Annotated in this window: 59 protein-coding genes (2 of these 59 running past the window's edge); 23 read left to right on the top strand and 36 right to left on the bottom strand. The window is 65.5% G+C overall.

Features of this window, described 5'->3' with window-relative positions; all coding sequences use genetic code 11:
• From BDOA9_RS05230 to BDOA9_RS05200, 7 genes are all read right to left on the bottom strand, one after another.
• Positions 1-29: the 5' portion of a PhoH family protein gene (locus BDOA9_RS05230; protein WP_025032898.1), read on the bottom strand. The gene continues 967 nt to the left of window position 1, outside the view; 29 of the gene's 996 nt are visible here — the first part of the coding sequence; it begins with the start codon at positions 27-29; its stop codon lies beyond the left edge, outside the window.
• A gap of 64 nt (positions 30-93) precedes the next feature.
• The gene (miaB, locus tag BDOA9_RS05225; RefSeq protein WP_025032897.1) at positions 94-1,488 is read right to left on the bottom strand and encodes a tRNA (N6-isopentenyl adenosine(37)-C2)-methylthiotransferase MiaB; all 1,395 of its coding nucleotides are present in this window, start codon (positions 1,486-1,488) and stop codon (positions 94-96) included.
• Positions 1,489-1,680: 192 nt separating this feature from the next.
• Positions 1,681-2,361 (bottom strand): HAD family hydrolase, encoded by a 681-nt coding sequence (locus tag BDOA9_RS05220; protein WP_025032896.1) that lies wholly within the window; start codon positions 2,359-2,361, stop codon positions 1,681-1,683.
• 248 nt (positions 2,362-2,609) lie between these two features.
• The gene (locus tag BDOA9_RS05215) at positions 2,610-3,065 is read right to left on the bottom strand and encodes a Fur family transcriptional regulator (protein ID WP_025032895.1); all 456 of its coding nucleotides are present in this window, start codon (positions 3,063-3,065) and stop codon (positions 2,610-2,612) included.
• A 38-nt stretch (positions 3,066-3,103) separates the two neighbouring features.
• A complete protein-coding gene (gene rimI, locus BDOA9_RS05210; RefSeq protein WP_025032894.1) occupies positions 3,104-3,589 on the bottom strand; it encodes a ribosomal protein S18-alanine N-acetyltransferase in 486 nt (161 codons plus the stop codon).
• Entirely contained in the window at positions 3,586-4,278 is a 693-nt protein-coding gene (gene tsaB / locus BDOA9_RS05205) for a tRNA (adenosine(37)-N6)-threonylcarbamoyltransferase complex dimerization subunit type 1 TsaB (RefSeq protein WP_025032893.1), read from the bottom strand. Before tsaB ends, rimI begins: the two co-directional genes overlap by 4 nt.
• A gap of 157 nt (positions 4,279-4,435) precedes the next feature.
• Positions 4,436-5,077, bottom strand: coding sequence for a carbonic anhydrase (locus BDOA9_RS05200; protein WP_025032892.1), 642 nt, complete (start codon positions 5,075-5,077; stop codon positions 4,436-4,438).
• 103 nt (positions 5,078-5,180) lie between these two features.
• Here BDOA9_RS05200 and BDOA9_RS05195 point away from each other — a divergent pair, with 103 nt between their 5' ends.
• On the top strand, positions 5,181-6,062 hold the full coding sequence (locus BDOA9_RS05195) for an HpcH/HpaI aldolase/citrate lyase family protein (RefSeq protein WP_025032891.1): 882 nt from the start codon (positions 5,181-5,183) through the stop codon (positions 6,060-6,062).
• Between the two features lie 225 nt (positions 6,063-6,287).
• On the opposite strand, the gene BDOA9_RS05190 is transcribed toward BDOA9_RS05195, so the two are convergent.
• Both BDOA9_RS05190 and BDOA9_RS05185 read right to left on the bottom strand, forming a co-directional pair.
• Positions 6,288-7,109: an LssY C-terminal domain-containing protein gene (locus tag BDOA9_RS05190; RefSeq protein ID WP_025032890.1), complete on the bottom strand. Its 822-nt coding sequence runs from the start codon at positions 7,107-7,109 to the stop codon at positions 6,288-6,290.
• A gap of 320 nt (positions 7,110-7,429) precedes the next feature.
• Complete coding sequence (locus BDOA9_RS05185; protein WP_025032889.1) at positions 7,430-8,185, bottom strand: SDR family NAD(P)-dependent oxidoreductase; 756 nt, start codon at positions 8,183-8,185, stop codon at positions 7,430-7,432.
• Between the two features lie 194 nt (positions 8,186-8,379).
• On the opposite strand from BDOA9_RS05185, the gene BDOA9_RS05180 reads away from it, so the two are divergent.
• Together BDOA9_RS05180 and BDOA9_RS05175 are read left to right on the top strand one after the other, a co-directional pair.
• Positions 8,380-9,273 (top strand): AraC family transcriptional regulator, encoded by an 894-nt coding sequence (locus tag BDOA9_RS05180; protein ID WP_025032888.1) that lies wholly within the window; start codon positions 8,380-8,382, stop codon positions 9,271-9,273.
• 11 nt (positions 9,274-9,284) lie between these two features.
• Positions 9,285-10,058, top strand: coding sequence for an N-acyl homoserine lactonase family protein (locus tag BDOA9_RS05175; RefSeq protein WP_025032887.1), 774 nt, complete (start codon positions 9,285-9,287; stop codon positions 10,056-10,058).
• A 9-nt stretch (positions 10,059-10,067) separates the two neighbouring features.
• Here BDOA9_RS05175 and BDOA9_RS05170 read toward each other — a convergent pair whose 3' ends face one another.
• The 4 genes from BDOA9_RS05170 to BDOA9_RS05155 form a co-directional block, all read right to left on the bottom strand.
• Complete coding sequence (locus BDOA9_RS05170; protein ID WP_025032886.1) at positions 10,068-10,487, bottom strand: hypothetical protein; 420 nt, start codon at positions 10,485-10,487, stop codon at positions 10,068-10,070.
• Between the two features lie 142 nt (positions 10,488-10,629).
• Entirely contained in the window at positions 10,630-11,415 is a 786-nt protein-coding gene (locus BDOA9_RS05165; RefSeq protein WP_025032885.1) for a hypothetical protein, read from the bottom strand.
• A 78-nt stretch (positions 11,416-11,493) separates the two neighbouring features.
• Positions 11,494-12,099 carry a 3-isopropylmalate dehydratase small subunit gene (leuD, locus tag BDOA9_RS05160; protein ID WP_008539074.1) on the bottom strand — a complete coding sequence of 202 codons (606 nt, stop codon included), beginning with the start codon at positions 12,097-12,099 and terminating at the stop codon, positions 11,494-11,496.
• A gap of 260 nt (positions 12,100-12,359) precedes the next feature.
• Positions 12,360-12,758 carry a metallopeptidase family protein gene (locus tag BDOA9_RS05155; RefSeq protein WP_025032884.1) on the bottom strand — a complete coding sequence of 133 codons (399 nt, stop codon included), beginning with the start codon at positions 12,756-12,758 and terminating at the stop codon, positions 12,360-12,362.
• A 157-nt stretch (positions 12,759-12,915) separates the two neighbouring features.
• Here BDOA9_RS05155 and BDOA9_RS05150 point away from each other — a divergent pair, with 157 nt between their 5' ends.
• From BDOA9_RS05150 to BDOA9_RS05140, 3 genes are all read left to right on the top strand, one after another.
• Positions 12,916-13,191: a hypothetical protein gene (locus BDOA9_RS05150; RefSeq protein ID WP_025032883.1), complete on the top strand. Its 276-nt coding sequence runs from the start codon at positions 12,916-12,918 to the stop codon at positions 13,189-13,191.
• Positions 13,192-13,246: 55 nt separating this feature from the next.
• Positions 13,247-13,507, top strand: coding sequence for a hypothetical protein (locus BDOA9_RS05145; RefSeq protein ID WP_025032882.1), 261 nt, complete (start codon positions 13,247-13,249; stop codon positions 13,505-13,507).
• A gap of 173 nt (positions 13,508-13,680) precedes the next feature.
• The gene (locus tag BDOA9_RS05140) at positions 13,681-14,256 is read left to right on the top strand and encodes a hypothetical protein (RefSeq protein WP_025032881.1); all 576 of its coding nucleotides are present in this window, start codon (positions 13,681-13,683) and stop codon (positions 14,254-14,256) included.
• Between the two features lie 121 nt (positions 14,257-14,377).
• Here BDOA9_RS05140 and BDOA9_RS05135 read toward each other — a convergent pair whose 3' ends face one another.
• The 7 genes from BDOA9_RS05135 to ffh form a co-directional block, all read right to left on the bottom strand.
• Positions 14,378-14,587, bottom strand: coding sequence for a hypothetical protein (locus tag BDOA9_RS05135; RefSeq protein WP_025032880.1), 210 nt, complete (start codon positions 14,585-14,587; stop codon positions 14,378-14,380).
• Positions 14,588-14,678: 91 nt separating this feature from the next.
• Positions 14,679-16,085 carry a 3-isopropylmalate dehydratase large subunit gene (gene leuC, locus BDOA9_RS05130; RefSeq protein ID WP_025032879.1) on the bottom strand — a complete coding sequence of 469 codons (1,407 nt, stop codon included), beginning with the start codon at positions 16,083-16,085 and terminating at the stop codon, positions 14,679-14,681.
• Between the two features lie 411 nt (positions 16,086-16,496).
• Positions 16,497-16,877 carry a 50S ribosomal protein L19 gene (gene rplS, locus BDOA9_RS05125; protein WP_025032878.1) on the bottom strand — a complete coding sequence of 127 codons (381 nt, stop codon included), beginning with the start codon at positions 16,875-16,877 and terminating at the stop codon, positions 16,497-16,499.
• 110 nt (positions 16,878-16,987) lie between these two features.
• On the bottom strand, positions 16,988-17,731 hold the full coding sequence (gene trmD / locus BDOA9_RS05120; protein ID WP_025032877.1) for a tRNA (guanosine(37)-N1)-methyltransferase TrmD: 744 nt from the start codon (positions 17,729-17,731) through the stop codon (positions 16,988-16,990).
• Positions 17,732-17,765: 34 nt separating this feature from the next.
• Positions 17,766-18,323, bottom strand: a complete 558-nt coding sequence (gene rimM / locus BDOA9_RS05115) for a ribosome maturation factor RimM (protein WP_025032876.1) — start codon at positions 18,321-18,323, stop codon at positions 17,766-17,768.
• Positions 18,324-18,332: 9 nt separating this feature from the next.
• Positions 18,333-18,665: a 30S ribosomal protein S16 gene (gene rpsP, locus BDOA9_RS05110; protein ID WP_025032875.1), complete on the bottom strand. Its 333-nt coding sequence runs from the start codon at positions 18,663-18,665 to the stop codon at positions 18,333-18,335.
• A gap of 147 nt (positions 18,666-18,812) precedes the next feature.
• Entirely contained in the window at positions 18,813-20,363 is a 1,551-nt protein-coding gene (gene ffh, locus BDOA9_RS05105) for a signal recognition particle protein (protein ID WP_025032874.1), read from the bottom strand.
• A gap of 315 nt (positions 20,364-20,678) precedes the next feature.
• On the opposite strand from ffh, the gene BDOA9_RS05100 reads away from it, so the two are divergent.
• Complete coding sequence (locus BDOA9_RS05100; RefSeq protein ID WP_025032873.1) at positions 20,679-21,743, top strand: MBL fold metallo-hydrolase; 1,065 nt, start codon at positions 20,679-20,681, stop codon at positions 21,741-21,743.
• 168 nt (positions 21,744-21,911) lie between these two features.
• Here the strand turns inward: BDOA9_RS05100 and BDOA9_RS05095 are convergent, their stop codons facing one another.
• Both BDOA9_RS05095 and BDOA9_RS36650 read right to left on the bottom strand, forming a co-directional pair.
• On the bottom strand, positions 21,912-22,613 hold the full coding sequence (locus BDOA9_RS05095; protein ID WP_025032872.1) for an SIMPL domain-containing protein: 702 nt from the start codon (positions 22,611-22,613) through the stop codon (positions 21,912-21,914).
• 5 nt (positions 22,614-22,618) lie between these two features.
• Positions 22,619-23,350 carry a GyrI-like domain-containing protein gene (locus BDOA9_RS36650; RefSeq protein ID WP_025032871.1) on the bottom strand — a complete coding sequence of 244 codons (732 nt, stop codon included), beginning with the start codon at positions 23,348-23,350 and terminating at the stop codon, positions 22,619-22,621.
• Between the two features lie 260 nt (positions 23,351-23,610).
• Here BDOA9_RS36650 and dapF point away from each other — a divergent pair, with 260 nt between their 5' ends.
• Entirely contained in the window at positions 23,611-24,486 is an 876-nt protein-coding gene (dapF, locus tag BDOA9_RS05085) for a diaminopimelate epimerase (protein WP_025032870.1), read from the top strand.
• Positions 24,486-25,739: a tRNA (N(6)-L-threonylcarbamoyladenosine(37)-C(2))-methylthiotransferase MtaB gene (gene mtaB / locus BDOA9_RS05080; RefSeq protein ID WP_025032869.1), complete on the top strand. Its 1,254-nt coding sequence runs from the start codon at positions 24,486-24,488 to the stop codon at positions 25,737-25,739. Before dapF ends, mtaB begins: the two co-directional genes overlap by 1 nt.
• A gap of 79 nt (positions 25,740-25,818) precedes the next feature.
• Here mtaB and BDOA9_RS05075 read toward each other — a convergent pair whose 3' ends face one another.
• Positions 25,819-26,928, bottom strand: coding sequence for a DUF2336 domain-containing protein (locus BDOA9_RS05075; RefSeq protein WP_025032868.1), 1,110 nt, complete (start codon positions 26,926-26,928; stop codon positions 25,819-25,821).
• A gap of 301 nt (positions 26,929-27,229) precedes the next feature.
• On the opposite strand from BDOA9_RS05075, the gene BDOA9_RS05070 reads away from it, so the two are divergent.
• Positions 27,230-28,243: an IS5 family transposase gene (locus BDOA9_RS05070; RefSeq protein ID WP_025032860.1), complete on the top strand. Its 1,014-nt coding sequence runs from the start codon at positions 27,230-27,232 to the stop codon at positions 28,241-28,243.
• Between the two features lie 157 nt (positions 28,244-28,400).
• On the opposite strand, the gene BDOA9_RS05065 is transcribed toward BDOA9_RS05070, so the two are convergent.
• Positions 28,401-29,102: an RluA family pseudouridine synthase gene (locus BDOA9_RS05065; protein WP_025032867.1), complete on the bottom strand. Its 702-nt coding sequence runs from the start codon at positions 29,100-29,102 to the stop codon at positions 28,401-28,403.
• Between the two features lie 57 nt (positions 29,103-29,159).
• Here BDOA9_RS05065 and ftsY point away from each other — a divergent pair, with 57 nt between their 5' ends.
• Positions 29,160-30,104: a signal recognition particle-docking protein FtsY gene (gene ftsY, locus BDOA9_RS05060; protein WP_025032866.1), complete on the top strand. Its 945-nt coding sequence runs from the start codon at positions 29,160-29,162 to the stop codon at positions 30,102-30,104.
• 122 nt (positions 30,105-30,226) lie between these two features.
• Positions 30,227-30,829, top strand: coding sequence for a septation protein A (locus BDOA9_RS05055; RefSeq protein ID WP_025032865.1), 603 nt, complete (start codon positions 30,227-30,229; stop codon positions 30,827-30,829).
• A gap of 134 nt (positions 30,830-30,963) precedes the next feature.
• Here BDOA9_RS05055 and BDOA9_RS05050 read toward each other — a convergent pair whose 3' ends face one another.
• The 6 genes from BDOA9_RS05050 to ccmA all read right to left on the bottom strand — a co-directional run bounded on the left by BDOA9_RS05050 (position 30,964) and on the right by ccmA (position 35,361).
• On the bottom strand, positions 30,964-31,560 hold the full coding sequence (locus tag BDOA9_RS05050) for a DsbE family thiol:disulfide interchange protein (protein WP_025032864.1): 597 nt from the start codon (positions 31,558-31,560) through the stop codon (positions 30,964-30,966).
• Positions 31,557-31,742, bottom strand: coding sequence for a heme exporter protein CcmD (gene ccmD, locus BDOA9_RS05045; protein ID WP_025032863.1), 186 nt, complete (start codon positions 31,740-31,742; stop codon positions 31,557-31,559). Before ccmD ends, BDOA9_RS05050 begins: the two co-directional genes overlap by 4 nt.
• Positions 31,739-32,530, bottom strand: coding sequence for a heme ABC transporter permease (locus tag BDOA9_RS05040; RefSeq protein WP_025032862.1), 792 nt, complete (start codon positions 32,528-32,530; stop codon positions 31,739-31,741). Before BDOA9_RS05040 ends, ccmD begins: the two co-directional genes overlap by 4 nt.
• A gap of 91 nt (positions 32,531-32,621) precedes the next feature.
• Positions 32,622-33,290, bottom strand: a complete 669-nt coding sequence (ccmB, locus tag BDOA9_RS05035) for a heme exporter protein CcmB (RefSeq protein WP_025032861.1) — start codon at positions 33,288-33,290, stop codon at positions 32,622-32,624.
• 298 nt (positions 33,291-33,588) lie between these two features.
• Positions 33,589-34,602 (bottom strand): IS5 family transposase, encoded by a 1,014-nt coding sequence (locus BDOA9_RS05030; protein WP_025032860.1) that lies wholly within the window; start codon positions 34,600-34,602, stop codon positions 33,589-33,591.
• A gap of 156 nt (positions 34,603-34,758) precedes the next feature.
• Positions 34,759-35,361 carry a heme ABC exporter ATP-binding protein CcmA gene (ccmA, locus tag BDOA9_RS05025; RefSeq protein ID WP_025032859.1) on the bottom strand — a complete coding sequence of 201 codons (603 nt, stop codon included), beginning with the start codon at positions 35,359-35,361 and terminating at the stop codon, positions 34,759-34,761.
• Between the two features lie 241 nt (positions 35,362-35,602).
• Between ccmA and acnA the strand changes: the two genes are divergently transcribed.
• The 3 genes from acnA to BDOA9_RS05010 all read left to right on the top strand — a co-directional run bounded on the left by acnA (position 35,603) and on the right by BDOA9_RS05010 (position 40,314).
• A complete protein-coding gene (acnA, locus tag BDOA9_RS05020) occupies positions 35,603-38,323 on the top strand; it encodes an aconitate hydratase AcnA (protein ID WP_025032858.1) in 2,721 nt (906 codons plus the stop codon).
• 231 nt (positions 38,324-38,554) lie between these two features.
• Positions 38,555-39,331, top strand: a complete 777-nt coding sequence (locus tag BDOA9_RS05015) for a DUF1223 domain-containing protein (RefSeq protein WP_025032857.1) — start codon at positions 38,555-38,557, stop codon at positions 39,329-39,331.
• Positions 39,332-39,942: 611 nt separating this feature from the next.
• Complete coding sequence (locus BDOA9_RS05010; RefSeq protein WP_025032856.1) at positions 39,943-40,314, top strand: DUF2794 domain-containing protein; 372 nt, start codon at positions 39,943-39,945, stop codon at positions 40,312-40,314.
• Positions 40,315-40,374: 60 nt separating this feature from the next.
• On the opposite strand, the gene BDOA9_RS05005 is transcribed toward BDOA9_RS05010, so the two are convergent.
• The 4 genes from BDOA9_RS05005 to BDOA9_RS04990 form a co-directional block, all read right to left on the bottom strand.
• Entirely contained in the window at positions 40,375-40,905 is a 531-nt protein-coding gene (locus BDOA9_RS05005) for a GNAT family N-acetyltransferase (RefSeq protein WP_025032855.1), read from the bottom strand.
• Positions 40,906-41,129: 224 nt separating this feature from the next.
• Positions 41,130-41,921 (bottom strand): Bax inhibitor-1/YccA family protein, encoded by a 792-nt coding sequence (locus BDOA9_RS05000; RefSeq protein WP_025032854.1) that lies wholly within the window; start codon positions 41,919-41,921, stop codon positions 41,130-41,132.
• A 280-nt stretch (positions 41,922-42,201) separates the two neighbouring features.
• Positions 42,202-44,772, bottom strand: a complete 2,571-nt coding sequence (locus BDOA9_RS04995; RefSeq protein WP_025032853.1) for an ABC transporter permease — start codon at positions 44,770-44,772, stop codon at positions 42,202-42,204.
• On the bottom strand, positions 44,769-45,488 hold the full coding sequence (locus BDOA9_RS04990; RefSeq protein WP_025032852.1) for an ABC transporter ATP-binding protein: 720 nt from the start codon (positions 45,486-45,488) through the stop codon (positions 44,769-44,771). Before BDOA9_RS04990 ends, BDOA9_RS04995 begins: the two co-directional genes overlap by 4 nt.
• Positions 45,489-45,543: 55 nt before the next feature.
• On the opposite strand from BDOA9_RS04990, the gene BDOA9_RS04985 reads away from it, so the two are divergent.
• Both BDOA9_RS04985 and thpR read left to right on the top strand, forming a co-directional pair.
• Positions 45,544-46,179, top strand: coding sequence for an arylesterase (locus tag BDOA9_RS04985; protein ID WP_025032851.1), 636 nt, complete (start codon positions 45,544-45,546; stop codon positions 46,177-46,179).
• Positions 46,180-46,356: 177 nt separating this feature from the next.
• On the top strand, positions 46,357-46,893 hold the full coding sequence (gene thpR, locus BDOA9_RS04980) for an RNA 2',3'-cyclic phosphodiesterase (RefSeq protein ID WP_025032850.1): 537 nt from the start codon (positions 46,357-46,359) through the stop codon (positions 46,891-46,893).
• Between the two features lie 16 nt (positions 46,894-46,909).
• Here thpR and BDOA9_RS04975 read toward each other — a convergent pair whose 3' ends face one another.
• On the bottom strand, positions 46,910-47,314 hold the full coding sequence (locus BDOA9_RS04975) for a type II toxin-antitoxin system VapC family toxin (RefSeq protein ID WP_025032849.1): 405 nt from the start codon (positions 47,312-47,314) through the stop codon (positions 46,910-46,912).
• The gene (locus tag BDOA9_RS04970; protein WP_025032848.1) at positions 47,314-47,568 is read right to left on the bottom strand and encodes a type II toxin-antitoxin system VapB family antitoxin; all 255 of its coding nucleotides are present in this window, start codon (positions 47,566-47,568) and stop codon (positions 47,314-47,316) included. Before BDOA9_RS04970 ends, BDOA9_RS04975 begins: the two co-directional genes overlap by 1 nt.
• 164 nt (positions 47,569-47,732) lie before the next feature.
• On the opposite strand from BDOA9_RS04970, the gene zapE reads away from it, so the two are divergent.
• The 6 genes from zapE to BDOA9_RS04940 all read left to right on the top strand — a co-directional run.
• Entirely contained in the window at positions 47,733-48,920 is a 1,188-nt protein-coding gene (zapE, locus tag BDOA9_RS04965; protein ID WP_025032847.1) for a cell division protein ZapE, read from the top strand.
• A 243-nt stretch (positions 48,921-49,163) separates the two neighbouring features.
• On the top strand, positions 49,164-50,132 hold the full coding sequence (gene mdh / locus BDOA9_RS04960) for a malate dehydrogenase (protein ID WP_025032846.1): 969 nt from the start codon (positions 49,164-49,166) through the stop codon (positions 50,130-50,132).
• Between the two features lie 205 nt (positions 50,133-50,337).
• On the top strand, positions 50,338-51,537 hold the full coding sequence (sucC, locus tag BDOA9_RS04955; RefSeq protein WP_025032845.1) for an ADP-forming succinate--CoA ligase subunit beta: 1,200 nt from the start codon (positions 50,338-50,340) through the stop codon (positions 51,535-51,537).
• Positions 51,538-51,541: 4 nt separating this feature from the next.
• Positions 51,542-52,021 carry a DUF1579 family protein gene (locus BDOA9_RS04950; RefSeq protein WP_025032844.1) on the top strand — a complete coding sequence of 160 codons (480 nt, stop codon included), beginning with the start codon at positions 51,542-51,544 and terminating at the stop codon, positions 52,019-52,021.
• 34 nt (positions 52,022-52,055) lie between these two features.
• The gene (gene sucD / locus BDOA9_RS04945) at positions 52,056-52,940 is read left to right on the top strand and encodes a succinate--CoA ligase subunit alpha (RefSeq protein WP_025032843.1); all 885 of its coding nucleotides are present in this window, start codon (positions 52,056-52,058) and stop codon (positions 52,938-52,940) included.
• Between the two features lie 137 nt (positions 52,941-53,077).
• On the top strand, positions 53,078-54,134 hold the beginning of the coding sequence (locus tag BDOA9_RS04940) for a 2-oxoglutarate dehydrogenase E1 component (protein WP_025032842.1). Its footprint extends 1,901 nt past the window's final position; only the first 1,057 of its 2,958 coding nucleotides appear in the window; the start codon lies at positions 53,078-53,080; the stop codon falls past the right edge of the window.

Here is a 54,134-nt window from a genome sequence, read left to right as displayed (position 1 = left end):
ACGACCTGGGTCTCGGGCGGAACTTGCATGTCGCGGTCAAATTTGCGGCTGGGAGCGAACGAAGACGAATCCGATGCGCTTTTGGGCAAGGGTTCAGGCTCCACTGGCTTGCGATAAAGCGGGCTCGCGCGCCTGGCGCGGCGTCACGAGCTCGCCCAGAAAACTGTAGCGCTCGAGGCTGTCGATGCGCACCGGCAGGATCTGTCCGATGATGTCCGGAGATGCCATCACATGGGCGGGCTGGAGGTAGGCGGTGCGGCCGACGATCTGGCCCTGCTTGCGGGCCGGACGCTCGAACAGCACGTCGACCGTTGCGCCAATCGCGGCCTTGTTGAAGGCCGATTGCTGGCTGTCGATCAGTTCCTGGAGCCGCTCCAATCGCTGGTCCATCTCGGCGGGGGACACCGTCTCCTGCATGTCCGCGGCCGGCGTTCCCGGCCGGGCGGAGTATTTGAACGAATACGCCGCAGCGTAGCCGATTTGCGTGACAAGCGCGAGGGTGGCGAGAAAATCTTGCTCGCTCTCGCCGGGGAAGCCGACGATGAAATCCGATGAAAAAGCAATGTCTTGGCGAGCGGTACGAAAACGGTCGATGACCCCAAGGTAATCATCGGCGGTATGTTTGCGGTTCATGGCCGCCAAAATGCGGTCCGAGCCCGATTGCACCGGCAGGTGCACGAACGGCATCAGGGCACCGAGATCGCGATGGGCCGCGATCAGGCTGTCGTCGACGTCGCGGGGATGGCTGGTCGAATAACGCAGCCGCGCGATGCCGGGAATCGTCGCCAGATGTTCGAGCAGCCGGCCGAGCGGCCAGGTTTTTCCGTCCGGCCCGTCGCCGTGATAGGCGTTGACGTTCTGCCCGATCAGCGTGAGCTCGCGCACGCCGTTGTCCGCGAGCCGCTTCACGTCGTCGACGATCTTGGCCACCGGGCGCGAGACTTCGGCGCCGCGCGTGTAGGGCACGACGCAGAACGTACAAAACTTGTCGCAGCCTTCCTGCACCGTGACGAAGGCGGAAATGCCGCGCGCGCGGATCGCGTCGGGCTTGGGCTGGGCCAGGAAGCCGAACTTGTCGGCGGCCGGAAACTCGGTCTCGATCGCGCGGCCTTCGCCCTCGGCGCGCTTCAACAGCTCCGGCAGATGATGATAGCTCTGCGGTCCCACCACGACGTCGACGACAGGCGCGCGGCGCACGATCTCCTCGCCTTCGGCCTGCGCCACGCAGCCGGCGACCGCGATTTTCATCGCGCGGCCCGCACGCGCGGCCTCGTCCTTGGCGACGCGCAGGCGGCCGAGCTCGGAATAGACCTTTTCGGAAGCCTTCTCGCGGATATGGCAGGTGTTGAGGATGACGAGGTCGGCATCCTCCGCGCTCGCCGTCTCCACGAATCCTTCCGGGGCCAGCGTGTCCACCATGCGCTGGGCATCGTAGACGTTCATCTGGCAGCCATATGATTTGATGTGCAGCTTGCGCGGCGGCGTCATGGAACCCGAAATGGCGATGGAGGACGGCCCTCAGATATAGGCTGGAGGGCCGAAAATCCAGCGAATGCGGCCACTTCCGTCCGTCATTCCGGGGCGCGCGCCAGCGCGAACCCGAAAATCCAGAGGTTCTGGCGCAAGATTACGGGTTCACGCGCGTCGCGCGTGACCCGGAATGACGGTCGAAGGCGAAAATCAGCCCGCCAGAGCGTTTGCCTCGACCCGTCGAACCAGCTCCGGCAGCTGATGCATGTCGGCAAAGATCAGGTCGGCACCCGCCTGGCGCAGCGTCCCGGGATAGTCGTCGCCGCAATGGCTGCCCCCGTAAAAGCCGAAAACCGTCATGCCGGCCGCCCGGGCGCCGGCGATGCCGGCAAGGCTGTCCTCGATCACGACGCAGCGCTCGGGCGGCACGCCCATTTGGCGCGCCGCGAACAGGAACAGGTCCGGCGCCGGCTTGCCGCTCTTCACCTGCGAGGCCGAGAAGATGTTGGGCGCGAGGCGCTCGTGCAGCCCGGTGCTCCCGAGGCTCACCCGCATGCGCTGGTGCGAGCCGCTGGAAGCGACACAGACGGCTTGCGTGACGACATCGAGCACGTCGTGGATGCCGCGGATCGCTTCGAGGTCGGCCTCGAACGAACGAAACAGCTCGTCCTGGAGATCGCCGTGATAGGCCTCGGGCAACTTGCGGCCGAGCTCGGTCTCGATCTCGAGATTGGCCTGTTTTGTCGAGCGGCCGAGGAAGCGCTCGAACACCTGCTCCGACGTGATCGGATAGCCGTGGCGCGTCAGCACGTCCGCATGCGCCCGGCAGGAGATCACCTCGCTGTCCACGAGCACGCCGTCGCAATCGAAGATGATGAGGTCGATGGGCATTCAGTGTGCGGTGAGGTTGAAATGATCTGGCGCGATGCGGGCGATGCCACCTCTCCCGGAGGGAGAGGCGTAGGCCGCCTTTGACGGCCGTTCTGAAGAACGCCGAAGCAAAGCTTCGGCTATGGCGAAGCGCCGGGTGAGGGGTTTCGCTCTCTCGTGGGACCTGTGCCCCCTCACCCGATTTGCTGCGCAAATCGACCTCTCCCCGATGGGGAGAGGTGAAGAAAGATCGCCGCAAGAACTGCGCATCAATTCGTCGGCTTGTCGTCGTCGAGCGGGACGCAATAGAGCTCGAGCCGGTGATCGACCAGACGATAGCCGAGCTTGCGGGCGATCTCGGCCTGCAGCTTCTCGATCTCCTCGGAGGTGAACTCGATCACCTTGCCGTCGCGAAGGTTGATGAGGTGGTCGTGATGGCTGTCGCGCATCTGCTCGTAGCGCGCGCGGCCTTCGCGGAAATCGTGGCGCTCGATGATGCCGGCGTCCTCGAACAGCTTCACGGTGCGGTAGACCGTCGAGATCGAGATCTTGTCGTCGACCGCAACGCAGCGCCGGTACAGTTCCTCGACGTCGGGATGATCGGCCGCCTCCGCCAGCACGCGGGCAATGACGCGGCGCTGCTCGGTCATGCGCATGCCCGTGGCGGCGCAGCGCGCCTCGATATCGGACGCCTTGGATGCAGGAGAATGTTTCAGTGTGGTCATCGCGTTGTCTGCCTGGCGGGCGCTTTCTGCCACCGATGTTACGCCAAGTCACGTCGCATCAGAAGGGCGTTCAATTGTTCCCCGTCGGGCTGCTTATAGTAGCGATCGCGGCGCCCGACCACCACGAATCCGGCGCGATCGTAAAGCCGCCGTGCCAGCTGGTTGTTCTCCTCCACTTCCAGAAATATGGTGCGTACGCCGCGCCCGGCGAGGTGGCCGAGATGGGTCATCAGCAGCGTGCGGGAGAGGCCGCGGCCGCGATAGGCCCCGTCCACCGCAATCGAGAGAATTTCCGCTTCGTCCGCGCCGATTCGCGACACCGCAAAGCCGATCGTCTTGCGGCCTAGCCGCAGGCGATGCACCAGCGTGTTGCGCTCGCTCATCATGCTCTCGAACTCGCCTTCGCCCCAGCCGTGCGCGAAGGAAGCGCCGTGCAGCTGCGCCAGCCGCGCGGCATCGCGCATGGTCGCGGGCTCGACGGCAGCGGTGCCGCCGCGCCACCACTCCGACAGCCATCCCATCATGAGGTCGCGGCTTGTGCTGGGAGCGGCGGTATTGCCGGCTTGGCGTCGGGCGCTTTCAGATAGAACGGCCGCGCCGGATTGGTGTCGGGATTGGCCGCCGCGCCGAGCCATGCGATCCAGCCGATGTCGGGCGCGGGCTGCGCGTCGACCGCGACGGGTTGCGGTCCGTCCTTCGGCCAGCGACCTGCGAGGATTTTTGCGGCATTGCCGACCAGATGCGGCGCGCCGAATTGCGAGGCCGCGATCGCCGCGTCGACGGCAGCGACACGGGGCCGCACCAGCTGGCTGCCGTCGCCGGCGACGATCTGGACATAGACGTGGTCGTGCCGCGCATCGATCGCGGAGATCACCGGCGCCGTTCCGCTCTGGCCGACGACACCGGCGGCATAGGCCGACAACGTCGTCAGCCCGACCGCCGGGCGTTTCGCCGCCAGCGCAAGGCCGCGCGCCGCCGAGATGCCGACGCGCAGGCCGGTGAAGCTGCCGGGGCCGACGGTGACGGCGATGCGGTCGAGCGAGGTGAAGGCGAGGCCGGCCGATTGCATCACGCGCGCGATCATCGGCATCAGCGCCTCGGCATGGCCGCGCTTCATCAGCTGCGATTCCCGCGCGAGGAGCTCGCCGGCTTCGGTGTCGAGAACGGCGGCCGCGCAAGCTTCGAGCGCAGTATCGATGGCAAGGATCAGCATGAAACAGCAAAGGGCGAGTGGCGAATGGAGAGCACTCTAGCGAACCGGGCGCCTGTCCGCCATTCATCGCGCACGATTTGCAGGCCCCGATATGCCCTATTGCGGGCTGGCACGGGCGCGCCTTGCGCACAAGCCGCCTTGCCCGCCGGCGAGCGGGCTATGCCGCACGCGCGTTCTTGAATTCCTTGGCCGCCTTGTCCAGCACGAACAGCGATCCCTCCGCGACCCCGAAATAGGCGCCGTGGGTCTGCGTCTGGCCGCTCTCCACGGCCTTGCGCACGAACGGGAAGGTCATCAGGTTTTCCAGGCTGCGGAACACGGCGGCCTTCTCGATGCGCTCGACGAACTGCGCCATGGTCTCGTGCTCGCGCTGCTCGACCACCTCGCCCGGCTTGATGAACATCTGCATCCAGCGGCCGATGAAGTCGCCGGGCGTGAGCGGCTCGATCTTGTCGATGAAGGCGCGGATGCCGCCGCATTGGGCGTGGCCGAGCACCACGATGTGCTTCACCTTCAGCACCGTCACCGCAAACTCCAGCGCGGCCGAGACGCCGTGCGCGCCTTCGTCAGGCTGATAGGTCGGCACCAGATTGGCGATGTTGCGGACGACGAAGAGCTCGCCCGGCCCCGCGTCGAAGATCACCTCGGGGGAGACCCGGGAGTCGCAGCAGCCGATCACCATGGTCTCGGGCGACTGCCCCTTGACCGAGAGCTCGCGATAGCGGTTCTGCTCGGTCGGCAGCCGCTGGGTGGCGAAGGCCTTGTAGCCTTCCAGCAAATGCGTCGGGAATGTCGTCATGGCCCATGCCTAATCACATACCGCCAAGGCCGACAAGCCTTTCGAATGGGCAGGCCAAATGCTATCGGCTGGGTCGGACGACAGACCAGGAAGGAACGCCCGCATGACCCGCCCGCGCCGCAGCCATCTGTTCATGCCCGGCTCCAACCCGCGCGCGCTGGAAAAGGCGCGCAACCTGGCCGCCGACGGCCTGATCCTCGACCTCGAGGATTCCGTCGCCCCTGAGGCCAAGGCGGCGGCGCGCGACGGCATTGCGGCGGCGATCGCCGCCAAGGGCTTTGGCCGACGCGAGGTCCTGATCCGGACCAACGGCCTCGACACGCCCTGGTGGCCGGATGACGTCGCCATGGCGGCCAAGGCCGCGCCGGACGGCATCCTGGTTCCAAAAGTGTCGAGCGTCGAGGATCTCGACGCCATCGGCCGCAAGCTGGCCGAACTCGGCGCCGCGCCGACCGTCAAGGTCTGGGCCATGATCGAGACCGCGCGCGCGGTGCTGCATGCCGAGGAGCTGGCCGCCGCCGGCCGCGATCCCTCGCGCCGCCTCTCGGGCTTCGTGTTCGGCCCGAACGACATCTCGCGCGAGACGCGGATCCGGATGCTGCCGGGCCGCGCCGCGATGATCCCGATGATCACCCATTGCATCCTGGCGAGCCGCGCCTACGGGCTCGAGATCCTCGACGGTCCCTACAGCGACATCGCCAATTCCGACGGCTTCGCCACCGAATGCGCGCAGGGCCGCGACCTCGGCTTCGACGGCAAGACGCTGATCCACCCCTCCCAGATCGACGCCTGCAACGCCATCTTCACCCCGCCCGAGGAGGAGGTCGCCCGCGCGCGAAAGATCATCGCGGCGTTCGAGCTGCCGGAGAACGCCGCGCGCGGCGCGATCCGCCTGGATGGTGCGATGGTGGAACGCCTGCACGCCGACATGGCCCGGCGCACGATCGAAATTGCCGACGCGATCGCGGCGATGGGGAAGGGCTGAGGGGTACGCTGGCGGATAATCTCCTGACGCCGAGCCTCGAAGTCCGCAGGCTGTTCGACTTCGTCCACGACGACGTCATGGAGGCCACCGGCCGCAGGCAGAAACCGTTCAGCTACGGCTCGATCTCCGGCCGGCAGATTTTTATTTCGTGGCCGGCAAGTGATGCCGGCCTTGGTAGAATTAAGCCCGGAGCTTTACCGAAGTGCCTGCAGGAATGAGCAAGGGCTAGGGCGTCGTTTCGGCTTGGCGAGCGATGCCGTGCCATATGGCATCCTTGAGAGCGATGAATGAGGGCGGCGGAATGGTCGGCGGATCGGCAGGTCCGCTCGCCGCTCTCGGCACCAGGACGGCGACGTGGATCTCGCCATCCGTATAGTAGGGGTCACCGCCACCGTTTCGGCCGAACAGAGTGGGGCCTATGCCGGAGATCTGAAAGAAACTGCTGACGACGCGGGCCGCTCGCAGGTCGGCCATAAGGAGATCCCGCTCGGCATCAATGTTGGCCGCGATGTGATGGGTGACCTGTCCCGTATCGTGGCTCAGCCCGACGCCTCGGTCGAAAGTTGCCGAACCGAGCCAGACTGGTCGACCGTCATCACCCTTTTCGAGGGCCTTCCAGAACCGAACGTGATTCCGCCGATCTGCACTTTTCCCTGCAGGCTTCTCGAACGCGTATTGCTCCTTCTTTCCCAGATAGTAGAGCGGGCTGACCGGCGCGTCGCGATACGGTCGATCCAGTACCACGCTCCCGACGATCTCGATGCTTGATCGCAGCGTCACGGCGTCGGCCGCAGACCACCCCGCCGCGTTCATGGCGCGGACGACATCTCCGCCCTCGCCAACAAGTCCAACGTTCAGAGGGTCACCAGGGATATCGTCCGATGTCCTGGTGAGCATCGGCAACGAAGCGAGCCCCGCTTCGTGTTCGTGGTGAATCCACAGGGTGGGCACCAGAACATATGCGAGGGCTAGATAGACGAGCACAACAAAGGCCAGCACGAAAGGCCACCGTCGCTTCCTCGTCCCGGTCTTCGCGGAATTGGTCATGCGGTATCGCTCGAGCCAGTATACGCGACACCATACCTATCCAGCATAGTCCGTTACAACGTCCGGTGCTAGGTTTGCGCCCGCAGGGGCGTGCGCCAGGCCGATGGCCCGTTCTCGCCGAAAACCTCATTCGTCGGTCGAGCCCGCGACTCAGTGCGGCACGATCTCTGCGCGATCGAGCGACTCCAGCGTCGCGGCATTGGCGCAATAGCCGTGAAAGTTCTCCGCGGCGGTGCCGGCGGCGAGATCGCGCGATGGGAAAGGGCCGAGGGCTCGCGCACTCCATCGCCGGGCGACGAAGTGCGCCGATGCCGCCGCACTCAGATCGTCTGTCCGCCGGACACCTCGATGCGCTGGGCCGTGACCCAGCGATTGTCGGGACCGAGCAGGCTCGCGACCATCGGCCCGATGTCGTCGGGCACACCGACGCGGCCGAGCGCGGTCATTTGCGCGAACTGCTTGTTCAGATCCGGCATGTCGCGGACGGCGCCGCCGAGGAAGTCGGTCTCGATCGCGCCCGGCGCGACGACGTTGGCGGTGATGCCGCGCGCACCGAATTCTTTTGCCATGTAGACGGTCAGGACCTCGATGGCGCCCTTGGCGGCGGAATAGGCCGAGAAGCCGGGAAAAGACACGCGCGTCAGCCCGCTCGAGAAGTTGATGATCCGGCCATTGTCGCCGAGCAGCGGCAGCAAGGCCTGGGTCAGGAAGAACGGCCCTTTGACATGGGTGTCGAACAGCGCGTCGAACTGCTGCTCCGTCGTCTCGGCGATGGCAGCCATTTCGCCCTGGCCGGCATTGTTGACGAGGTGATCGAGCCGCTCGGTGTGCCAGTGCTCCGCCAGCGCCGACCGGACTTTCGCGGCGAACGCCGGAAAGCTCGATACGGAGGTGACGTCGAGCTGGAGCGCGACCGCTTTTCGGCCGAGCGCCTCGATCTCGGTGACGACCTCGCGGGCGGCGGCGGCGCCGCTGCGATAGGTCAGGATGACGTCGCCGCCGCGACGCGCGATGGCGATTGCGGTATTGCGGCCAAGGCCCCGGCTGGCGCCGGTGACGAGCGAAATGGTGGGCATTTGAGGCTTCCTCGTGAAGTTTCGGCGGGGCCTTTCTGCCTGTGATCGCGCATCCGATGTTGCCGGATCCTGTGATCGTCTTGCCTAATCCTCCAGGAATGCGGCCGGCGACAGACTTGCCTGGAGCTCTCGACTTCTTGCCCGATCGCCCGTCGGCAATTGCCCGCGTGCCTGGCTCGGCCTAGATTAAGCGCGTGACTGAAACACTGCTCCAGATCGCCAGCCGTTACGCCGCAGCTCGCGCCGACGACAAAGGCCTCGCTTCAACGCCTTTCGCCGGCATCTCGATCATTCGTGAGACCGCGCCGAGCGCGCTTCAATTTGCGATCTCCAAACCCTTGGTCGCTTTGGTGCTGCAAGGCGCCAAACGTGTCGCGGTCGGCGCCACGTCGTTCGATCTGGCTCCGGGCGATTCGCTGGTGATCTCGAGCGACGTGCCGACGGTCAGCCAGATCACGCGCGCCACAGCCGCGGTGCCCTATTTGTCGCTCGTCGTCGAGCTCGATCCCATCGTCATCGAGGGGCTGGTGGTCGAGATGGGAGCGGCGCCTTATGTTCAGTCGCAGCCGCTGCGGGTCGAGCCGACGGAACGGGATGTGAGCGAGGTTGCGCTGCGGCTGTTGCGCCTGATCGATCGGCCCTCGTCCGCCTCGATCCTTCAGAGCCAGGTGCTGCGGGAGCTGCATTATTGGCTGTTGGCCGGGCGGCACGGCGGCGCCATCAGGGCGCTCGGTATTGCCGACAGCCATGCGCAGCGGATCGGCCGTGCGGTCGCGATCATTCGCGCCGACTATGCCAAGCCTTTGCGGGTCGACCGGCTCGCCAAGGCCGCGGGCATGAGCCAGTCGGCCTTTCACCTGCACTTTCGCAGCGTCACGTCGCTGACCCCGCTTCAGTTTCAGAAGCAGCTTCGCCTGATCGAGGCGCGCCGCATCATGCTGGCCGATGGCGCAAGCATCGCGACCGCCTCGCATCGGGTCGGCTACGAAAGCGTCACGCAGTTCACGCGGGAATATTGCCGGTTGTTCGGCATGCCGCCTGGGCGCGACATGCGCGAGGCGAAGCGGCGTGTCGAATCGGCGGCTTGACGAGTTCTGAAATGGCGACAATCGACAGGATCTACATCCTCGATGGAGGCATTGCCGAGGTCGAAGACGGCTCGATCTATTCTCCCGGCATCAATGTTGGCGTTCCCATGACGCTGAGCTGCAATGCCTATCTCATCCGGCATCGCGGCGAGTGGCTGATCTGGGATACGGGCATTGAGGATGAGCTGGCGAAGCATCCCGAGGGGCGCATCATCGCGCATGGCATACGCGGCATCGTGCGCCGTCCCATCGCGGACCAATTGGATGACATCGGCGTGCGGCCCCGCGACATCGGCACGATCCTCCTTTCCCACGCGCATTTCGATCATATCGGGAATGTCGAGCTGTTCAAAAATGCAAGATGGATCGCTCAGCGCGCCGAGTTCGAAGCCATGTTCGGGCCGGATCCCGACGAGTTCGGCTACTCGCTTCAGCACTACAGGATGTTGAAGGAGCGGCCTTACGAGATCGTCGATGGCGACCACGACATCTTCGGCGACGGCGCGGTGCGCATGATCTTCACGCCCGGCCATACGCCCGGGCATTGCTCGTTGATGGCAAGGCTGCCGCGGCGCGGCGCAGTGCTGCTGAGCGGCGACGTCGCGCACAACCGGGAGAACCTCCGGCACATGCGCGTACCCTCGTTCAATGCCGACCCCGAGGCGACTATTGCGTCGATGGCCAAGGTGATCGATCTGCTGCGCGCCGAGAACGCCGAAATCTGGATCAATCACGATACGGCGCAAAGCCAGGAGATGGCCTACGCGCCGAAATGGATCGAGTAACGCAATGCCTCACCGCGGCGCGTGTTCGGTGCGCTCGAGTGTCTCTAGCGTCGAGGCGTTGGCGCAATAGCCGTGGTAGTTCTCCGCGGCGGTGCCGTCAGCGAGATCGCGGTCGCACCGTCCCTTGCTAATGCAGAGCGCGCAGGTCCGCTCCATGTCGCGTAGCAGCAGCGGCTGCGCGCGGCCGAGCGCCTCGGTGCTGATGCCGAGCTGCTCGAGCATCTTCGGCAGCTCGTCGGCGGCGTGGCGGCCGTGGCGGACCAGCTCCTCCAGATCGTCGGGCGCGATCCTGAGATCATTGGCGATCCGGTCGAAATCGGCGCGGTCCAGCTGCCGCATCTCGCTGATCTCGCGGCGGTGCTTCAGCCAGCTCGCGAAGGACTCGATGAGATCCTGGACGATGGGATAGGGCCTGGTTGCGGTGCTCATGGAAAGCTCCATTCGGACGAGCGGAATTGGAGCGAGATAAGCACAATGATGCAGAACCGCGTTGCGCTGGATCAAATGGGGAAGAGCGGGGTTGCCGACCTCTCCCGCTTGCGGGAGAGGTCGCGCACCTCCTGCGCAGCAGCTACCTGAATCTTTCCGCCGCCCAGGCATACAGGCTGCCCGGAATCGGCTTCTCGCCGCCGCGTCCCTTCGGTGAGATGTGCAGGCCGATGATGGCGGAGTCGGTGACGAGGCCGAGATAGCTCGAGGGGTCGAAGAACAGCTTTGGCTCGGCATGCACGGCGTAGAACGATTGCTTCGGCAGCGCATTCTGCAATTCACCGGTGCGGCGCGCCAGTGCGGTGAGTGCCGCGGGCCCGTAGATCGCGACGCGAATATCGGCGAGCCGGTTCGAGCCGCCGCGCAGGCGGCGCATCATGAATGTGATGCGATGGCGCAGCGACAGCCAGTTCGGCGTCAGCTCCTCCTGCTCCATCAGCTCCGCGAAGGCGGCGACGATGCCGTGCGTGGGCGGCAGATAGAGCACGGAATTGCCGAGCTGGCGCGGCCGCTCCCAGGCAAAGTACGGCTTTGCCGGATCGATCTCGACGGGCTTGAGCAGCAGCACGTCGGCGTCCAGCCAGAGGCCGAGGCCCTTCGCCATCAACTTCATGCGGAAGAAGTCGCTGAACTGCAGCGTCGTCCAGTCGCGCCAGCTGCCGTCCGGCTGCGGCGGGCGCAAGCGTTCGGAGAACGCGTGCGGCAGGATCGCCTCGGCCTCGGCATTCGCGACGCCGGCCGGCAGCCCGGGAATGGGATCGAAGCTGTAGACCGTGACCTTGTGGCCGGCAGCCAGCTGCGAGCGCAGACAGGTCTGGCGCAGCGCATCCATCGGGCCATGCCAAAAGGTGACGATCTCGGGCAGCATGTGTGCAGCTATACGGGATAAGCAAGGCAAACAAAAAGCCCCGGCGCGATAGCACCGGGGCTCGAACAAGACTTACAATCAGGCCCAGGCGCGCTCGCGCTTGAGCTTGTCCTCGTAGGTATCGATCGAGGCCTTCTTCTCCATGGTGAGACCGATGTCGTCGAGACCGTTGATCAGGCAGTGCTTGCGGAACGGGTCGATCTCGAACTTGACCTTGCCGCCGTCGGGGCCGCGGATCTCCTGGTTCGGCAGGTCGATGGTCAGCGTCGCATTGGCGCCGCGCTCGGCGTCGTCGAACAGCTTGTCGAGGTCTTCCTGGCTGACGCGGATCGGCAGGATGCCGTTCTTGAAGCAATTGTTGTAGAAGATGTCGCCGAACGAGGTCGAGATCACGCAGCGGATTCCGAAGTCGAGCAGCGCCCAGGGCGCATGCTCGCGGCTCGAGCCGCAGCCGAAATTGTCGCCGGCGACCAGCACCTTCGCGTTGCGATAGGCGGGCTGGTTGAGCACGAAATCCGGGTTCTCGCTGCCGTCGTCCTTGTAGCGCTGCTCGGAGAAGAGCCCCTTGCCAAGGCCGGTGCGCTTGATGGTCTTGAGGTACTGCTTCGGAATGATCATGTCGGTGTCGACATTGATGATCTTCAGCGGCGCCGCGACGCCTTCCAGCGTGGTGAACTTGTCCATGGTTGCGCTTTCCCGCACGTGGTTCAGGGAACCGGCTATTTATCGCGATCGGGGCGGAAATCCTAGGCCGAAATGGGCAGGGCTAGTCTGCCTGAGTGGCTGAGGCTGGTGCGGCATCGGGACTTCACCTCTCCCTTGGGAGAGGTCGGCGCGTAGCGCCGGGTGAGGGGTTACGGTGTCACTGGAGGGCCGCGCCCCCTCACCCGATTTGCTGCGCAAATCGACCTCTCCCCGGTGGGGAGAGGTGGACTGAGACCGTTCTACTCCGCCTTGGCCTCGATCGCCTCCATATCGCCGTCCGACAGGCCGAAATGGTGTCCGATCTCGTGGATCAGGACGTGGCGGACGATGTGGCCGAGGCTTTCGTCGTGCTCGGCCCAATAGTCCAGGATCGGGCGGCGATAGAGCCAGACCATGTTGGGCAGCCGCGCCACGTCGCCGAAGCTCTGCTGGGGCAGGCCGACGCCCTGGAACAGGCCGAGCAGGTCGAACTCGCTCTCGCATTCCATCTCGTCCAGGACCTCCTCGGTCGGGAAGTCGTCGACGCGGACGATCACGCCCTTGCAGAGCTCGAGAAATTCCGCTGGCAGGCGCTCGAACACCTCGTGTGCCATCGCTTCCATCTCGGCGAGCGAAGGCGCTTTCAATTCCGTCCACATGAGCACCTCTTAGCGCGGGTTTCCCGCTGATGCATCTGGCTTTATAAGCGCGGCGAGGTTGACGGGCGCCGCCAAAACGGGGAGCGTGGGGCCCTCGAACGGGACGTTTCAGGTGGGCGGGAAAATGCGAGCGAAAACAGCGCTGACTCTACTGTGCATGGGGTTGTTTTTGCAGTTTTGCGTTGGCGCCGAGGCGCAGACCGCCAGTTCCGGAATCCGGATGGCCCAATTGGTCTCGCCGGACGATGTCCCCCCGCCGCGCAAGCGGCCGCGCCTGCGCGTCACGCCCTATTACAGCCCGGACGGCGTCTATCCCCGCTACAATCCCGGCCCCGACGCGGTCCGCGTCTGCAACGCCACCTATGTGCAGGAGTACCGGCCGAGCGGCACGGTGATCGTGCCGCGCGTGAGCTGCTACTGGCGCCGGGGCTGATGCCCGGCTCGATGCCATGCCGACGAGACAGCGCGGGCGCCTCGCGAGGTTTTTCATGACGCGATGGGTTCCATTGGCTGTCGCCGCCGCGCTGGCCGCCGGTCTGCCGCGCGCATTCGCTGCGCCAGGGGTGACGTTGCCGGAGGCGTCGGCAGGGATCGCGATTTTCGACGCGCGACGACATCCGCGAACCCATGTCATTGCGCGGCCTGCGCTCCGCCGCGATCCACGCTATTACGCGCGGCCGGTCACCTATCGTCCCTATCCCTACGGCGTGCCGGCGCCCTTCGTGATCGGCTACGGCCCCTTCTGGTGAAGCGCCCTTCGTCGCGGCACTGCGTCGCATTGCGGGGCGCAGCGTCGTTCATTCATGGCGCGTTCACGTCGCTCTCCTCAGTTTGATCGCGGGAGCGACTGCACTTGAATGGCGATTGCCGCGGCGCAGATGTCGCGTGGCAATTTTCGCTGTCCGGATCGAGGGAGGATTCCATGCTGAGAATATTGAGACTCCGAGCAAGCCCGATGCGCTTGCTCGGGATCGCAGCCGCCGCGACATTGATGCTGTCGGCCGGCACCGCGCGCCGCGCTGAAGCACTCACCTTGATCAATCCGGCGACGTCGCCCGCGACCAAGGCGGCGGCCGACGGCCTCGTCACGCAGGTACGCGGCGGGCATGGCGGGCACGGGCATGGTGGCCACTTTCATGGCGGCGGTTTCCGCGGTGGCGGCTTCCATGGCGGCGGCTTTCGCGGTGGCCATATCGGCGGTTTCCGCGGCGGCGGATTTCACGGCGGTGGCTTCCGTGCCGCGCCCGCCATTCACCGTCATGTCGGCGGCTATCACCATGGCGGCTTTCGCTACGGCGGATATGGCGGCTATCACCGGCACTGGGGCCATCATCGCTCGCATTACGGCTATCGCCACTTCCACCGGCGCTATTATGTCGGCGGCTACTATCCCACCTACCATTATCCGCGCCGCTGCCGGATCATCTGGACCTATTACGGCCCGCGCCGCGTCTGCCACTGGCCGCGCTGGCGCTATCCGTATCGGTACTATTGGTGACGTGAGTTAGCACGGTCATTCCGGGGGGCGCGGTGCGAGAACTATGGTGCGCGCTCGCACACCTGAGAATCTCGAGATTCCGGGTCTGGCGCTCGCGCGCCATCCCGGAATGACAGTGTAGCTACAGCCAATCCTTCAGCTTCCAGGACGAAGCCTTCCACCGCATCAGGTTCTCGATCTTCCACTGCCGAAACATCGCCGGCGGCCAGCGGCTGAGCCTGGAAGTCTCCTCGACCTCCGGCCTGGCGACGATGCGAAGCGGCGCCGCGCGCCTTCGGTGCTGGCGCGTGGCCTCGCTGATCAGATCGACATATTCCGGCTTGTTGGCCATGACGCGCCCTCGCGAAACCGTCGCGAGGACAATGTCGGCGCCGCCGATTAACGACGCTTTGCCGTGATCGCTACAATTGCAGGAAGTAAGCTTAGCGCCAGTCCCTGACGTCGACGAAGTGACCTGCGATCGCCGCCGCCGCTGCCATCGCCGGCGACACCAGATGGGTGCGGCCCTTGAAGCCCTGGCGGCCCTCGAAATTGCGGTTCGAGGTCGAGGCGCAGCGCTCTTCCGGCTTCAGCTTGTCCGGGTTCATGGCAAGGCACATCGAGCAGCCCGGCTCGCGCCATTCGAAGCCGGCCTTAATGAAGATCTTGTCGAGACCCTCGGCCTCGGCCTGCTCCTTCACGATGCCGGAGCCCGGCACGACCATGGCGTTGACGTTCGCCGACACGGTCTTGCCTTCGGCGATCTTCGCCGCCGCGCGCAAATCTTCGATGCGGCCATTGGTGCAGGAGCCGATGAAGACGCGGTCGAGCTTGATGTCGGTGATCTTGGTCCCCGCGGTCAGGCCCATATATTTCAGCGCGCGATGCTTGGAGATGCGCTTGGCCTCGTCCGCGATCTTGTCGGGGTCGGGCACGATGCCAGTCACGGAGATCACGTCCTCCGGGCTGGTGCCCCAGGTCACGATCGGCGGCAGCTTTGCCGCATCGAGGCGCAGTTCGTGATCGAAATGCGCGCCGTCGTCGGAGCGGAGCTTCTCCCAATAGCGCATCGCCGCGTCCCAATCCGCGCCCTTCGGCGCCTTGGGGCGGCCGCGCAGGAAGTCGAACGCCTTCTGGTCGGGCGCAACGAGGCCTGCACGCGCGCCGCCTTCGATCGACATGTTGCAGACCGTCATGCGGCCTTCCATCGAGAGCGCACGGATCGCCTCGCCGGCATATTCCAGCACGTAGCCGGTACCGCCGGCGGTGCCGATCTCGCCGATGATGGCGAGGATGATGTCCTTGCCCGTCACGCCGTCAGGCAATTTGCCGTCGACGGTGACGCGCATGTTCTTCGCCTTCTTCTGGATCAGCGTCTGCGTCGCCAGCACGTGCTCGACCTCGGAGGTGCCGATGCCGTGGGCGAGCGCGCCGAACGCGCCATGCGTCGAGGTGTGGCTGTCACCGCAGACGATGGTGGTGCCGGGCAGCGTAAAGCCTTGCTCGGGGCCGATGACGTGGACGATGCCCTGGCGCTTGTCGAACTCGTTGTAATATTCGATGCCGAATTCCCTGGCGTTCTCGGCCAGCGCCTTGATCTGCTCGATGCTTTCAGGATCGGGATTCGGCTTGGTGCGGTCGGTGGTCGGCACGTTGTGATCGACGACGGCGAGCGTCTTCTCGGGCGCATGAACCTTGCGCCCCGTGGCGCGCAGGCCTTCGAACGCCTGCGGCGAGGTCACCTCGTGCACCAGGTGACGATCGATATAGAGCAGGCAGGTGCCGTCCTCGGCTTCGTGCACCAGATGGTCGTTCCAGATCTTGTCGTAAAGGGTGGTCGGCTTGGACATGAGCGTCAGCTCCGAAGAATGTGTGTCAGCGATGAGCGCGGCGATGCGCGCGGGCAACAAAAATCGTCAGCGCAGCCGTTCAGGCTGCGCGGCTAAGCTCTGACGTTGCCGAGGTCGCGAAGCGTCCGAAGAACCGGCCAGGCAGCCGCGAGCGATCGTCGATGACGATGCGCTGGATGGGGGCGAAGCTGGTCGGATCTGGAAACATTCCAGAAGCTATATAGCATGCAGCGGTAAAAGCGCGAGAGTTTCAGCTCGTCATTGCGAGCGGAGCGAAGCAATCCAGAAATGCATCCGCGGAGACAGTCTGGATTGCTTCGTCGCAAGGGCTCCTCGCAATGACAGCAGAGCCAACGAAAAAGCGCGGAGCCGAGCCCCGCGCTTTCGAAAGACTTAGCCAGTGGCGAAAGCTTACTCGCCGACGGCGGCCTGGCGATCCTGCTTCTCGACGATGCGGGCCGACTTGCCGCGCAGGTTGCGGAGATAATAGAGCTTGGCGCGACGCACCTTGCCGCGGCGCACCACTTTGATCGAGTCGATCATCGGGGAGAGCAGCGGGAACACGCGCTCGACGCCCTCGCCATAGGAGATCTTGCGCACGGTGAAGCTCTCGTTGAGGCCACCGCCGGAACGGCCGATGCAGACGCCTTCATAGGCCTGCACGCGGGTGCGGTCGCCTTCGACGACCTTGACGTTGACGATCACGGTGTCGCCGGGGGCGAATTCCGGGATGTCCTTCGTTGCGGAGAGCTTCTCGAACTGCTCTTTTTCAAGCTGTTGGATCAGGTTCATGGGTAAATCTCCATCGGCGCGCCCAGCCCTGGAAACGGGGGGCTGCGCAAAATTCGTCTATCCAGCCATTGCGGATGTGGGCGCTCCTATAAGGCAAGCCGGAGCGTTTGTCACCCGTCTGTCTTGGTTTTTGGCGTTTTTTGGCCGCTCCCCCGATTCGCGGCCTTTTCCCACAAATCCGGGCGCCGGGCGGCCGTCAGGGCCTCGGATTCGGCCCGCCGCCACGCCGCCACCTTGGCGTGGTCGCCGGAGGTGAGGACGGCAGGGATCGGAACCCCCTCGAACAGCTGCGGGCGGGTGTATTGGGGATACTCCAGCAGGCCGTCGGAGAAACTCTCCTCGGTTCCCGAGGCCTCCTTGCCCATCACCCCCGGCAGCAGCCGGACGCAGGCGTCGATCAGGGCTAACGCTGCGATTTCGCCCCCGGACAGCACGTAATCGCCGATCGAGACCTCCTCCAGGCCGCGCCCGTCAATCACCCGCTGGTCCACCCCCTCGAACCGCCCGCAGACGATCAGCGGGCCGGGGCCTTGGGCGAGCTCCACGACGCGGGCCTGGGTCAATGGCCGACCGCGGGGGCTCATGAGGAGGCGGGGCCTGTCAGGGCCAATCTCGGCGGCGTCGATGGCGGCCGCCAGAACATCCGCCCGCAGCACCATGCCCGGCCCGCCGCCGGCCGGAGTGTCGTCGACGCTGCGATGACGGTCGGTCGCGGCGGCCCGGATGTCCCGCGCCTCGATCTCCCACAGCCCGGACGCGAGCGCCCGGCCGGCCAGGCTCACGCCGAGCGGCCCCGGAAACATCTCCGGAAACAGCGTCAGCACCGTCGCGCGCCAGGGTGAGGGGTTGGTCATTGCGATCAGCTTAGCGAAAAACCACGGCCTGTGGTTACGGGTCCCCGTCTTCCCGGGGGCGACTCGCGGAGGGACCTTCTTCGTCCCGATCCCCCTCGATCTCCTGCGGCAGCGCGATCACGACGCGGCCGCCTTTGAGATCGACCTCCGGCACCACCGCGTTGGAGAACGGCAGCAGCATCGTCGCGCCCTTGAGGGGCGCGATCTCGATGATGTCGCCGGCGCCGAAATTATGGATCGCGAGGACGCGGCCGAGCGCATCGCCGCCCGTGGTGACGGCGGCGAGCCCGATCAGGTCGGTGTGGTAATATTCGTCCTCGTCCGTCGCAGGCAGCTTGTCGCGCGGGACATAGAGCTCGATGCCGTTGAGGCGCTCGGCCTCATCGCGGGTCGCGACACCCTTGAATGTCGCGACCAGATGATCTTTGGCCTCGCGCACCTGCGCGATTTCGAACTGGCGCCGGCCGTCCTTGGTCGACAGCGGGCCGTAGCGGCGGACGGCAAAGGGATCCTCGGTGAAGGTCCACAGCTTGACCGCACCGCGCACCCCATGCGCGGCGCCGATCCGCGCGACGCAGACCAGCGCCGACATGATCCGGCCTTACGCCTTGGCGGCGGCTTCGGCCTGCGCCTTGCGCTCCTTGCGCGGCACGGCCTTCTCGGGGTTGTTGCGCGCTTCGCGCTTCTTGACGCCGGCGGCGTCGAGGAAACGCGCGACGCGGTCGGACGGCTGCGCGCCCTTGGCGAGCCAGGCCTTCACCTTGTCCATGTCGAGCTTGAGGCGGGTCTCGTTGTCCTTCGGCAGCAGCGGATTGAAATGGCCGAGACGCTCGATGAAGCGGCCATCGCGCGGAAAGCGCGAATCGGCGACGACGACGTGATAGACGGGACGCTTCTTGGTGCCTGCGCGGGCGAGGCGGATAACGACGGACATGTTGGTCTCCTGAGTAGTTGTTAATTCAAAGGTTTATTTGGTTCGTCATTGCGAGGAGCGAAGCGACGAAGCAATCCAGAGTGTTTCCGCGGAAGCATTTCTGGATTGCTTCGCTTCGCTCGCAATGACGGGTGAGAGAGTGTGACCTCATTTCTTCTTGCCCGGGAAGCCGCCGAGGCCGGGCAGCGTCGGCTTGCCGCTTAGCCCGGTCAGCCCCGGAAGGTTCGGCAGGCCGGTGCGAAGACCGGGCGGCAAATCCTTCGGCAGATTCGGCAGGCCTTGTCCGCCGCCCGCGCCTTGCATCTTCTCCTGCAGCGCCTTCATCTCTTCCGGCGAGGGCATCTTCATGCCGCCGCCGAAGCCCATCGCCTGCGCGATGCCGGCGAGCGGGCCGCGCTTGCCCGAGCCCATGGCCTTCATCATATCGGCCATGTTCCGGTGCATCTTGAGCAGCTTGTTGACGTGCTCGACGCTCTGGCCGCTGCCGGCCGCGATGCGCTTCTTGCGGCTGGCCTTCAGGAGGTCCGGATGACGGCGCTCGTCGCGCGTCATGGAATCGATGATCGCGACCTGGCGCTTCAGGATCTTGTCGTCGATGCCGGCGGCCGCGATCTGGTTCTTCATCTTGGAGATGCCGGGCATCATGCCCATCAGCCCGCTGATGCCGCCCATATTGGCCATCTGCAGCAGCTGCTCGCGCATGTCGTTGAGGTCGAACTGACCCTTGCGCATGCGCTCGGCGGTGCGCGCGGCCTTCTCGGCGTCGATATTGGCGGCGGCGCGCTCGACCAGCGAGACCACGTCGCCCATCCCGAGGATGCGGCCGGCGATACGATCGGGATGGAAGTCTTCCAGCGCGTCGGTCTTTTCACCGGTGCCGATCAGCTTGATCGGCTTGCCGGTGACGGCGCGCATCGACAGCGCGGCGCCGCCGCGGCCGTCGCCGTCAACTCGCGTGAGCACGATGCCGGTGAGACCGACGCGCTGGTCGAACGAGCGCGCGAGATTCACGGCGTCCTGGCCGGTGAGACTGTCGGCGACCAGCAGCACTTCGTGCGGATTGGCCGCGGCTTTGATCGCAGCCGCCTCCGCCATCATCTCTTCGTCGAGCGTGGTGCGGCCGGCGGTGTCGAGCAGTACGATGTCGTAGCCGCCGAGCTTGCCGGCTTCCAGCGCGCGCTTGGCGATTTGCGGCGGCTGCTGGCCGGCAACGATTGGCAAAGTGGGAATGTCGAGGTCGCGGCCGAGCACGGCCAGCTGCTCCATCGCCGCCGGGCGGTAGACGTCGAGCGAGGCCATCAGCACCTTGCGCTTGTCGCGCTGGACCAGGCGGCGAGCGAGCTTTGCGGTGGTGGTGGTCTTGCCGGAGCCCTGCAGGCCGACCATCATGATCGGCACCGGCGGCACGGAGTTGACGTCGATGGTCTGGCCTTCGCTGCCGAGCGTGTTGATCAGCTCGTCATGGACGATCTTGACCACCATCTGGCCGGGGGTGACCGACTTGACGACAGTGGCGCCGATCGCCTGCTCGCGCACGCGCTCGGTGAAGCTGCGGACCACCTCGAGCGCGACGTCGGCCTCCAGCAGCGCGCGGCGCACCTCGCGCATTGCGGCGTCGACGTCCTTTTCGGTCAGCGCACCGCGCCCCGTCAGACGATCGAGAATGCCGCCAAGCCGTTCCGACAGATTGTCGAACAATGAAGTTGTCCTTGTCCTGCTCGCCAGAATGGCGATCTTCCAAACACCTTTGCGCCCGAGGGCGCACAGCGCTGTCGGGCGTTGACCTCCGGCCTCGTGGGCCGGTCGGCGGGTCGAAAAGAAAGCCTTTCCGAGAAAGTGGCGGGGTTAAACGCCGCTCCCGCCCAAAAGTCAAGGAAAGTTAGGGTGCCGGCCCGCCCTTGGTAAGGCAAGGTTCTGAAAACGTGATCCTTTTGTCGCGGTTCCTTTTCCGCCGGCCCCGCCCATATAGGCGGTGATGTCTTACCACCTCCACCATCCCTAGAAGCCCCCGCCGTGCCGATCACCCGCCGCCGCCTTTTCGGACTATTCGCCGGAGCCGGTGCGCTGGTCGGCGTCCCCCCGCTCTGGATGTCCAGCATGAAAACCTATGACGGTCCCGCCTCCGACCATTTCGACGGCCTGACCTTCTTCGATCCGGACGGCTCGCCGCCGAAATCGCTGCGCGAGGTGCTGCGCTGGCAGTTCAGCGGCAAGCGGCGGCGCGCGACCTGGCCGGATTGGGCCCCGAGCCCGCATGCCGATACGCCGCCGGCGCGGGTCGATGGCGACAAGGTGCGGCTCTCCTTCGTCGGCCACGCCAGCTGGCTGATCCAGGCCGGCGGCCTCAACATCCTCATCGATCCGGTCTGGTCGGAGCGGGTCTCACCGGTCGCCTTCGCCGGGCCGAAGCGGCACAACGACCCCGGCATCGCCTTCGAGAAGCTGCCGAAGATCGACGTCGTGCTGGTCTCGCACGGCCATTACGATCATCTCGACATCGCGACGCTGTCGCGGCTCACCAAGAATTTCGCTCCGCGCATCGTCACCCCGCTCGGCAACGACGTCACCATGCGCAGCTGGGATTCCACGATCAAGGCGGAGGCGTTCGACTGGCATGATCGCGTCGCGCTCGGCGAAGGCGTCGCGGTGCATCTGGTGCCGACCCGGCACTGGACCGCGCGCGGTCTGTTCGATCGCAACAAGGCGCTGTGGGCCAGTTTTGTCCTGGAGACGCCGGCTGGAAAAATCTACGTGGTCTGCGATTCCGGCTATGGCGATGGCCGGCACTTTCGCCGCGTCGCCGAGAAGCACGGCAAGCTGCGCCTGGCGATCCTTCCCATTGGCGCCTACGAGCCGCGCTGGTTCATGCGCGACCAGCATATGAATCCGGAAGACGCGGTGAAAGCGCTCGCCGATTGCGGCGCGGAAGCCGCGCTCGGGCATCATCACGGCACGTTCCAGCTGACCGACGAAGCCATCGACGCGCCGGCGAAGGCGTTGGTCGAAGCGCTCGATGCCGCGAAGATTCCGCAGGAACGGTTCGTGGCGATGCTGCCGGGGCAGGTGGTGGAGATTTAGGTCTCTCCGCACACACCGCTCGTGCCCCGGACGCAGCGCAGCGTCACTTCGACGGTGCGCTGCAGAGCCGGGGCCCATGTCGTCGCGGCAATGTACCTTGTGACTTACTGGGTCCCGGCTCTGCGCAGCAGCGCTTCACGCTGCAGCGCGTCCGGGACACGAGACCTGCTATTCCTTAGGCTTGATCGCCCAGCTCACATTCACCGTCACTGTCAGCGTCTCCTCGCCGGGCGCGACTGCGGCTGGCGCCGCCATCGGAGCGGTCGCCATGCGGCCCTTGAACAGCGGCACCGGTCCGCCGCCCTCGGTGACGCTCAGCGGCGCGCCCAGCGTCACGCCGGTGGCCTTGGCGTAGATCTCCGCCTTGCGGCGCGCATCGGCGACTGCCTGCTCGCGCGCGTCATCCAGCAGCTTCGAAGCCTGCGTCACCTCGAACGAGATATTGCCGATGTCGTTGGCGCCGGCGGCAACCAGCGTGTCGATGATGCCGGCCACCTTGGTGACGTCGCGGATCTTCACGGTGACGCGGTTGCTGGCGCGGAAGCCGACCACCGGCGAGGCGCCGGTGGATTTGTTCTGGCCGTATTGCGGCTGCAGCGACAGCCGCGAGGTCTGGTAGTCCTTCTCGGCGATGCCTGCGCCCTTCAGCGCCAGCAGCACCTTGCCCATCGCGGCGTTGTTGGCATCGGAGGCTTCCTTTGCCGTCTTGGCGTCGCTGGCGACACCGGCATCGATCTGCGCGAGATCGGGCGCTGCGGACACCGAGGCTTCGCCGCTCACCGAGATGGCGGAAGGAAAATCCTCGGCGCACGCGGGCGCGGCCAGCAGTGTGTTGGCAAGGACGGCGGCGAGTACGGCAGGCTTTTTCATCTCTCTCACTTCAGTGGCACGAAAACATTGATCACGAGCTTGTCCTCGGCCGTCTTCAGGGGATCGGTGAGGTACTCCTCGATGAAGGTGTCCTTGGCTTCCAGCCTCTTGTCGTCGAGGTGGTTGGTGATCGCCTCGTAGGTGTTGTCCATGTTGTCGTAGGAGCCGCGATGGACGAATTTCAGTGCCTTGCCTTCAGGCGACTTGCCGACGCTCATGTCCTTGGGCAGGTTCTTCGGGTCCTGCTCGACCGGGACCTCGGCAAGGAAGGTGAAGCCGGTGTCGTCGGTCGAGGTGTAGACGATCATCGAATTGCCTGACGGCTTGATGCCCTGCTTGTCGAGCAGCGTGTTCAGCGCCTTGAACGCGTCGATCAGCGTGTCGAAGGCCGAGTCCCAATTGGCGGTGCCCTTGACCATCACGACCTTCTTCGACACGAGCGTGGTCTCGAGGCCGAAGGGATCGGCCGTCTGAACCGGCGCGGGCGTCGCGGCCGCCGCCGGGGGCGGAGCCGTCGGGGCCGGAGATGGTGACGCGCTGGCCGCCGGCGAAGGCGTTGCCACCGGTGCCGGCGAAGCGCTCGCGGCCGGGGCGGGTGCTGCCGATGGCGCGGGCGACGGGCTCGCGGAGGCCGCCGGTGCGGGGCTCGGCGTCTGCGCCAGAGCGCCTGACACCCCAAGCGACAAGACCGCAGCCGGGATCAGCGCGGCCAAAGCGAGGCGACGAAAACTGGTCATTCTATTCTCCCCGAGGCCCCGCTTCGTCGGGGCCTCAATTCATCAAGGCCTTACCCACCAAGGCCTTAACCCGGCCGCGCGTCCCGGTTCGCGCGAACCGCGCCGTTCTAACACGCGGGCGCCGAATTCGTCCCATGACAGATGCGTCATGGCACGTTCCCTTGGCAGGCACCTTGGCCCATGTCCCGGTCCGCGGCCGCAAATCACTGGCCAAGCGGCCGAGGATCGCCATATAAGGCAGGCGAAATTCGGGAATTTTCATGAGCGCGCTGGCCAACCACGCATTTGCCAAGATGAACGGCATCGGCAACGAGATCGTCGTTGTCGACTTGCGCGATTCGACGGCCAAGGTCACGCCCGACGACGCCCGCGCCGTCGCGTCCGCGAACGGCGGCGTGGCTTACGACCAGCTCATGGTGCTCTCGAAGCCGCGGCTCGACGGCACCGAGGCCTTCATCAGCATCTACAACAATGACGGCTCGGAGGCCGGCGCCTGTGGCAACGGCATGCGCTGCGTCGTGCGCCGCATCTTCGAGAAGACCGGCCAGACCACGGCGACCTTCGAGACCGCCGCCGGCCTGCTCAATGCCTGGCAGGGTCCCGCGCCGGATCTCTACACCGTCGACATGGGCGCGCCAAAATTCGGCTGGCAGGACATTCCGCTGGCGGAAGAGTTTCGCGACACCCGCTACATCGAATTGCAGATCGGGCCGATCGACAATCCGATCCTGCATTCGCCCTCCGTGGTGAGCATGGGCAATCCGCACGCGGTGTTCTGGGTGGACGACGTCAACGCCTACGATCTCGGCCGCTTCGGTCCGCTCCTGGAAAACCATCCGATCTTCCCCGAGCGCGCCAACATCACGCTCGCCCATATCGTCGATCGCGAGCACATCACGATCCGCACCTGGGAGCGCGGTGCCGGCCTGACCAAGGCCTGCGGGTCGGCGGCCTGTGCCACGGCGGTCGCCGCCGCGCGGCTGAAGCGTGCCGAGCGCAAGGTCGAGATCACCTTGCCCGGCGGCAAGCTCGGCATTGAATGGCGCGATCGCGACGACCACGTGCTGATGACGGGCACCGCGACTTTCGAATATGAGGGCAGCTTCGATCCGGCGCTGTTCGCGCCGGTCGCCTGATGGCCGTCGACGTCTTCACCTTCGGCTGCCGTCTCAACGCCTTCGAGGCCGAGGTGATCCGCCGCGAGGCGGAGGGGGCGGGCCTGTCCGACACCATCGTCATCAACAGCTGCGCCGTCACGAATGAGGCGGTGGCGCAGGCGCGCCAGTCGATCCGCAAATTGAAGCGCGAGCGCCCCGAGGCGCGCATCGTCGTCACCGGCTGCGCGGCGCAGACGCAAAGCAGCATGTTCGCCAACATGGCCGAGGTCGATCGTGTCGTCGGCAATGACGACAAGATGCGCGGCGAAGCGTGGCGGAAGGCACGCGATGCTTTCGACATCGGCGCCATTGAGAAGATCGCCGTCAGCGACATCATGGCAGTAAAGGAGATGGCGCCGCATCTCGTCGATGGCTTTGCCAGCGGCCTGCCGCGGGTGTTCGTGCAGGTGCAGAACGGCTGCGACCATCGCTGCACCTTTTGCATCATCCCCTTTGGCCGCGGCAATTCGCGCTCGGTGCCGATGGGTGCGGTAGTCGATCAGGTGCGCACCCTGGTCGAGCGCGGTCATGCCGAGATCGTGCTGACCGGCGTCGATCTCACCAGCTACGGCGCGGACCTGCCCGGTGCGCCCAGGCTCGGCATGCTGACCAGGCAGATCCTGCGCCATGTGCCCGAGCTCAAGCGCCTGCGCATCTCCTCGATCGATTCGATCGAGGCGGATGACGATCTGCTCGATGCCATCGCCGAGGATGCGCGGCTGATGCCGCATCTGCACCTGTCGCTGCAGTCGGGCGACGACATGATCCTGAAGCGCATGAAGCGGCGGCATTCGAGGGCCGACGCCATCGCGTTCTGCGATCAGGTGCGCCGCCTGCGCCCGGATATCGTCTTCGGCGCCGACATCATCGCGGGCTTCCCGACCGAGACCGAGGACATGCTCGCGCGCTCGCTCGACCTCGTCGAAGAATGCGGCCTGACTTTCCTGCACGTCTTCCCCTATTCCCCGCGTCCCGGCACGCCGGCCGCGCGGATGCCGCAGGTGGCGGGTCCTGAGATCAAGGAGCGTGCGAAGCGGCTGCGGGCTGCGGGGGAGGCGGCCTTGCGGCAGCGCCTGCAATCCGAGATCGGCGCAACGCGCGATGTGCTGATCGAGAGCGACGGGCAGGGCCGTACGGAGCATTATCTGCCGGTGGCGATTGCAGGCGAGCGAGTCGGGAGCGTGGTGCCCCGATTGGTTGCGGGCGTTGATGGCGAGCGGCTCACCACATAGTTGGTGTCGTCGCCCGGCTCGGCCGATTGCCCGCTTCCGCGGGCAATGACAGCGGAATGTGTGATGAGCAGCAAGCGCCCTACAGCGCCCGCACCTGCCAGAATCGCAGCGTCCGCTTGGCGTTCTCCGCCGTCATTCTCGCAAAATGCCCCTGCGCCCTGGCGATGTCCGCGGGCTTCATCGCGCCTGTCGCGAAACGGCATTCGAGCACGGCCATGGTCGTCTCCCAGCTGAGCCCAGCGGCCTTGCATGGCACCAGCAGGCCGTCCTCGCGGAGACTCTGCATCAGCGGGCGAATCACCTCGACCGTCGACCCCGATAACGCCGCCAGCGCCGCCACCGTCTCCTCATAGCGCCGTTGTTTGGCGAAGCCGAGCAGCGTCGCCTCGTTGAGCTGGCCGGTGGCCTTCAGGCCGGCAATGGCGCGCTTGGCACCCTCGAAATCGCGCGCCGCCGACATGTCGCGCTCGGCGCCGATGGCGACGGCAGCGATCGCGCTCTGGATCTCCTCGAACAGATGCGGCGGGGCGCGCGACAGCAGGCGGGTGCGCACGGCATCGGTCGCCGAGCGCAGCAATTGGCGGCGCAGCTCCGCGGGCAGATCGACGCGGACGCCGACGCTGACCGCCAGCTCCGGGTCGCTTTCGGCCTGGCCGACGATGATGGCAAATCCTTTTCCGGAGACGCGCGCGCCGGGATTGGCGGCAAGCCGTCGGCTGACGCTGGGATAGCGGCGCGCCAGCAGCGCGTCGGTGACGATCTCCTTCAGCCACCAGCGGCCGGCGACCGCGAGCAGATGCGGCTCGCCCTTGGCTGATGCGATCTTCACCAGCTCGCAATCGTCGAGCCGCGCCGATTCCTGCAGCACGGGACCGGCGATGCGGATCTCGTCATTGTTGGCGAGGCGGCGGATCACCGACGGCGGCGCCTGCGCGATCGGCGCCAGCTGCGCGCTGATCTCGGCCAGCGCGATGCGGGCGGCCACGTCGGCGATGGCGCGCAGCTCGATGGTGCCGATCAGGCGCTCGAGCACGTCGTCGAACAGCGCGATCTGCTCGTCGTCGAAATTGCCGGCGGAGGAGAGGAACAGCTCGGTGACGCGCCGCGCCGTCGCCAGGCCCTTTTCCGGCGAGCCGATCCGCAGTGCGGATTCGACCTCGTCGATGATCGATAGCCCGGCCTTGGTCATCACGCGCGGCTCGTCCTGAGCGGTTACAAAAGCTTTTTCTAAGCAACCGCTATCATTAGAGACGAGCACTGAAGGTTTGGTAAACCATGGGTCGATGAGAACGAGGTGCCGCCGCCGCGGCGGTGCGCTCCCTCCCCCGCTTGCGGGGGAGGGGTGGGGAGAGGGTGTCTCCACAACGGGACAATCCCCCAGAGGAGAGAGCCCTCACCCGCGCCTTCGGCGCGACCTCTCCCGCAGGCGAGAGCTTTGCACAAGAGGAGGATTTGCGATTCTCTAGGGCCTGTGGTGGAGGCGGATTCGGATGGCATATCGAGAGGTTGGGCAACTGAGCTTCGCGGATGCGCTGGTATCGCGGCGGGGGAAGGGTAGCCCGGTGCTGAAGCGGATTGGCGAACTGGTCGACTGGGCGGCAGTGGAGAGAGTGCTGAATGGTCTTCCGGAGCCGGAGCGCGGCCCTCCGCCCTATCCGCGACTGGTGCTGTTCAAGGCGCTGCTGCTGCAGCAATGGTATGGGCTTTCCGATCCGGCGCTGGAGGAAGCGCTCGACGACCGGGCCTCGTTCCGCGCCTTCTGCGGCTTTGTGCTGAGCGACGAGACGCCTGATCACACGACGATCTGGCGATTCCGCGAGGCTTTGCAGCGAGCCGGTCTGGACGAGAAGCTGTTCGCCGAGATCCTGCATCAGATCGACGCACGCGGGCTGGTGCTGCGCCGGGGCACATTGATCGATGCGAGCCTGATCTCGGCAGCAGTAAAGCCGCCGAAGCCGCCAAAGGACCCGCAGCCGCCCGGCCCGGACGGCCGTGAACCGAGCAAGCTGGTCAACAGCAAGCGCGATCCAGATGCACGCTGGACCAAGAAGGGCGGCAAGCGGTACTTCGGCTACAAAGCCCATATCGGCATGGATCAGAGTTCGGCCATCGTCCGCCGCAGCAAGCTGACCGACGCTGCGGTCAACGACACGGTGCCCGCCGACGAGTTGGTCTGTGGTGATGAGAAGGCGGTCTATGCCGACCAAGCCTATGACAAGCACAAGCGCCGCAGCGGGCTCGCCGCGCGAGGAATCAAGCCGAGGCTGATGTTCCGGCCGAACAAGCATCATCCGCTCACCGAGCGGCAGAAGCGCTTCAACAATGCCGTGGGAAAGCGCCGCGCACCGGTCGAGCAGGTCTTCGCGCGCCTCAAGGGCAGCTACCGCTGGGCGCGCGCTCGCTATCTGGGTTTGGCGCGCAATCAGACGCATCTGCGCCTGATCTGCCTCGCCATGAACCTCAAACGATGGGCGGTGCTGTGCCCGATAGGAGCCGCAGCGTGACCACCACCCGCCGCTACCCCGCGGCCACGAAAAACAGACGCCCCACCCCTCTGGGGCTACGCGAGGCCGTTCAAAAAAAGCCCCATATCGAACTTCACTCCAGCACAACTCATTACGCAAAGCTCTCGCTTGCGGGAGAGGTTAAGCACCACCTCAGCTACTCCCCGTTCCAGCCGCAGGCCCGGAGCTTCTCATGCATATGCGGCGGGGCCGGCGCCACCACGCGGATCGGCTCCTTGTTCCGGGAGATCGGCACCACGATCTCGCGCGAATGTAAATGCAGCTTCGGGTCGCCGAAGCGCGGGCCGTTGCCGTAAATGTTATCGCCGTAGATCGGCCAGCCGCTCGCGGCCGCATGCACCCGCAATTGGTGCGTCCGGCCGGTCACCGGTTCCATGGCGAGCCAGGTCAAGCCGTTGCCCCGGCCCATCACCTTCCAGTTGGTGATCGCCTTCTGGCCTTCGGGATCCGGCTTCTGCCACCAGCCGCGTTCGGCATTGAGCCGGCCGAGCGGCATGTCGATGGTGCCTTCATCTGCGGCAGGGCCGCCCTCGACCACGGTCCAGTAGGTCTTGCCGATCTTGCCGTGCTTGAAGAGGAGGCCGAGCGAGGCCGTCGCCTTGCGGTGGCGGCCGAGCACGAGGCAACCGGACGTATCCTTGTCGAGCCGGTGAGCCAGCACCGGCGGTCGCGGCAGGCCGAAACGCAGCGCGTCGAAGGAATCCTCGAGATTGGGGCCGCCCTTGGGGCCGCGATGCACCGGCAGGCCGGCCGGCTTGTCGATGACCAGCATCAGGCCGTCGCGATGGAGCACGCGCGACAAGATCTCCTCGGCGGTCAATTCGGGAACATCGAGCAATTGCAGGACTTTCGGTCAAGACTTTCGTTTAATCGCCGGAACGGCTAACACGCCACCATGAACGATACCACCTCCGAGACCCCCAAGCTGAGCTGGTGGCGCCGCCTGTCCAACGGGCTGAAGCGCACCTCGTCCTCGCTCGGGACCGCGGTCGCCGACCTCGTCACCAAGCGCAAGCTCGACCGCGCCATGCTCGACGACATCGAGGACGTGCTGCTGCGCGCCGATCTCGGCACGTCCGTCGCAGTGCGCATTGCCGATGCCGTCGGCGCCGGCCGGTACGACAAGGCGATCTCGGCCGACGAGGTCAAGGACGTCGTCGCGACCGAGGTCGAGAAAGTGCTGTCGCCGGTGGCAAAGCCGCTGGAGATCGATGCGGCCAGGAAGCCGTTCGTCATTCTCGTGGTCGGCGTCAACGGCTCCGGCAAGACCACGACGATCGGCAAGCTGTCGCAGAAATTCGCATCCGAAGGCCGCAAGGTGATGCTGGCCGCCGGCGACACGTTTCGCGCCGCCGCCATCGAGCAGCTCAAGGTCTGGGGCGAGCGGACCAAGACACCCGTCATCGCGGGGGCGCAGGGTTCGGATTCGGCGAGCCTTGCCTTCAACGCGCTCACCGCGGCGAAGGAGCAAGCCGTCGACGTGCTGCTGATCGACACCGCCGGCCGCCTGCAGAACAAGGCCGAGCTGATGAACGAGCTCGAGAAGGTCGTGCGCGTGATCCGCAAGGTGGATGACACTGCGCCGCATGCCGTGCTGCTGGTGCTGGATGCGACCGTCGGCCAGAATGCGCTGTCGCAGGTCGAGGCCTTCCATCGCACCGCCGGGGTCACCGGCCTCGTCATGACCAAGCTCGACGGCACCGCGCGCGGCGGCATCCTGGTGGCGCTCGCGGAGAAGTTCAAGCTGCCGGTGCACTTCATCGGCGTCGGCGAAGGCGTCGACGATCTCGCGCCCTTCACCGCGCGCGACTTCGCCCGCGCCATCGCCGGAATCGAATAGCGTCATCCTTCGAGACGCCGCTTGCGCGGCTCCTCAGGATGAGGCCGTGCCACACATGAGGTCCTCATCCTGAGGAGACCGCGAAGCGGTCGTCTCGAAGGATGGGAGAGACGGAAGAGAGAATGGACAAGACCCAGCCGCATCCGCTGTTCAAGCTCGCGACCGAGCTCGGTCCGCTGCTCGTGTTCTTCTTCGTCAACGCGAAGTTCAACCTGTTCGCCGCGACCGGCGCCTTCATGGTCGCCATCGCGGTCGCGATGGTCGCTTCCTATGTGGTGACGCGCCACATTCCGATCATGGCGATCGTCACGGGCGTGATCGTGCTGGTGTTCGGCACGCTGACGCTGGTGCTGCACGACGAGACCTTCATCAAGGTCAAGCCGACCATCATCTACGGCCTGTTCGCCGCGATCCTCGGCGGCGGCCTGCTGTTCGGGCGCTCCTTCATCGCGGTGATGTTCGACCAGGTGTTCAACCTGACACCGCAGGGCTGGCGCATCCTCACCTTGCGCTGGGCGCTGTTCTTCGCCGGCATGGCGGTGCTGAACGAGATCGTCTGGCGCACCCAGAGCACGGATTTCTGGGTGAACTTCAAGGTGTTCGGCGTCACCCCGATCACGATGATCTTCGCCATCGCCCAGATGCCGTTGACCAAGCGCTATCACCTCGAGCCAGTCTCGCTGGAGAGAAGCGAGGCCGAGGCGGGGGATGTGAGCAAGGGGTGACGGCACGTGTCCCGGACGCGCGAAGCGCGAGCCGGGACCCAGCCTCGCTCCAGCAGCGCAATCGTGGTGGCATGTGCCCCGGCTCTGCAGCGCATCACTTCGTGCTGCGCAGCGTCCGGGGCACGAAAGCAGAGCTAACTCCCCGCCGCCTTCAAGGCCTTCTCCAGCTGCGGCATCAGCACCGTCCGCAGATTGTCCGGCGTGACCGGTCCGACCAGCTTGTAGACGATGGTGCCCTCGCGCCCGACGACGAAGGTCTCCGGCACGCCATACACGCCCCATTCGATCGAGGCACGGCCGTTGGCGTCGACGCCGACGTAGCCGAACGGGTTGCCGTAGCGGCCGAGGAAGCGCCGCGCATTGTCGGCGGCGTCCTTGTAGTTGATGCCGACGAGCTGGAAGCGCTTGTCCTTGGCGAGCTCGGTCAGGAGCGGCGCCTCGTCGTGGCACGGCACGCACCAGGACGCCCAGACGTTGACGAGGCTGACCTTGCCCTTGAACGCGGCCGGATCGAGCCCCGGCACCTGCGTGCCGTTGGCCTGCAGCCCCTCGAGCGGCGGCAGCACGGCCTGCGGTGCGGGCCGGCCGATCAGCGCGGAGGGAATCCGCGAGGGATCGCCGCTGCCGAGCCGGAACCAGAACAGCAGCGCGAGGCCGATGAAGGCGATCAGCGGCAGCACCATCAGGAAGGTGCGCCGCTGCGGCGGAGCAGAGGCCGGATGATCGCTCATTGCAGCTCCGTCGCGCTGCGGCCCGACCGGCGGGTGATGCCGCGCTGCTCCAGCTCGCGCAGGCGCTGCGTCTGGCTGCGATAATCGAGCATGACCCATCCGATCAGGATCACGATCACCAGGGCGGCAGCGGCATAAGACGTCACGATGAAGGAGGCGTAAGGACCGAGCGACATCGTCAAGCAGCCCCAGCTTCTTTCGACGCGCTGTCGTCACGCGAACCGGCGGCCATTTCTTTCGGAAACGCGATGCGGCTCGCCTGCATCATCTGCAGCGAGCGGACACGGCGGCGCAAAATCTCGTTGCGCATCGCGGCGAGGTGCAGCGTAAGGAACAGCAGCGTGAAGGCGATCGCCATCACCAGCAGCGGAATCAGGAACGATTTGTCCAGCGCCGAGCCGCCCATGCGCATGACGGAGGCCGGCTGGTGCAGCGTGTTCCACCAATCGACCGAGAACTTGATGATGGGAAGGTTGATCGCGCCGACCAGCGTCAGCACCGCGGCGGCGCGCGCCGCGCGCGAGGGATCGTCGACGGCGCGCCACAGCGCCATCAGGCCGAGATACATCAGGAACAGGATCAGCACCGAGGTCAGCCGCGCGTCCCATTCCCAATAGGTGCCCCACATCGGCCGGCCCCACAGCGAGCCGGTGAGCAGCGCAAGGAAGGTGAAGGCGGCGCCGATCGGCGCTGCGGCCTTGGCGGCGACGTCGGCGAGCGGATGCCGCCACACCAGCGTGCCCAAGGATGCGATGCTCATCACGCCCCACACGAACATCGAGAGCCAGGCATTGGGCACATGGATGAACATGATCTTGACGGTCGCGCCCTGCTGGTAGTCGTCCGGCGCGTAGGCGGCTTGATAGAGGCCGATCGCGAGCAGGATGATCGTCGCGGCCGCCAGCCACGGCAACACCCGCGCTGTCAGCGCGAGGAACCGCGTGGGGTTGGCGAGGTCGATCAGCGTCATGGTATCCTGATAATCACCGGGGGCCGCTCAGGCAATCAGCACGAAAGGGCGTCGCGAAAGTTGATCGGGGTCAAGGTCGGCCAAGTCCATCTCAGTCGAGACCATGCCGCAGGCTCGCTGCCGCCGCGAAGGGGCCGATCACGAGGCTGACCAGGGACAACGCGCACAGGATCGAGAACGGCGCGCCGAAGGTCATGGGACCGACGATCACCGCCTGCGAGGCGGCAACGCCGAAAATCAGCACGGGAATCGACAGCGGCAGCACCAGCACCGCCATCAGCAGCCCGCCGCGATGCAGCGTCACCGCCAGCGCCGCGCCGATCATGCCGGTGAAGGTCAGTGCCGGGGTGCCCGCCAGCAGCGTCAGCGCCACGGCCGCCGTGGCGATCATGTCGAGGTTGAGCAGAAGTCCGAGCACCGGGGTTGCGACAATCAGTGGCAGGCCGGCGGCCAGCCAATGCGCCAGCGCCTTGGCGGCGCAGGCGAGTTCCAGCGGCGTCCGGCTCATCGTGATCAGGTCGAGCGAGCCGTCCTCATGGTCGGCCATGAACAGCCGGTCGAGGGTCAGCAGGCTGGCGAGGAGGGCACCGAGCCAGAGGATCGCAGGTCCCAGCCGCGACAGCAGCGCCAGATCCGGCCCGACCGCGAACGGCATCAGCACGACGACGGTCAGGAAGAACAGCACGCCAATCAGCGCCCCGCCGCCGACGCGGAGCGCAATGCGGATGTCCCGGCGGATCAGGGCGGCGAGGGCGGTCATGGGGTGGCCCTCCCGGCGGAGCAGACGTGGAGGCCGGGCTGGAGCTCCGGGTGCGGTGCGCTCCCTCCCCCGCCTGCGGGGGATGGTTGGGGAGAGGGTGTCTCGACCACGATGACTCCCCGAGAGGAGAGAGCCCTCACCCGGCGCTGCGCGCCGGCCTCTCCCGCAAGCGAGAGCTTTGCGTAATGAGTTGTGCTGGAGTGAAGTTCGATATGGGGCTTTTTTTGAACGGCCTCGCGTAGCCCCAGAGGGGTGGGGCGTCTGTTTTTCGTGGCCGCGGGGTAGCGGCGGGTGGTGGTCACGCTGCGGCTCCTATCGGGCACAGCACCGCCCATCGTTTGAGGTTCATGGCGAGGCAGATCAGGCGCAGATGCGTCTGATTGCGCGCCAAACCCAGATAGCGAGCGCGCGCCCAGCGGTAGCTGCCCTTGAGGCGCGCGAAGACCTGCTCGACCGGTGCGCGGCGCTTTCCCACGGCATTGTTGAAGCGCTTCTGCCGCTCGGTGAGCGGATGATGCTTGTTCGGCCGGAACATCAGCCTCGGCTTGATTCCTCGCGCGGCGAGCCCGCTGCGGCGCTTGTGCTTGTCATAGGCTTGGTCGGCATAGACCGCCTTCTCATCACCACAGACCAACTCGTCGGCGGGCACCGTGTCGTTGACCGCAGCGTCGGTCAGCTTGCTGCGGCGGACGATGGCCGAACTCTGATCCATGCCGATATGGGCTTTGTAGCCGAAGTACCGCTTGCCGCCCTTCTTGGTCCAGCGTGCATCTGGATCGCGCTTGCTGTTGACCAGCTTGCTCGGTTCACGGCCGTCCGGGCCGGGCGGCTGCGGGTCCTTTGGCGGCTTCGGCGGCTTTACTGCTGCCGAGATCAGGCTCGCATCGATCAATGTGCCCCGGCGCAGCACCAGCCCGCGTGCGTCGATCTGATGCAGGATCTCGGCGAACAGCTTCTCGTCCAGACCGGCTCGCTGCAAAGCCTCGCGGAATCGCCAGATCGTCGTGTGATCAGGCGTCTCGTCGCTCAGCACAAAGCCGCAGAAGGCGCGGAACGAGGCCCGGTCGTCGAGCGCTTCCTCCAGCGCCGGATCGGAAAGCCCATACCATTGCTGCAGCAGCAGCGCCTTGAACAGCACCAGTCGCGGATAGGGCGGAGGGCCGCGCTCCGGCTCCGGAAGACCATTCAGCACTCTCTCCACTGCCGCCCAGTCGACCAGTTCGCCAATCCGCTTCAGCACCGGGCTACCCTTCCCCCGCCGCGATACCAGCGCATCCGCGAAGCTCAGTTGCCCAACCTCTCGATATGCCATCCGAATCCGCCTCCACCACAGGCCCTAGAGAATCGCAAATCCTCCTCTTGTGCAAAGCTCTCGCTTGCGGGAGAGGCGAGGGAGCCCGCGGCGACGGCTGCGCCTGGAATGCCAGAGCAGCGCCTGGCCGCTCGGAAAGCTGAGGGTGGGACCCGATCACGCCGCACCTCCGATCCGCAGCTCCCGCGATTCGATACCGAGCGGGGCGTGGGTCGCCGCGATGATCATGCCGCCGGCAGCCAGATGCTGGCGCATCAGGCCGGCGAACATGTCCTGACCGGCAACATCCAGCGCATTGGTCGGCTCGTCCAGGAGCCAGACCGGGCGGCCGACCGTCAACAGCCGGGCCAGCGACAGCCGGCGGCGCTGCCCCGCGGACAGGAATCCGGCGGGCAGATGGGTGGCGTGGTCGAGGCCGACCCTGGCGAGGCTCTCGGCCGCATCAAACCGCTCGCCGCCAAGGAAATTAGCCCAAAACGCCAGGTTTTCGGCAACGCTCAGCGCCGGCTTCAGGGCATCGCGGTGGCCGAGATAGTGGCACTGCTCCGCCAGGGTCATTTCAGCCTCGCCCCCCTCCAGCGCGATCGTCCCGCCGGCGGGAACGAGCAGGCCGGCGATCAGCCGCAGCAGCGAGGTCTTGCCCGACCCGTTGCGCCCGACGACCGCGATTGCCTCGCCCGAGACGGCTGTGAAATCGAGCCCGGCGAACACCTCGCGTCCGCCGCGCACGCATCTCAGCCCGTGACCGGACAGCCGCATGTCGCCTCGTTTCAACCCGCTCACAGCCAGGCCTCAGGAAAACTTGGGGTAGCGCATGGGAATTTTTGGCTCGGGAATTGCTGCGGCACGATAGTGGCTGTGGCGGCGCGGTTAGAAAGCTTCTATAAGCCCGGAACTACTTGATGCAGCAACTCAACCTGCCCCTGCAAGCGGCCCAGCCTGATACGCTGACGGTGTTAAAATACCCTGCCGGGTATAACTAACAATTGGGATCTCCTACATGACCTCGCTCGACAGCTTCAAATGCAAAAAGACTCTCAAGGTCGGCGCCAAGACCTATGTCTATTACAGCCTGCCCACCGCCGAGAAGAATGGTCTGAAGGGAATTTCGAAACTTCCCTATTCGATGAAGGTCCTGCTTGAGAATTTGCTGCGCAACGAGGACGGCCGCTCGGTCAAGAAGGAAGACATCGTCGCGGTCTCGAAATGGCTGCGCAAGAAGTCGCTGGAGCATGAGATCGCCTTCCGCCCGGCGCGGGTGCTGATGCAGGACTTCACCGGCGTGCCCGCGGTGGTCGACCTCGCCGCGATGCGCAACGCGATGCAGAAGCTCGGCGGCGATGCCGAGAAGATCAATCCCTTGGTGCCCGTCGATCTCGTCATCGACCATTCCGTGATCGTGAACTTCTTCGGCGACAACAAGGCCTTCGGCAAGAACGTCACCGAGGAATACAAGCAGAACCAGGAGCGCTACGAGTTCCTGAAGTGGGGCCAGAAGGCGTTCTCGAACTTCTCGGTCGTGCCGCCCGGCACCGGCATCTGCCACCAGGTCAACCTGGAATATCTGGCCCAGACGGTCTGGACCAGGAAGGAGAAGATGACGGTCGGCAAGAAGACCGGCACCTTCGAGGTGGCTTATCCCGACTCGCTGGTCGGCACCGATTCGCACACCACCATGGTCAACGGCCTTGCCGTTCTCGGCTGGGGCGTCGGCGGCATCGAGGCGGAAGCCTGCATGCTCGGCCAGCCGCTGTCGATGCTGCTGCCCAACGTCGTCGGCTTCAAGCTGAAGGGCGCGCTGAAGGAAGGCGTCACCGCGACCGACCTCGTGCTGACCGTGACGCAGATGCTGCGCAAGCTCGGCGTGGTCGGCAAGTTCGTCGAGTTCTTCGGCCCCGGCCTCGACCACCTCTCGGTCGCCGACAAGGCGACGATTGCCAACATGGCGCCCGAATACGGCGCGACCTGCGGCTTCTTCCCGGTCGACGCCGCCGCGCTCGACTATCTCAAGACCTCCGGCCGTGCCTCGGCCCGCGTCGCGCTGGTGCAGGCCTACGCCAAGGCGCAGGGCCTGTTCCGCACCGCCAAGTCGCCCGACCCCGTGTTCACGGAAACGCTGACCCTCGACCTAGGCGACGTCGTGCCGTCGATGGCCGGTCCGAAGCGTCCCGAAGGCCGCATCGCGCTGCCGACCGTCGCGGACGGCTTCTCGCTCGCGCTCGCCAGCGAGTACAAGAAGGCCGAGGAGCCGGCCAAGCGCTTCCCCGTCGAAGGCAAGAATTTCGACATCGGCCATGGCGACGTCGTCATCGCCGCGATCACCTCCTGCACCAACACCTCGAACCCGAGCGTGCTGATCGGGGCGGGCCTTTTGGCGCGCAACGCCGCTGCGAAGGGCCTGAAAGCAAAACCGTGGGTGAAGACCTCGCTCGCCCCCGGCAGCCAGGTCGTGGCGGAATATCTCGCCAATTCCGGTCTGCAGCCCGATCTCGACAAGGTCGGCTTCAACCTGGTCGGCTTCGGCTGCACCACCTGTATCGGCAATTCCGGTCCGCTGCCCGAGGAGATCTCGAAGTCGATCAACGACAACGGCGTCGTCGCGGCCGCCGTGCTTTCCGGCAACCGCAACTTCGAAGGCCGCGTCTCGCCGGACGTGCAGGCGAACTATCTGGCCTCGCCGCCGCTGGTGGTCGCCTACGCGCTCGCCGGCAGCGTCACCAAGAATCTCGCCACCGAGCCGCTCGGCGAGGGCAAGGACGGCAAGCCGGTGTACCTGAAGGACATCTGGCCGACGACCAAGGAGATCAACGCCTTCATGAAGAAGTTCGTGACCGCGTCGATCTTCAAGAAGAAGTATGCCGACGTGTTCAAGGGCGACACCAACTGGCGCAAGATCAAGACGGTCGAGAGCGAGACCTATCGCTGGAACATGTCGTCGACCTATGTGCAGAACCCGCCCTATTTCGACGGCATGAAGAAGGAGCCGGAGCCGGTCACCGACATCGTCGAGGCGCGCATCCTCGCCATGTTCGGCGACAAGATCACCACCGACCACATCTCGCCGGCCGGCTCGATCAAGCTCACCTCGCCCGCCGGCAAATATCTCAGCGAGCATCAGGTGCGCCCCGCCGACTTCAACCAGTACGGCACGCGCCGCGGCAACCATGAAGTGATGATGCGCGGCACCTTCGCCAACATCCGCATCAAGAACTTCATGCTGAAGGGCGCGGACGGAAACATCCCCGAGGGCGGCCTGACCAAGCACTGGCCCGACGGCGAGCAGATGTCGATCTACGACGCCGCGATGAAGTACCAGGAGGAGAAGGTGCCGCTGGTGGTGTTCGCCGGCGCCGAATACGGCAACGGCTCCTCGCGCGACTGGGCCGCCAAGGGCACCCGCCTGCTCGGCGTGCGCGCCGTGATCTGCCAGAGCTTCGAGCGCATCCATCGCTCCAACCTGGTCGGCATGGGCGTGCTGCCGCTGACCTTCGAGGAAGGCACCTCCTGGTCCTCGCTGGGCCTCAAGGGCGACGAGAAGGTGACGTTGCGCGGCCTCGTCGGCGACCTCAAGCCGCGCCAGAAGCTGACCGCGGAGATCGTCTCCGGCGACGGTTCGCTGCAGCGCGTTTCGCTGCTCTGCCGCATCGATACGCTGGACGAGCTCGACTACTACCGCAACGGCGGCATCCTGCACTACGTGCTGCGCAAGCTCGCGGCGTAAGCGCGGATTTGTGAACGATGGCTCACTGCGAAGTGAGTAGAAGCCTTAACGAAGGCGGCCTATCAAAGGCCGCCTTCGCGCGTTTGCGGTACGCTTCAGATGGGCTCCGCCCGGCGGAAAACCTCCCTCGGATGGTGGCCCGGACGGATGAATGTACCGCGCCCCGTAAGACTACGGTGACCATCCGGCGATAAGATTTTCCCCTGACAGCAACGGTGTGCGGCGTTCGACATGACGACAATGACGGCTTCCCATCTGATTCCACGTTGGTCCGGTGCCCTCTGGTCGGGAGCTCTCGGCATCTGTGCGATCATCGCCGTGATCCGTCCCGCCCAGGCTGAACCGCGCGCCGTCGTCGAGTTGTTCACCTCGCAGGGCTGCTCGTCCTGCCCGCCCGCCGACCAGATCATCGGCGATCTCTCCAAGGATCCCTCCGTCATCGCGCTGAGCATGCCGATCGATTATTGGGACTATCTCGGCTGGAAGGACACGCTGGCGGATTCGCGCTTCTCTGCACGGCAGCGTGCTTATTCGCGCATGCGCGGCGACCGCGAGGTCTACACGCCGCAGGTCGTGGTCAACGGCTCCACGCATGTCGTCGGCAGTGATCGCGCCGGCATCGAGAACGCGATCGGCAAGACCGACAAGGGCAACGGCGTGATGAGCGTGCCGGTGACGATGTCGCTCTCGGGCAAGCAGATCAACGTCTCGGTCGCCGCAAGCAAGGAGCCCACGGTCTCGCGCGGCGAGGTCTGGATCTGCTCGATCGCCAAGTCGGTGCCGATCGCGATCGCCCGCGGCGAGAACAAGGGACAGCAGGTCACCTATCACAACGTGGTGCGCAGCCTGCTCAAGGTCGGCGACTGGACCGGCCGTCCGGAGAGCTGGACGGTGCCGATCGAGAATCTCACGCGCGACGGCGTCGACGGCGCGGTGGTCTACGTCCAGGACGGCAGCCGGGAAAGACCGGGCCCGATGCTGGGCGCGGCGTACACCTCGCTGCATTGAAGCAGCCGCACTTCGAAATCCTTGATCTCCGAGACTGCTCTCAATCCTCGTGGTGAGGAGCGCGCTCTTGCGCGCGTCTCGAACCATGAAAGGCCCCGCTGATGCAGCTCCGGCCTTCATCCTTCGAGACGCCGCGCGAAGAGCGCGGCCCTCAGGATGAGGGGAGAAAGTCCCGCTCGGATGTTCGGAGAGAGGCCGTGCCGGCAACATCCCGGCACAAACAAAAAAGGACCAACTTGCGTTGGCCCTCCTTGTCGTGCGTACAGACCCGATCCTGTTCGGCCCCGGGGGGCTGGGGGCTGAGGAATCCGGAACCGAAAGGACCGGGTCAACGCACGTGAGTCTTTTCGCAATGCAGGGCGGCGGGCGGTTGGCGGAAAAGCGGCGATACTATGATTCCTGCTAACGATCCCGTGACGGTTTGCCGCGAGGGAGTTCCACCCCTGCGTGTGCCCGGATGCGCTGTCGATTCGAGGGGTTGAACCCCTTGCGGTGCGGAACGGTTGGCGCAATCATGCAATTGTCATGAACGCGGTTCCGGGGACGGTCTTCGCGGACGCGGGTCATAGCCGTGCGAATGAGATTGCCGTGCGAATGAGGAGGCGCTTCCCATGAATCTGACCTCGGAGGATGCCGACCCGAGCGAGCAGCGCGCGGCGGCGCGCCCCGCCGCGGCGAATGCACCGCTGAACCGGGTGACGTTCAACCGGCTCGAGCTGCACCGGATTCTCAATCTCTACGGTCGCATGGTCGCCGACGGCGAGTGGCGCGACTATGCCATCGACTTCCTGAAGGACCGGGCCGTGTTCTCGGTCTATCGCCGCGCCTCGGAAGTGCCGATCTATCGGATCGAGAAGGACCCGCGGCTGGCGCGCAAGCAGGGCATGTACAGCGTGATCTCGGCGACCGGCCTGATCCTGCGCCGCGGCCATGAGCTCGAGCGGGTGCTGCTGGTGATCGATCGGAAATTGGCGGTGGTGTAGACGAACCATCGGTCGTCATTCCGGGTTCGCGCTACGCGCGCCCCGGAATGACGGATGCCGTTATTTCCCTGGCACCGTGCGCGCGCCCTCGCCGAGGTCGCGCTGCATCATCACGGTGTCCAGCCAGCGGCCGAATTTCAGCCCGACACTGGGATGCGTGCCGATCATCTTGAAGCCGCACCTCGTGTGCACGCCGATCGATCCGGCATTGGCGGAATCGCCGATGACCGCGATCATCTGGCGGAAGCCGCGCGCCTCGCAATCGGCGATCAGCCGTTCCAGCAGCATGGAGCCGACGCCGCGGCGGTGGAACGCAGGGTCGAGATAGATCGAGTTCTCCACCGTGAAGCGATAGGCCGGCCGCGGCCGGTAGGCGCCGGCATAGGCATAGCCCGCCACGCGCCCGTCAAGCATGGCGACGAAATAGGGGTAGCCGCCGTCGATCAGCGCGCGATAGCGGCGCGTCATTTCCGAGAGGTCGGGCGGTTCCAGCTCGAACGTCGCCGTGCCCTCGCGGACAGCCTGCTGGTAGATGGCGGTGATGGCGGGAAGGTCGGCCTCGGTGGTGGGCCTGATATCGGGAGCGGACATGAGGGGAAGATTAGAGCGTTCCAGCGGGCGCTGGAAGGGGTTCCGCCGTCTCCACAGCCGTCATTGCGAGCGCAACGAAGCAATCCAGAAATGCGTCCGCGGAGGGACTCTGGATTGCTTCGCTGCGCTCCGCAATGACGGTGTTTAGGGCTGCTACCGCGCCCCAAAACAAAAACCCCGGCCTCTCGGCCGGGGTTCGTGTCCGTTCGCTCTCGTCGTTGCGCCTACTCGCGCTGGCCGAGGAGCTGCAGCAGCAGCGTGAACAGGTTGATGAAGTTCAGGTACAGCGACAGCGCGCCGGTGATGGCCGCACGCTCTGCGATGTCACCGCCGGCCGAGGCATAGCCGTAGATGTAGTCGTTCTTCAGCCGCTGGGTATCCCAGGCGGTCAGGCCCGAGAACACCAGCACGCCGACCACCGACACGATGAACTGCAGCATCGAGCTGGCCAGGAACAGGTTCACCAGGCTGGCGAGAACGATGCCGATCAGGCCCATGAACAGGAACGAGCCCATCCCGGTGAGGTCACGCTTGGTGGTGTAGCCGTAGAGGCTCAGCGCACCGAAGGTGGCCGCGGTGATGAAGAACACCCGCACGATCGAGGTGTGCGTGAACACCAGGAAGATCGACGACAGCGAGATGCCCATCAGCGCCGAGAACACCCAGAACAGGATCTGGGCGGTCGAGGGGGCCAGACGGTTGATGCCTGCCGAGATCACGAACACCATCGCGAGCGGCGCAAGCATGAACAGCCACTTCAGGGGGCTGACGAACATCGCGTAACCGAACGGCGTCAGGAACAGCTTGCCGACGCGGACCGCGTCCGCCGTCGGAACGTCGGTCACGGCAGCCATGTAGACGCCGAGCGCGGCGAGACCGGTGATGGCCAGGCCGATGGTCATGTAGTTGTAGACGCGCAGCATATAGGCGCGCAGGCCGGCATCGACCGTCGCGGCGTCAACACGCCCGGCGGCCCTGCCGAAAGGAGAAGCGTAGTTACGGTCTAGGTCCGACATGGTCGAATTCCCGTTGGTTGGTCCGGTCCGGCATGAGGGTCGCCATGCTGCCGGTTCGTCAAACTCTATCTCGGATACCGCTGCCAACCGACTAAATTCCGGCTAACAATCGGGGCTCCGAACCCATTCGATATGTGGGAAACTAACACATTCGCCGCAACCTTCCACGCGCGGCTGAATGTCGCCCTTGGCGCCAATCCTGACGCGAATCTGACGAGCAGCGTGGTTAATCGCGGAAACCGGGGCGATTTCGCCCGGCTCGATCCGCCGCTTCAATTTGTCACAAATTTCGCAACACCGTCGCGGGCTTTTTGTTCAATGCCAGCAGCGTGCCGGCAAGCCCGAGCCCGACGGTCACGACCAGCGCGGCCGCGACCACGCCGGCGGCGCTGCCGGTCTGCCAGACGAAGCTCAGCGTCATCAGCCGCGTCACGATGATCCAGGCAGCGATGCTGCCCGCGATCACCCCGAACATTGCGGTGGCAAGGCCGATCAGCAGGTATTCCAGGGCATAGGCGCCGAGCAGCCGCAGCCGCGTCGCGCCCAGGGTCTTCAGGATCACCGCATCATAGACCCGGTGGCGGTGGCCGGCGGCGAGCGCTCCGCCCAGCACCAGGATCGCCGAGATCAGGGTCACGGCGCTGGCGCCGCGGATCGCCAGCGCCAGATTGGTCACGACCGAGCCGACCGTCTCCATCACCTCGCGCACGCGCACGCTCGTCACCATCGGATAGGCGTCGGCGACCTCCTTGATGATCTTGCCGTCGCCCGCCGCCTTTCCGCCCGCTTCCGTCAGCGTCGCGATATGGGTATGCGGCGCGCCCTTGAAGGCGTTGGGCGAGAACACCAGGACGAAATTGATGCCGAGACCCTGCCAGTCGATGGTGCGCAGATTGCTGATCTTGGCCGGGATGTCGCGGCCGAGCACGTTGACCACCACCTCGTCGCCGAGCTTGAGGCCGAGCCCGTCGGCGATCTTCTTCTCCAACGAGACCAGCGGCGGGCCGGAATAATCGGCACGCCACCATTCGCCCTCGACCACCTTGGAGCCCTTCGGCAGCTCGGCGGTGTAGGTCAGGCCGCGGTCGCTCTGCAGCACCCATTCGGAATCGGTGCTGGGCTTGAGCTCCTCGGCGCGCACCCCGCGCGCGGCGACGATGCGGCCGCGCAGCATCGGCACGTCCTCGATCTTCGCGCCGGGCGCGATCTGGCGCAGATACGCGTCGAACTGCTCGGCCTGCGCGCTCGGAATGTCGATGAAGAAGAACGACGGCGCCTGGTCGGGGAGCGCTGCGAGGAACTGCCGGCGCAGATTGCCGTCGATCTGGGTGATGGTGACGAGCACGGCAAGCCCGAGCCCGAGCGACAGCACGACGGACGGCGTCAGTGCGCCCGGCCGGTGGATGTTGGCGATCGCCAGCCGCAGCATCGGCAGCCGCGACCGCGGCAGCCGTCGCGCAATCGCCATCAGCAGGGCGGCGATGCCGCGCAGCAAGGCGAACACCACCACGGAGGAAGCGACGAACACCGCCGCGATACGCTTGTCGAACGACAGACCGATCACGACCGCGATCAGGAGCACGATCACGACCGCCATGAACGCGAGATAGCTCGCGCGCGGCCGGTGCCATTCCGAGCTGATGGTGTCGCGGAACAGGGCGGCCACCGGCACGTCGTGCACGCGCCCGAGCGGCCACAGGCCGAAGGCGAGCGCGGTGAGGAGGCCGTAGACGAAGGACAGCGCGAGCTCGCCTTCATGCACGGCCGGCACCACCGGCAGCGGCAACAGCTTGCCGAACAGGCCGACGATGGCGAAGGGCATGGCGGCACCGAGCGCCAGGCCGATCACGGACCCGATCGCGGCCAGCAGCACCACTTGCGCCAAATAGATGCCGAACACGTCCCGGCCGGTGGCACCGACGGCCTTGAAGGCGGCGATCACCTCGAGCTTGCGGTCGATATGGCTCTTGACGGCGTTGGCGACGCCGACGCCGCCGACCAGCAGCGCGGCGAGGCCGACCAGGGTCAGGAACTGCGTGAAGCGGCTGATATTGCGCTCCAGCTGCGGCGAGGCATTGGAGCGGCTGCGGATCTCCCAGCCGGCCTGCGGCGCGGCGCTCCGCGCGTCCGCGATGAAGGCTTCCGTGGCGCGCTCGCTGTTCGCAGTCTCGGGCAGCTTGACCCGGTAGACCCATCGCACCAGGCTGCCGGGCTGGATCAGGCCGGTGGCGCGCAGGGCCGCCTCGCTGATCAAGAAGCGCGGCCCGAAGCCGATGCCGCCGGCGAGCTTGTCGGGCTCGGCCTCGACGGTCGAGCGGATCTGGAACGTCGCGGCCCCGATGGTGACGCGGTCGCCGGTCTTCAGCGACAGCCGCGCCAGCAGCGTCGGATCGGCGGCGGCGCCGAACGCGCCGTCACGCTCCGCGAGCAGATCGGCCATCGGCAGCTTTGGTGCCAGCGTCAGCTGTCCCAGCATCGGATAGGTGCCGTCGACCGCCTTCATCTCGACCAGCGCCAGCTTGCCGTCGGCCGAGCGCGCCATGCCGCGCAAGGTTGCGGCGGTCGAGAGCGTGCCGCGCGAGCGCAGGAAGGCGACCTCGTCCGGCTTGGCCTCGCGCTGGAACAGCACGAAGGAGACGTCGCCGCCGAGCAGCGTGCGGCCTTCGCGCGCGAGCCCGTCGGACAGGCTCGCCGAGACCGAGCCGACGCCGGCGATCGCCATCACGCCGAGCGCGATGCAGGCGATGAAGACATAGAAGCCGCGCAGGCCGCCGCGCAATTCGCGCAAGGCGTAGCGCAGCGACAGCGCGACGGCGTTCGGCTTCGCGAACGATTCGGCCACGGCGCTCATGCGGGCGCGGACTGCCTGTCGATGCGCCCTGAGCGCAGGCGGATGACGCGATCGCAGCGATGCGCGAGCGAGGAATCGTGCGTCACCAGCACCAGGGTCATGCCGCGCTCGGCATGCTTGGTGAACAGCAGGTCGACGATCTGCTTTCCGGTCGCCTCATCCAGATTGCCGGTCGGCTCGTCCGCGACGAGGATCGCGGGATCGGGTGCCAGCGCGCGGGCGAGCGCGACGCGCTGCTGCTCGCCGCCGGAGAGCTGCGTCGGATAATGATGCAGGCGGTCGCCGAGCCCGACCGATTGCAGCTCCTCTGCCGCACGCCTGGCGGCATCGGGATTGCCGGCGAGCTCGAGCGGCACCGCGACGTTCTCCAGTGCCGTCATGGTCGGGATCAGGTGGAAGGACTGGAAGACGATGCCGACCTGGCGGCCGCGGAAGCGCGCCAGCGCGTCCTCGTCGAGGGCATTGAAAGGCGTGCCATTCACCACCACCTCTCCGCTGTCAGGACGCTCCAGCCCCGCCATCACCATCAGCAGCGTGGATTTGCCCGAGCCTGACGGGCCGATCAGGCCGATCGTCTCGCCCGAGGCGACGCGCAGGCTGATATCCTTGAGGATGTGAACGCGTGCGGCGCCCGTGCCCAATGAGAGATTGACGTTGGAGATGGCGATGGTGTCCGCGGCTGCGGCGAGCGAAGAGGGGTCGATGCGAGTGTCCATGGTCCGGTCATATGGCAAGTCCGCACGCGGGGTCGAGAGGCGTTACGGATTGTTCATGCACATAGCCGTGTTGATGCTCGCCTTCATGACGGTGGCGAACCCGGCTTGGGCGGGCGCGACCAAGCCGGTCAAGCTCGTCGTCCTCGGCGATTCCTTAAGCGCAGGGCTCGGCCTTCCGGCCCCCGAGGCGTTCCCCCAAAAGCTTCAAAAAGCCTTGCGGGACAAAGGCATAGCGGTCGAGGTGACCAATGCCGGGGTGTCCGGCGACACCACCTCGGGCGGCCGCGACCGGCTCGACTGGTCGGTGCCCGATGGAACTGACGGCGTCATCGTCGAGCTCGGCGCCAACGACGCGCTGCGCGGCCTCGACCCCGATTTGGCGCGCGCCGCCCTGACCGACATCGTGCAGCGGCTCAAGGCGCGCAAGATTTCGGTCATGCTCTGCGGCATGCTGGCGCCGCCGAATTACGGCGCCGAATACGCCGCGCGCTTCAATTCGATTTATCCGGATCTGGCGAAGCAATTCGACGTGCCGCTCTATCCGTTCTTCCTCGAGGGCGTCGCGGCCGACGCCAAGCTCAACCAGCCCGACGGCATTCATCCGACCGCTGAAGGCGTCGACATCATCGTCCGCAGGATCATGCCCACGGTGGAGGCATTCATTGGCACGATCGCTGAGCAACGGCGTTGAAAAGCGGGCAACGCTAACCCTAATTCCCAGGGTTTTACCGGGGTGAAGCGCGGCATGCTTCGCAGAGTCACACAACTGCGATAGGAATCGGAGTACCGGTGATTCGTCGCCGGCTCTAATTTGGATATGGTTACTCGCTGTTCGAGCACCGTACCCAAGCATCGGGAGTGCGAAACGATGCCGCGTTTGTTCACGGGTCTGGAAATTCCGGCCGAGATCGGCCAGTCGCTTTCCAACTTGAGGGGTGGCCTCCCCGGCGCCCGCTGGATCGATCCCGAAAATTATCACGTCACCCTGCGCTTCATCGGCGACATCGACGGCGCCTCCGCCAACGAGATCGCCTCGATGCTGTTTCGCGTCGACCGCAAGCCGTTCGAGGTGAAGGTGCAGGGCCTCACCAGCTTCGGCGGCCGCAAGCCGCGCGCGGTGGTTGCCACGATTGCGCCGAGCAAGCCGCTGATGGAATTGCAGGCCGAGCTCGAGCGCATGATGCAGCGGATCGGCCTCGACCCGGAGGGCCGCAAATACATCCCGCACGTCACGCTCGCGCGGCTGCACGACGCCTCCGACCGCGACGTCGCCGACTATCTCTCGATCCGCGGCTATTTCCCGAGCAAGGCGTTCATGGCGGAACGCTTCGTGCTGTTCTCCTCCCGCGCCTCCACCGGCGGCGGCCCGTATGTGGTCGAGGACGCCTACGAGCTGTGTGAATAGGCCTAGCTCGGCGGCATCAGCGCGGCAGCGCGGCGCCTGCTCGCCTGATGTCGGTCTTTGCGAAGTCGTCGCCTTTGAACAGCAAGGGTTCGCCGCGGGTCATAGCCAGCGCATAAGAGAAGCAATCACCGTAGTTGAGCGACGCGGCGTGTCGTCCCTTTCCGTAGCGCCGCCAGGCCCGCCGCGCTGCATCGGCTTGCGCGGCATCGACGGCGACGATCTCCGCGCCCATCTTGACGAGCCAGAGATCGAACTCACGCCCGCCTGCTTCCCCAAGCCGCGTCTCGATCACCATCGTCGCTTCAACCACAGTCGCTGCAGAGATCAAACGGATCGGATCGTCTACAATCAAGCGCTCAATATCGCCCGCACCGGCTTCGTTGAGAGCGATTGCTACGATCGCCGATGAGTCGATCACCATCAGCGTGGCAATCCATGCTCGTCGTATCCGAGAATTTCCTCGGGCGTGCGGTCGTCCACGACGCGCATCTCGCTCCAGCGTCGCCTGATCTCGGCCAGATCTTCGAGCAGCGCGTCCTTGCGCGTTTGAGCGTTGAGCCTGCGCAATCGCTCTTCGAGCGCGCGCTTGGTTGCAGTCGTGATGTTCTCGCCGGTCAATTGGGCCAGGCTTCGCGCCAATTGCTCCGTTTCGGGGTCCTTGATGCTGAGCGCCATTTCGAGGTTCCTTGGTTCCTCAGTAGGTATATTCTAGCTGACTGGAGCGCAAGAACTGTTCGTGGGAAGAACCGGCGCCGCGCGAGCGCGAGGGCATAGGGCGCATAAGCCCATTGCGCCGATACGCAGTTGCAATTTCCCTCCGTCTCTGGCGGTAAAGAGCCATGCTCTCCACCCCAAATTCCTCATTCCGCGAGGCTTACCAGGCCGAGATCGCGTCCGGCGCGATCGAGCCGGATGCCGCGCAGGCCGAGGTCGCCGAGGCCTATGCGGCGCTGGACCTGCGGCTTTCGACCTACAAGCCCGCGCGCAAGCAGGGCCTGCTCAGCCGCCTGTTCAGCTCTGGCGACAAGGACGAGGCGCCGCGCGGGCTCTACATCCATGGCGAGGTCGGCCGCGGCAAGACCATGCTGATGGACCTGTTCTTTCAGCACGCATCGGTCGAGCACAAGCGCCGCGCGCATTTCCACGAATTCATGGCCGACGTCCACGAGCGCATCTACGACTACCGCCAGAGCATCGCGCGCGGCGAGATCGCCGATGGCGACGTCATCGCGCTGACCGCGAATGCGATCTTCGAGGAGAGCTGGCTGCTCTGCTTCGACGAATTCCACGTCACCGACATCGCCGACGCGATGATCCTGGGCCGGCTGTTCGCGAAACTGTTCGAGCTCGGCACCGTCGTGGTCGCAACCTCGAACGTCGCGCCCGACGATCTCTACAAGGGCGGCCTGAACCGCTCGCTGTTCCTGCCCTTCATCAAGCAGATCACCGACCACATGGACGTCGCGCGGCTCGATGCGCGCACCGACTTCCGCCTGGAGAAGCTGCAGGGCGTGCCGATGTGGCTGACGCCGGCCGACGGCGATGCCGACGCCGCGCTCGACCGCGCCTGGAAGCGGATGACTGGAGGCGCCAAATGCCGCTCGCGCGACATTTCGATCAAGGGCCGCATCCTGCACGTGCCGTGCTCGGCCCATGGAGTGGCGCGGTTCTCGTTCGCCGACCTCTGCGAGCAGCCGCTCGGAGCATCCGACTACCTCAGGCTGGCGCACGACTATCACACCATCCTGGTCGACCATATTCCAGTGATGGACGTCTCCCAGCGCAACGCGGCCAAGCGCTTCATCACTCTGATCGACACGCTCTATGACAATGCCGTGAAGCTGATGGCCTCGGCCGACGCCAACCCGATCTCGCTTTACCTCGCAACCGACGGCGTTGAGGCCATGGAGTTCAAGCGGACCGCCTCGCGCCTGATCGAAATGAGCTCGGAATCCTATCTGGCGCTGCCTCACGGCCGCAAGGATTCCACCGCCAGCGGCTCGACCAAGGGGCTGGTCGAGACTTAAGTCCTATCTCTGACGTCATTGCGGGGCGTCGCAAAGCGACGAGCCCGGAATCCATACTCCGGATGGTGGTTATGGATTCCGGGCTCGCGACTTCGTCGCGCCCCGGAATGACGGATTCGGTGTGTTGGCCGAAATCTCGGCAAGCCCGACAATTGGGCATTGGGCGACTTGAACGGGGGAGGCGAAAGGGATAACCACCCGTCTCAGTTTTCCCCTCCTTACGTCTCCAAAGGACAGGTTCACATGGCGCGCGACAAGATTGCTTTGATTGGCTCCGGTCAGATCGGCGGAACGCTGGCTCACCTCATCGGCCTGAAAGAACTGGGCGACGTCGTGATGTTCGACATCGCCGAAGGCGTGCCGCAGGGCAAGGCGCTCGACATCGCGCAGTCCTCGCCGGTCGACGGCTTCGACGCTCACTACACCGGCGCCAATTCCTACGAGGCGCTCGACAACGCAAAAGTCTGCATCGTCACCGCCGGCGTGCCGCGCAAGCCCGGCATGAGCCGCGACGACCTCCTCTCCATCAACCTCAAGGTCATGGAGCAGGTCGGTGCCGGCATCAAGAAGTACGCCCCCGACGCCTTCGTCATCTGCATCACCAACCCGCTCGACGCCATGGTCTGGGCGCTGCAGAAGGCGTCCGGCCTGCCGCACAAGAAGGTGGTCGGCATGGCCGGCGTGCTGGATTCGGCCCGCTTCCGCTACTTCCTCGCCGACGAGTTCAACGTCTCCGTCGAGGACGTCACCGCCTTCGTGCTCGGCGGCCACGGCGATACCATGGTGCCGCTGGTGAAGTACTCCACCGTCGCCGGCATTCCGCTGCCCGACCTCGTCAAGATGGGCTGGACCTCGCAGGCGCGCCTCGACGAGATCGTCGACCGTACCCGCAACGGCGGCGCCGAGATCGTCAATCTGCTCAAGACCGGCTCGGCCTTCTACGCGCCGGCGGCCTCCGCGATCGCGATGGCCGAGAGCTATCTGAAGGACAAGAAGCGCGTGCTGCCCTGCGCCGCCTATCTCAACGGCGAGTACAGCGTGAAGGACATGTATGTCGGCGTGCCCGTCGTGATCGGCGCCAAGGGCGTCGAGCGCGTGGTCGAGATCGAGCTCGCCGGCAAGGATCGCGAGGCCTTCGACAAGTCGGTGGGCGCAGTGCAGGGCCTGGTCGATGCCTGCAAGAAGATCGCACCCGATCTTCTCGGCCGCTAAGGCAAAAGCTAGACCCGCCGAAGATCGAAACCCGGTCTTCGGCGGTTTCACTTCCGGACCCCCGCTGACCGGGGTGGGGTTCCGGTTTCGGCAGAGATCTCGATGTCAAAGAATCCGGGTTGCAGTTCCTGTGGTATATGGTATGCCAGCCACAAGACTGAGGTGGCCCATGGGGTCACCGCCCGCGGGTTCAGGGAGCGACCAAATGAATATCCATGAATATCAGGCCAAAGCGCTGCTGCATGAATTCGGCGTTCCGATTTCGCGCGGCGTAGCGGTTCTCAAGGCCTCGGACTCCGACGCCGCCGCACGACAGCTTCCCGGCCCGGTCTGGGTGGTGAAGAGCCAGATCCATGCCGGCGGGCGCGGCAAGGGCAAGTTCAAGGAAGCCTCCGCCGGCGACAAGGGCGGCGTCCGCATCGCCAAGTCGGTGGAAGAGGTCAACGAATTCGCCAAGCAGATGCTGGGCGCGACGCTCGTGACCGTTCAGACGGGACCTGCCGGCAAGCAGGTCAACCGGCTCTACATCGAGGACGGCTCCGACATCGACAAGGAATTCTACCTCTCGATCCTGGTCGACCGCGAGACCTCGCGCGTCTCGTTCGTGGTGTCGACCGAAGGCGGCGTCAACATCGAGGACGTCGCGCACAACACGCCCGAGAAGATCGTCACTTTCTCGGTCGATCCCGCAACCGGCATCATGGGCCATCACGGCCGCACCGTGGCGAAGGCGCTGAAGCTATCAGGCGACCTCGCCAAGCAGGCCGAGAAGCTCACCGCGCAGCTCTACGCGGCCTTCGTCGCCAAGGACATGTCGATGCTGGAGATCAATCCGCTGGTCGTCACCAAGCAGGGCGAGCTCCGCGTGCTCGATGCCAAGGTGTCGTTCGACGACAACGCCCTGTTCCGCCATCCCGAGATCGCGGTGTCGCTGCGCGATCTGACCGAGGAGGACGCCAAGGAAATCGAGGCGTCGAAATACGATCTCAACTACGTCACGCTCGACGGCAATATCGGCTGCATGGTCAACGGCGCCGGCCTCGCCATGGCGACGATGGACATCATCAAGCTCTACGGCATGGCGCCGGCGAACTTCCTCGACGTCGGCGGCAGCGCCAGCAAGGAGAAGGTCGCGGCCGCGTTCAAGATCATCACCGCCGATCCCAACGTGAAGGGCATCCTGGTCAACATCTTCGGCGGCATCATGAAGTGCGACGTGATCGCCGAGGGCGTCACGGCTGCGGTTCGCGAGGTCGGCCTCAGCGTGCCGCTGGTGGTTCGCCTCGAAGGCACCAATGTCGAACTCGGCAAGAAGATCATCCGTGAATCCGGACTGAACGTGGTGCCCGCCGACAATCTCGACGACGCCGCGCAGAAGATCGTGAAGGCCGTCAAGGGAGGCTGACGCCATGGCCCAGGACCATCTCGCCGCATCATCTCCGCTCCCCGAGCACGCGCGCCTCGCCGCGTTCGCCGGCGAATGGGATGGTGAGGAGATGGTCTTCCCGTCGCGCTGGACGGCGGGCGGGCCGGCCACCTCGCGCACCGTCGCGCGCATGGATCTGAACGGGTTCTATCTGATCCAGGACTCGGTCCAGATGCGCGAGGGCAAGCAGGTCTTCGCCACCCACGGCCTCTTCACCTTCGACCGCGACGACCGGACCTACAAATTGTTCTGGTACGACTCGCTCGGCTACACGCCGCCCTCGCCCGCCTCGGGCGGATGGGCCGGCAACACCCTGACACTGGTGCGCGGCTCGCTCCGCGGCAATGCGCGCCACGTCTACGAGATCATCAATGCGGATTCCTACTCGTTGAAGATCCAGTTCTCGCCGGACGCGGAAGGCTGGTCCGACGTCCTCACCGGCGTCTACCGCCGCATCCACTGACCCTCACTCTGTTAGCTTCGCGAAAGCAGACCTCATGTCCATCCTGATCGACAAGAACACCAAGGTCATCTGCCAGGGCTTCACCGGCAAGAACGGCACCTTCCATTCCGAGGCCGCGATCGCCTACGGCACCAAGATGGTCGGCGGCACTTCGCCGGGCAAAGGCGGCTCGACGCATCTGGGCCTGCCGGTGTTCGACACCGTGCGCGAGGCGCGTGAGAAGACCGGCGCGGACGCGTCGGTGATCTACGTGCCGCCGCCGGGCGCGGCGGACGCGATCTGCGAAGCCATCGACGCCGAGGTCCCGCTGATCGTCTGCATCACCGAGGGCATTCCCGTGATCGACATGGTGCGCGTCAAGCGCTCGCTGCTCGGCTCCAAGTCGCGCCTGATCGGGCCGAACTGCCCGGGCGTCATGACCGCCGGCGAGTGCAAGATCGGCATCATGCCCGCCAACATCTTCAAGACCGGCTCTGTCGGCATCGTCTCCCGCTCGGGCACGCTGACCTACGAAGCCGTGTTCCAGACCTCCCAGGAAGGCCTCGGCCAGACCACCGCGGTCGGCATCGGCGGCGACCCGGTCAAGGGCACCGAATTCATCGACGTCCTGGAGATGCTGCTCGCCGACCCCAAGACGGAATCGATCATCATGATCGGCGAGATCGGCGGTTCCGCCGAGGAGGACGCCGCCCAGTTCCTCAAGGACGAGGCCAAGCGCGGCCGCAAGAAGCCGATGGTCGGCTTCATCGCCGGCGTCACCGCCCCTCCCGGCCGCCGCATGGGTCATGCCGGCGCCATCATCTCGGGCGGCAAGGGCGATGCCGGTTCCAAGACCGAGGCGATGAATTCCGCTGGGATTACAGTGTCGCCGTCGCCGGCGCGCCTCGGCCATACGCTTGCCGAAAAATTGAAGGGCTAATTCACTTCTTCGTGCTTTTCCGGGCGAAGTTTCGCAGCAAATAGGGTAAAGGGTGCCTGTCGCGTCGAGCCCTGTCGGGGGAGCTCGGCGCCAGCGCCGTTTGTTATGCGCGAACCGAAATCGCCAGGAACTCAAGTATGTCTCGCCAGGACGCGAACGCAGCCTTTGCCCTGTCATCGTTTTTGCAGGGCACCAACGCCACCTACATCGACGAAATCTACGCCCGCTACCAGAAGGATCCGTCCTCGGTCGACGCCGAGTGGCAGGAGTTCTTCAAGAGCCTGAACGACGCGCCGGCTGACATCAGCAAGAACGCGGAAGGCCCGTCCTGGGAGCGCGACAACTGGCCGCTGACCCCGAAGGATGAGCTGACCTCCGCCCTCGACGGCAACTGGGCCGAGGTCGAGAAGACGGTCGGTGCCAAGATCGCTGCCAAGGCGCAGGCCAAAGGCGCCGATATCTCCTCCGCCGACCTGCTTCAGGCCACGCGCGACTCCGTCCGCGCCCTGATGCTGATCCGCTCCTACCGCATGCGCGGCCACTTCCACGCCAAGCTCGATCCGCTCGGCATCGAAGCCCAGCGCAACCGCGAAGAGCTCGACCCGCGCACCTACGGCTTCAGCGAAGCCGATTTCGACCGCAAGATCTTCCTCGATCACGTGCTCGGTCTCGAATACGGCACGATCCGCGAGATCACCGCGATCTGCGAGCGCACCTATTGCCAGACGCTCGGCGTCGAGTTCATGCATATCAGCAACGCCGCGCAGAAAGCCTGGATCCAGGAGCGCATCGAGGGACCCGACAAGGAGATCTCGTTCACGCGCGAAGGCCGCAGGGCCATCCTGCAGAAGCTGATCGAAGCCGAAGGCTTCGAGAAGTTCTGCGACACCAAGTTCACCGGCACCAAGCGCTTCGGCCTCGATGGCGGCGAATCCCTGATCCCCGCGCTCGAGCAGATCATCAAGCGCGGCGGCAATCTCGGCGTGAAGGAAATCGTGCTGGGCATGCCGCATCGCGGCCGCCTCAACGTGCTGACCCAGGTGATGGGCAAGGCGCACCGCGCGCTGTTCCACGAGTTCAAGGGCGGCTCGGCCAATCCCGACGCGGTCGAAGGCTCCGGCGACGTCAAGTATCACCTCGGCGCCTCCTCGGACCGCGAGTTCGACGGCAACCGCATCCACCTGTCGCTGACCG

The organism is Bradyrhizobium sp. DOA9 (genome assembly GCF_000617845.2).
GTDB lineage: Bacteria > Pseudomonadota > Alphaproteobacteria > Rhizobiales > Xanthobacteraceae > Bradyrhizobium.
Note: the sequence above shows the minus strand (reverse complement) of the source record. Positions and strands in the feature narration are given on the sequence as shown.

What these genes read in the sequence shown, in the direction of transcription:
- BDOA9_RS05055 (WP_025032865.1), top strand. Translation starts at nt 30,227, where the DNA reads ATGGACAAGACCCAGCCGCATCCGCTGTTCAAGCTCGCGACCGAGCTC.
- leuC (WP_025032879.1), bottom strand. Translation starts at nt 16,085, where the DNA reads ATGTCCAAGCCGACCACCCTTTACGACAAGATCTGGAACGACCATCTG.
- BDOA9_RS04950 (WP_025032844.1), top strand. Translation starts at nt 51,542, where the DNA reads ATGGCCCAGGACCATCTCGCCGCATCATCTCCGCTCCCCGAGCACGCG.
- thpR (WP_025032850.1), top strand. Translation starts at nt 46,357, where the DNA reads ATGCCGCGTTTGTTCACGGGTCTGGAAATTCCGGCCGAGATCGGCCAG.
- BDOA9_RS05185 (WP_025032889.1), bottom strand. Translation starts at nt 8,185, where the DNA reads ATGCCCACCATTTCGCTCGTCACCGGCGCCAGCCGGGGCCTTGGCCGC.
- BDOA9_RS05010 (WP_025032856.1), top strand. Translation starts at nt 39,943, where the DNA reads ATGAATCTGACCTCGGAGGATGCCGACCCGAGCGAGCAGCGCGCGGCG.
- acnA (WP_025032858.1), top strand. Translation starts at nt 35,603, where the DNA reads ATGACCTCGCTCGACAGCTTCAAATGCAAAAAGACTCTCAAGGTCGGC.
- BDOA9_RS05005 (WP_025032855.1), bottom strand. Translation starts at nt 40,905, where the DNA reads ATGTCCGCTCCCGATATCAGGCCCACCACCGAGGCCGACCTTCCCGCC.
- BDOA9_RS05140 (WP_025032881.1), top strand. Translation starts at nt 13,681, where the DNA reads ATGCTGAGAATATTGAGACTCCGAGCAAGCCCGATGCGCTTGCTCGGG.
- BDOA9_RS05170 (WP_025032886.1), bottom strand. Translation starts at nt 10,487, where the DNA reads ATGAGCACCGCAACCAGGCCCTATCCCATCGTCCAGGATCTCATCGAG.
- BDOA9_RS05150 (WP_025032883.1), top strand. Translation starts at nt 12,916, where the DNA reads ATGGGGTTGTTTTTGCAGTTTTGCGTTGGCGCCGAGGCGCAGACCGCC.
- BDOA9_RS04995 (WP_025032853.1), bottom strand. Translation starts at nt 44,772, where the DNA reads ATGAGCGCCGTGGCCGAATCGTTCGCGAAGCCGAACGCCGTCGCGCTG.
- dapF (WP_025032870.1), top strand. Translation starts at nt 23,611, where the DNA reads ATGAGCGCGCTGGCCAACCACGCATTTGCCAAGATGAACGGCATCGGC.
- BDOA9_RS05070 (WP_025032860.1), top strand. Translation starts at nt 27,230, where the DNA reads ATGGCATATCGAGAGGTTGGGCAACTGAGCTTCGCGGATGCGCTGGTA.
- BDOA9_RS05190 (WP_025032890.1), bottom strand. Translation starts at nt 7,109, where the DNA reads ATGACCAATTCCGCGAAGACCGGGACGAGGAAGCGACGGTGGCCTTTC.
- trmD (WP_025032877.1), bottom strand. Translation starts at nt 17,731, where the DNA reads ATGACCAACCCCTCACCCTGGCGCGCGACGGTGCTGACGCTGTTTCCG.
- BDOA9_RS05040 (WP_025032862.1), bottom strand. Translation starts at nt 32,530, where the DNA reads ATGACGCTGATCGACCTCGCCAACCCCACGCGGTTCCTCGCGCTGACA.
- BDOA9_RS36650 (WP_025032871.1), bottom strand. Translation starts at nt 23,350, where the DNA reads ATGACCAGTTTTCGTCGCCTCGCTTTGGCCGCGCTGATCCCGGCTGCG.
- BDOA9_RS04990 (WP_025032852.1), bottom strand. Translation starts at nt 45,488, where the DNA reads ATGGACACTCGCATCGACCCCTCTTCGCTCGCCGCAGCCGCGGACACC.
- tsaB (WP_025032893.1), bottom strand. Translation starts at nt 4,278, where the DNA reads ATGCTGATCCTTGCCATCGATACTGCGCTCGAAGCTTGCGCGGCCGCC.
- BDOA9_RS04975 (WP_025032849.1), bottom strand. Translation starts at nt 47,314, where the DNA reads ATGGTGATCGACTCATCGGCGATCGTAGCAATCGCTCTCAACGAAGCC.
- BDOA9_RS05165 (WP_025032885.1), bottom strand. Translation starts at nt 11,415, where the DNA reads ATGCTGCCCGAGATCGTCACCTTTTGGCATGGCCCGATGGATGCGCTG.
- BDOA9_RS05135 (WP_025032880.1), bottom strand. Translation starts at nt 14,587, where the DNA reads ATGGCCAACAAGCCGGAATATGTCGATCTGATCAGCGAGGCCACGCGC.
- ccmA (WP_025032859.1), bottom strand. Translation starts at nt 35,361, where the DNA reads ATGCGGCTGTCCGGTCACGGGCTGAGATGCGTGCGCGGCGGACGCGAG.
- ftsY (WP_025032866.1), top strand. Translation starts at nt 29,160, where the DNA reads ATGAACGATACCACCTCCGAGACCCCCAAGCTGAGCTGGTGGCGCCGC.
- rplS (WP_025032878.1), bottom strand. Translation starts at nt 16,877, where the DNA reads ATGAACCTGATCCAACAGCTTGAAAAAGAGCAGTTCGAGAAGCTCTCC.
- BDOA9_RS05220 (WP_025032896.1), bottom strand. Translation starts at nt 2,361, where the DNA reads ATGCCCATCGACCTCATCATCTTCGATTGCGACGGCGTGCTCGTGGAC.
- BDOA9_RS04970 (WP_025032848.1), bottom strand. Translation starts at nt 47,568, where the DNA reads ATGGCGCTCAGCATCAAGGACCCCGAAACGGAGCAATTGGCGCGAAGC.
- BDOA9_RS05215 (WP_025032895.1), bottom strand. Translation starts at nt 3,065, where the DNA reads ATGACCACACTGAAACATTCTCCTGCATCCAAGGCGTCCGATATCGAG.
- BDOA9_RS05075 (WP_025032868.1), bottom strand. Translation starts at nt 26,928, where the DNA reads ATGACCAAGGCCGGGCTATCGATCATCGACGAGGTCGAATCCGCACTG.
- BDOA9_RS05195 (WP_025032891.1), top strand. Translation starts at nt 5,181, where the DNA reads ATGACCCGCCCGCGCCGCAGCCATCTGTTCATGCCCGGCTCCAACCCG.
- rimI (WP_025032894.1), bottom strand. Translation starts at nt 3,589, where the DNA reads ATGATGGGATGGCTGTCGGAGTGGTGGCGCGGCGGCACCGCTGCCGTC.
- BDOA9_RS05095 (WP_025032872.1), bottom strand. Translation starts at nt 22,613, where the DNA reads ATGAAAAAGCCTGCCGTACTCGCCGCCGTCCTTGCCAACACACTGCTG.
- mtaB (WP_025032869.1), top strand. Translation starts at nt 24,486, where the DNA reads ATGGCCGTCGACGTCTTCACCTTCGGCTGCCGTCTCAACGCCTTCGAG.
- sucD (WP_025032843.1), top strand. Translation starts at nt 52,056, where the DNA reads ATGTCCATCCTGATCGACAAGAACACCAAGGTCATCTGCCAGGGCTTC.
- zapE (WP_025032847.1), top strand. Translation starts at nt 47,733, where the DNA reads ATGCTCTCCACCCCAAATTCCTCATTCCGCGAGGCTTACCAGGCCGAG.
- miaB (WP_025032897.1), bottom strand. Translation starts at nt 1,488, where the DNA reads ATGACGCCGCCGCGCAAGCTGCACATCAAATCATATGGCTGCCAGATG.
- leuD (WP_008539074.1), bottom strand. Translation starts at nt 12,099, where the DNA reads ATGGACAAGTTCACCACGCTGGAAGGCGTCGCGGCGCCGCTGAAGATC.
- BDOA9_RS05145 (WP_025032882.1), top strand. Translation starts at nt 13,247, where the DNA reads ATGACGCGATGGGTTCCATTGGCTGTCGCCGCCGCGCTGGCCGCCGGT.
- BDOA9_RS05155 (WP_025032884.1), bottom strand. Translation starts at nt 12,758, where the DNA reads ATGTGGACGGAATTGAAAGCGCCTTCGCTCGCCGAGATGGAAGCGATG.
- ccmB (WP_025032861.1), bottom strand. Translation starts at nt 33,290, where the DNA reads ATGACCGCCCTCGCCGCCCTGATCCGCCGGGACATCCGCATTGCGCTC.
- mdh (WP_025032846.1), top strand. Translation starts at nt 49,164, where the DNA reads ATGGCGCGCGACAAGATTGCTTTGATTGGCTCCGGTCAGATCGGCGGA.
- BDOA9_RS05030 (WP_025032860.1), bottom strand. Translation starts at nt 34,602, where the DNA reads ATGGCATATCGAGAGGTTGGGCAACTGAGCTTCGCGGATGCGCTGGTA.
- BDOA9_RS05000 (WP_025032854.1), bottom strand. Translation starts at nt 41,921, where the DNA reads ATGTCGGACCTAGACCGTAACTACGCTTCTCCTTTCGGCAGGGCCGCC.
- BDOA9_RS05050 (WP_025032864.1), bottom strand. Translation starts at nt 31,560, where the DNA reads ATGAGCGATCATCCGGCCTCTGCTCCGCCGCAGCGGCGCACCTTCCTG.
- rpsP (WP_025032875.1), bottom strand. Translation starts at nt 18,665, where the DNA reads ATGTCCGTCGTTATCCGCCTCGCCCGCGCAGGCACCAAGAAGCGTCCC.
- sucC (WP_025032845.1), top strand. Translation starts at nt 50,338, where the DNA reads ATGAATATCCATGAATATCAGGCCAAAGCGCTGCTGCATGAATTCGGC.
- BDOA9_RS04985 (WP_025032851.1), top strand. Translation starts at nt 45,544, where the DNA reads ATGCACATAGCCGTGTTGATGCTCGCCTTCATGACGGTGGCGAACCCG.
- BDOA9_RS05200 (WP_025032892.1), bottom strand. Translation starts at nt 5,077, where the DNA reads ATGACGACATTCCCGACGCATTTGCTGGAAGGCTACAAGGCCTTCGCC.
- BDOA9_RS05175 (WP_025032887.1), top strand. Translation starts at nt 9,285, where the DNA reads ATGGCGACAATCGACAGGATCTACATCCTCGATGGAGGCATTGCCGAG.
- BDOA9_RS05015 (WP_025032857.1), top strand. Translation starts at nt 38,555, where the DNA reads ATGACGACAATGACGGCTTCCCATCTGATTCCACGTTGGTCCGGTGCC.
- rimM (WP_025032876.1), bottom strand. Translation starts at nt 18,323, where the DNA reads ATGTCGGCGCTGGTCTGCGTCGCGCGGATCGGCGCCGCGCATGGGGTG.